We start from the raw sequence: 57,671 nt of genomic DNA on the forward strand, positions 1-57,671 counted from the left end.
GGTGCGCCGGCCGCGCCCGCCTCGTCCGCAAGCGCGTCGCCTGCTGTCGCCTCCAACGCGATCGTGTCGCCTGCGCCCGCAGACGGCCATTGGATCGGGCAAATATTCAAGGCGCTCGGACTGGACCATGAGAGCGGCTTGCTTAAGCATTGGGGCCGAAGCGACGTCGGTTCGCCGCCCCACCTGTCAGCGGTGCACTCCGAAGGCGCGGAACAGACCCACTTGGCCGATTCGCTCAAAAGCGTGCTGCTGCAGCTGGCCGCGGCCGAAGACGTGCCGGAAAGCTTTAAAGAGGCGGCGAAGCAAGCTGTGCAGCATATTACGGGTCAACAGCTGCTGCTCAGCTCCGACCGCTCGGCGCCGTTTTCCCACATCACCTTGTTCGTCCCGCTGCAGGGGCCGGACGGCGGGCAGACGGCTTCGATCCATATTCAATCGCGAAAGAGCGGGAACGGCGCGCTGGACCCTGACAACTGCCGGCTCGTATTCGACTTGCGGATGAAATCGCTGGGCAATACGATGGTCGATGTTCAGGTCGTGGACCGGATCGTCAGCTTGCACGTACGCAATGACCTGCCGTTTTTGCAGGAGCTGCTGGACAGTCACCGCGATGAAATCGCGGCCGGAATGACTTCCATCGGCTACCAGTTTATTTCGATGAAGTACAGCGCCTACCCGGTCCCGACGTCCGAAGCGTCCCCAGGCTCGGATGTTCTGCAAACGCCGCGAACGGAAGCCGCCGCAGAAACGGGATACATTCCAAAACGTTATAAGGGCGTGGATTACCGGATATGAAGGACGACCAAGCTTACAACAAAGGAAACCGTCACCCGTCCCCGGCCGCCGCGTCCATGAAAAAAGCGGTCGCGCTCAAATATTTGCCGGACCAGCCCGGTGCGCCGAAGGTTGTCGCCAAAGGAAGCGGGCGCACTGCCGAGACCATCATCAATAAAGCGAAGGAGAGCGGCGTGCCATTGCAGGAGGACGCCTCTTTGGTCGAAGTGCTGTCGAAGCTCGACCTGGATCAGGAGATTCCTCCGGAGCTGTATGAGCTGGTAGCGGAAGTGCTCAGCTTCATCTACCGGTCCGATCAGCGGGCCGGGTTGCGGGGGGACGGGCGATGAACGAACGACAGCTTCCCCGTAGCCGCGTATCTCGCAGACAGCTGGGGACGGCCGGCGAGCAAGCTGCCGAAAATTATGTGATCGGGCAGGGGTATGTCGTCTTGGCCCGCAATTGGCGCTGCCGCACCGGCGAGCTCGATCTGGTCGCGCTGGAGGGGGAGACGCTGGTGTTTATCGAAGTGCGAACCCGTTCAGCCGGCTCGGTCTCCTTCGGCACGCCGCAGGAATCCGTCGATCCGCGAAAGCGCAGGAAAGTGCTGGAAACCGCCCGAGTATACGTACATCAGCACCGGCTTCACGACCGGCAAATTCGCTTCGATGTCATAGCGGTTGTGGCGGACGAGCAGGGCGTTCCGATTCATATAGAGCTGATACAAGGCGCCTTTTAGGCGTCTATTTGTCATGCTGCAGAAGTTTTTCATGACGAACAGCAGCCTGCCGGCCAGACCTTCAGCCAAAGATTAAGGTTGCCAAAGTCAGGCCAGGAAGAGCGCGCTCGCTCATCACTGAATGCCTGACACCGATGTTAGGGAGTATGATGGCACTGTGCTGACGTCGCGGACGTGGTGATAGATTTTGCAGAAAATACAACATTTTGCCTATGATTTGAACAAGAGAGAAGAAAATCATGCATTTCGTACAACATTTTGGCACGATCGGCATAAAAATCCGCTGAAAATCGTCCGAAATTTTGCACAAAATGCAACATTGCTCCTCAATTGCAGGCTTATTCCCAAGTTTTGTTGTACAAAATACAACATATCCTGTCCTGCATGCGTAGTGTCAGGATCATCTTGTACCTAGCGAGGCCCTGAGGAGCCCTGCATATCCCATATAACCGGATCGCCCTGGTTAACGGTCGGCGGATCGCTTCGGATCACCGGATAACTCGGGGTTGGCGGATCGCCTCGGATCACCGGATAACTCGGGTCGGCGGATCGCTTCGGATCACCGGATAACTCGGGGTCGGCGGATCGCGTCGGATCACCGGATAACTCGGGGTCGGCGGATCGCGTCGGATCACCGGATAACTCGGGTCGGTGGATCGCGTCGGATCACCGGATAACTCGGGTCGGTGGATCGCGCCGGATCACCGGATAACTCGGGGTCGGCGGATCGCGTCGGATCACCGGATAACTCGGGGTCGGCGGATCGCGCCGGATCACCGGACACCTCCGGATCACCGGCTACCTCCGAGCAACTTCGGAACAACCGCATAACTTTGGACACATGATCTGCTGTTTCATTCAGGCGCGGCCCCTCCTGTCCAGTACCCGGTACTGCAGCGCTTCCGCCACATGCTCCGGGAGAATCGTCTCGCTTCCGGCGAGATCGGCGATGGTCCGGGCAATCTTGATGATCCGGTCGTGGGCCCGCAGGCTCAGGCCCAGGCGGGCAAACGAATCCTGCAGCAGTCCGGCCGCTTCCCGCGACAGCGCGGCGTGCTCCCGCAGCATTTTGCCGGCCAGCTCGCTGTTGAAGGAGATGCCGATCGTTCGGTATCTGTGCTGCTGGATGCGGTGAGCCGATTCGACGGCAGCGCGCATTTCGGCGGACGACAGGGGGGCTTGGGCAGGCATCAGCTCATGGTAAGCGGAGCGCGGCACTTCGACCTGCAGGTCGATGCGATCGAGCAACGGGCCGGACATTTTCGAGCGGTATCTGGAGAGCTGGGCCGGGCTGCACAAGCATTCCCTGCCTTCCGTCTGCGCCCCGAGCCAGCCGCAGGGACAAGGATTCATCGAGGCCGCGAGCAAAAAATGCGCCGGGAACGTATACGTTGTCCTCGCCCGGCTGATCGTCACGACACGGTCCTCCATCGGCTGCCTCAGCGCTTCCAGCGCGACGCGGGAAAACTCCGGCAGCTCGTCCAGGAACAAAATGCCGCGATGCGCGAGGCTGACCTCCCCCGGCTTCGGAACGCTCCCTCCTCCGATCAGCCCTGCGGCGGAGATGGAGTGATGAGGGGAGCGAAAAGGTCTTTCCCGCACGAGCCGACAGCGATCGGCGAATTTGCCCGAAGCGCTGTAGATTTTCGTCACCTCGATCGATTCGTTCTCCCCGAGCGGGGGCATGATCGTCGGCAGCCGCTTGGCGAGCATTGTTTTGCCGGTGCCGGGCGGGCCGATCAGCAAAATGTTGTGCATCCCTGCGGCGCTGATCGTCATCGCTCTCTTGGCATGCAGCTGGCCTAACACATCGGCATAATCGTCCTGCGAGGCGCGGGCGGAAGCCGCTCCCGCGGCGCTTCGGGGCGAGGCCTCTCCGGCGCCGTCCGGCTTCTGCGGAAAGCCGGCCTTCAGCTCGCTCAGATGTGCGATCGGCCAAACCTCGTAGCCGCTGAGCAGCCGCGCCTCTTCCTCGTTGCCCTTGGGGACGATCACTTTGGAGAGCCCCATGGACCGGGCGGCGGTCATCATCGAGAGCACGCCGGCGACCGGCCGAACCGAGCCGTCCAGCGCCAGCTCGCCGATCAGCAAAATCTTCTCCAGCCCTTCGCAGTGCCATTGCCCGCTCGTCAGTAAAATGCCCGCGGCGATGGCCAGATCGAAGGAGGCTCCTTCCTTCCGCACATCGGCGGGAGCGAGGTTGACGGTAATCCGCTGCAGCGGAAAAGCGTACCCGCAATTTTTGATGGCGGCGCGCACCCGCTCCATCGATTCCTTGATGGCGCTGTCGGGCAGGCCGACGATATTCATTTGCGGCAATCCGTTGCTCAGATCGACCTCCACCTCGACCCGCTTGCCTTCCACGCCGTGCAGGCAGGCGCTGATCAGCTTTCCGTACATAGCAAAAAACACCTTCCCCCTGATCGTTAATGTCATCAAGGCAAAGGTGCTTCCTTATGCGCTCATATTCGGTTGGACTCTTATGACGAGCGATTCTCTCATCATCGGCCCGTCCCCTTCGGTGTTGAAAATTCAGCGTGCGAATATCGCCGAATTTTCGGGACAATCCTTCGCGATGCATTTCGCGGATAAATCCTATTATAAGGTATGAATGCCGACGATGACAACCGGTTTTGCCAGACTTGAGGGATAAAATATCCAATTTCGGTTAAACTAGGCATCGAGGTGATAATGATGCAAAATAAACCGTATTTTTGTCCGAACTGCCGTTCGAACCGGATCAAATTCAGCGTCATCTCCAGCTACTCGCAATATTTTTTGAAAGATGCGGTTACCGGCGAGATTCGCGAATTCGGCGACCAGCGGCCCATCGAGGACAGCGAGCCGACGATTCAATGCCTGGTGTGCAATTTCGCCGGCAACGAGCTCCGCTTCGTCAAGCAGGCGGAACGCGAGCCGCGGACCGTGACGCCGACGAATCCGACGTATATGTAAGCCGGCACCGGTCACGCTTATAGACGGCGCATTTTTTCCGATACACGAGGGAAGGATGCGCTTTTGTTTTGCCCAAGGCAGTGCGGGCCGGCCGCTCCGAAAAGGATTTGTTGTAGATTCTATAAAAAATATTAATTGCTTTTTCGGGCAGCTTCGCAGAAAAAATAAGGAAAGTGTCGACAAAAAGTGTTACAATGATATAGGCTTGCATTCGCTTTTTTGGACATGCAGGCGTTTTTTCGCGCATGGAAGCATGCGGGCGAAAGCCAATTCGCGGTTTGCGGTTGGGGCCGGCCTTCAGGCCGATCGGCCCTGATTGATATAGCAAGCTACACTGATAGGAGGATTTTGCTGAATGAATATCCATGAATATCAAGGCAAAGAAGTGCTTAAACAGTACGGGGTAACCGTACCGGAAGGAAAGGTGGCTTTCTCGGCGGACGAAGCGGTGGAAGCGGCGAAGGCGCTCGGCACTCCGGTCGTTGTCGTTAAAGCGCAGATTCATGCCGGCGGACGCGGCAAGGCAGGCGGCGTCAAGATTGCCAAGAGCCTTGACGAAGTTCGCGCTTACGCGCAGGAATTGCTGGGCAAAGTCCTCGTTACTCATCAGACGGGTCCGGAAGGCAAGGAAGTGAAGCGCCTTCTGATTGAGGCCGGCTGCGATATCAAGAAGGAATACTATGTCGGCGTTGTCGTGGACCGCGCTACAGGCCGCGTCGTTATGATGGCGTCGGAAGAGGGCGGCACGGAGATCGAAGAAGTGGCCGCGCGCACGCCAGAGAAAATTTTCAAAGAAGTGATCGATCCGGCTGTCGGCCTGCAAGCGTTTCAGGCGCGAAAGCTGGCTTACTCCATTAACATCCCGACCGAGCTTGTAGGCAAAGCGGTGAAATTCATGACGGCGCTCTACAACGCTTTCGTTGACAAGGACTGCTCGATCGCCGAGATCAACCCGCTCGTCGTCACCGGCGACGGCAACGTCATGGCGCTTGACGCCAAGCTGAACTTCGACTCCAACGCGCTGTTCCGCCATAAGGACATTCTGGAGCTTCGCGACCTGGACGAGGAAGACGAGAAGGAAATTCAAGCATCCAAATTCGATCTGAGCTATATCGCGCTCGACGGCAACATCGGCTGCATGGTCAACGGCGCCGGCCTGGCCATGGCGACGATGGACATCATCAAATATTACGGCGGCGAGCCGGCCAACTTCCTCGACGTGGGCGGCGGCGCGACGAAAGAGAAAGTGACCGAAGCGTTCAAAATCATTTTGTCCGACGAGAACGTCAAGGGCATTTTCGTCAACATTTTCGGCGGCATCATGAAGTGCGACATCATCGCCGAGGGCGTCGTGGCAGCGGCCAAGGAGCTTGGTCTCAGCCGTCCGCTGGTCGTTCGTCTGGAAGGCACGAACGTGGAGCTGGGCAAGAAAATTTTGAACGAATCCGGCCTGAACATCGTCGCTGCCGACTCGATGGCGGACGGAGCGCAGAAGATCGTCGCTCTCGTAAAATAATTCGCTCATTCGCCTCGCAGGCGGCGGGCAACACTTGCTAGCGCATTACAATTTAACAGGGGATGTGAACGAGTAAGATGAGTATTTTGGTTAATAAAGATACAAAAGTCATTACGCAGAACATGACGGGCAAAACAGGCATGTTCCATACGCTGGGCGGCCTCGAGTACGGTACGCAGATGGTTGCCGGCGCAGTTCCGGGCAAAGGCGGCACGAGCGTCGATTTCAACCTGGAGAACGGGCAAAAGGTGACGCTGCCGGTTTACAACACGGTTCACGAAGCGAAGGAAGCGACCGGAGCGACGGCTTCCGTTATCTACGTTCCGCCGGCGTTCGCGGCCGATGCGATCATGGAAGCGGTCGATGCGGATCTGGATCTCGTCATCTGCATTACGGAAGGCATCCCGGTTCTTGACATGGTCAAGGTCAAGCGCTTTATGGAAGGCAAGAGAACCCGCCTGATCGGACCGAACTGCCCGGGGGTCATCACGCCGGGCGAGTGCAAAATCGGCATCATGCCGGGTTACATTCATACGCCGGGCCATGTCGGCGTCGTATCCCGCAGCGGAACGCTGACGTACGAAGCGGTTCATCAGCTGACGACGCGCGGCATCGGCCAATCCTCGGCCGTGGGCATCGGCGGCGACCCTGTCAAAGGCTCCGAGTTCATCGACATTTTGAAGCTGTTCAACGAAGACCCGGATACGTATGCGGTCATCATGATCGGCGAGATCGGCGGCTCCGCGGAAGAGGAAGCGGCCGAGTGGATTGCGGCGAACATGAAGAAGCCGGTCGTCGGCTTCATCGGCGGGCAAACGGCGCCTCCCGGCAAGCGAATGGGCCATGCCGGCGCCATCATCTCCGGCGGCAAAGGCACCGCCGCAGAGAAGGTCGCAACGATGGAGCGCTGCGGCATCCGCGTTGCTCCGACGCCTTCCGAGATGGGCTCCACTCTGGTGAAGGTGCTCGAGGAGCAAGGCTTGCTTGAGAAGTGCATCACCAACAAATCATAAAACTAAAATCAATTATAGTGGGCAAGAAGCCCCTTCCAAGGTCCTTGGCGGACTGCGGAAGGGGCTTTTTTTGCGATTTCGGCTGCGAAGGCATAGCATGAGATGGCGAATTGCCGCAAAGTTGTTTATACCCTAAGGAGTGATATATACTATATGGATAATCGAAGCATGCTGTTTGCTTTGCATCATATGGAAGGTGTTGGCTGGAAAACGATCTCGCTGCTCGTTCGGCAGCTTGAGCGTTTGCACGACATCGCACGGCTTGACGAGGAAGCGCTGGCCATGCGGTCCGGCCTGCCCCGCTCCAAGGCGCGAGCCGTCCGCGAGCAGCTGGCCCGGATGGGCGCCGGGGAAGTGGAGCGACTGGAGCAAAGCTATGCGAATGACGGCATCGGTTGGGTCACCGTATGGGACAAGGCGTATCCCCAGTGGCTAAAGCATACCGCGCAGCCGCCGTGGATTCTCTATTACCGGGGAAATTGGCAGCTGGCCCAGAAGCCGTGCCTGGCGATGGTCGGCACCCGTACGCCGACAGCCTACGGCAAGCTGACCGCGGAGCGGCTGGCCCGGGAAGTAGCGGAAGCGGGCCTGTGCGTCGTCAGCGGATTGGCCCGGGGCATCGACAGCGCCGCGCACACGGGGGCGCTGAGCGGGCCGGGCGGGACGATCGCCGTGCTCGGATGCAGCATCGACGTTGTTTATCCGCCCGAGAATAAGCCGCTGTACCGGCAAATTTCCGAGCGAGGGCTGCTCCTCTCGGAGTACCCGCGGCGGACGAAGGCGCATCCCGGCCTGTTTCCGCAGCGCAACCGCATCATTGCCGGGCTCAGTCTGGGCGTTGTCGTCGTCGAGGCGGCCGAGAAGAGCGGCTCGCTCATTACGGCCGATCTCGCCTTGGAGAATTCGCGCGACGTGTTCGCCGTTCCCGGGCCGATCAGCTCGCCCAAGAGCCGGGGGGCGCTGAGGCTGATTCAGCAGGGCGCCAAGCTCGTTGCAGGCGCGGAGGATATTTTGGAGGAATACGCGCGCTGGATATCGATGGACGGTATGGCACACATTAAGCATACGGCGGATGAGCCGGGGCTTACCCGCGATCAGCAAACCGTCGTTGAATTGCTGGAGCACGGTCCGATGTCCGTCGACGAACTGCTGGCCCGCACCCAATTTACGTTTGGACATTTGCACTCAGTTCTGATACATTTACTAATGATTAAACGTATTGTTGAACTACCCGGTTCTGTATACTCCGTACCGTAATTGGAATATACGTTACATATATTCATCGTCGAAAGGGGAAGGACGCCTATGGCCGATTCATTAGTCATTGTGGAGTCGCCCGCCAAAGCCAAAACGATAGGCAAATATTTGGGCAGCAAATATATCGTCAAAGCGTCGATGGGTCATATCCGCGATTTGCCGAAAAGCCAGATGGGAGTAGAGATTCGCAACAACTTCGAACCGAAATACATCACCATCCGCGGGAAAGGCTCCGTGCTCAAAGAGCTGAAGGATGCCAGCAAAAAGGTTAAGAAAGTATATCTCGCGGCGGACCCCGATCGCGAAGGCGAAGCGATTGCCTGGCACCTTGCCCATTATCTGGAACTGCCGCAAAACGAAGCGTGCCGCGTCGTATTTAACGAAATTACGAAGCAGGCGGTCAAGGACGCCTTCAAGTCTCCGAGACGCATTAACCAGGATTTGGTCAACGCCCAGCAGGCCCGCCGCATTCTCGACCGGCTCGTAGGCTACAAGATCAGCCCGCTGCTGTGGAAAAAGGTCAAGAAGGGGCTCTCCGCCGGCCGGGTCCAATCCGTCGCGGTGAAGCTGATCTGCGATCGGGAGAACGAGATCAAGGCGTTCGTGCCGGAAGAATATTGGTCGATCACGGCGAAGCTGGCTAGCGGCAAGACGGACTTCGAAGCGAAGTTCTACAGCATCGGCGACAAGAAGGAGCTGCACAACCAGCAGGAAGTAGACGAGGTGCTCGCCGTGCTGGACAAAGCGTCTTTCGTTGTGCGAGACGTGAAAGAGAAGGAGCGGCTAAGAAACCCCGCTCCGCCGTTCATCACGAGCTCCCTGCAGCAGGAGGCGGCCCGCAAGCTCAACTTCCGCGCGGCCAAAACGATGTCCGTCGCCCAGCAGCTGTATGAAGGGATCGATATCGGCAGCGAGGGCACGGTCGGTCTTATCACGTACATGCGTACAGACTCGACGCGAATATCGCCGGTTGCCCAGGAAGAAGCGAAGGAATACATCATCGGCAAATACGGGGCGTCCTATTATCCCGAAACGCCGCGCAATTATGTCCGAAAGAACGCCAACGCCCAGGACGCGCACGAAGCGATCCGGCCGAGCTCGGTGCTTCGCGACCCCGACTCGATCAAAGGGTATTTGTCCCGTGACCAATACCGGCTGTACCGCCTCATTTGGGAGCGGTTCGTAGCGAGCCAGATGGCGTCCGCCGTTCTCGACACGATGACGGTCGACATTGCGGCAGACAGCGTGCTGCTGCGGGCCGTCGGCTCGAAAGTGAAATTTCCGGGCTTTATGAAGGTATATGTGGAAGGCAACGACGACGCAGCGCCCGATGCCGGGGACGAGGAGAAGCTGCTGCCTCCGATGAAGCCTGGCGACAAGGTGAGCGCGAAGCAGATCGATCCGAAGCAGCACTTTACCCAGCCGCCTCCAAGATATACAGAAGCGCGGCTCGTCAAGGCGCTGGAGGAGATGGGCATCGGCCGTCCGAGCACCTATGCGCCGACGCTGGAGACGATCCAAAAGCGCGGTTACGTGGCGATTGAGGAGAAGAAGTTTGTTCCGACCGAGCTTGGCGAGCTGGTCATTCAGCAAATGGCCGAGTTTTTTCCGGAAATTCTTGACGTCGAATTTACCGCGCATATGGAAGAGGAGCTGGATCACGTCGAGGAAGGCAAGGAAGACTGGGTGCAGGTGCTGAACGAATTTTACAAATCGTTCGAGAAGCGGCTCGAAGTCGCCGAGGAAGAGATGGAGAAAGTCGAAATCCAGGACGAAGTGTCCGACGAGATTTGCGAGAAGTGCGGTCGACATTTCGTCTATAAGATGGGGCGGTTCGGCAAATTCCTCGCCTGTTCGGGCTTCCCGGAATGCCGCAATACGAAGCCGATCATCAAGGATACGGGCGTAACGTGTCCGAACTGCCAGCAGGGCAAAATCATCGAGCGGCGCAGCAAAAAAGGGCGGCTGTTCTATGGGTGCGACCGCTATCCGGAGTGCGAATTCGTCTCCTGGGATAAACCGGTCGAGACGCCTTGCCCAAAGTGCGGCTCGCTGCAGGTGGAGAAGCGCAACAAATCCGGTACGTTCGTGCAGTGCACGAAATGCGATCACCGGGTGGAAGTCGAGGATCAGAAGGACTGACTTAAGGCGTCAGCCTTCATAAGAAAGCAGGTTGTCGTTGGGAGTGAACGTTCGTGGAACCGTCCAAAGTAACCGTGATCGGCGCCGGCCTGGCGGGCAGCGAAGCTGCATGGCAGATCGCCTCGCAAGGGGTGCCGGTTACCCTGTATGAAATGCGCCCGGTCAGAAAGACGCCGGCGCACATCACCGACAAATTCGCCGAGCTGGTCTGCAGCAACTCGCTGCGGGCCAACGGCTTGACCAATGCAGTAGGCGTGCTCAAGGAAGAGATGCGCCTTATGAATTCGCTGATTTTGCGCTGTGCGGACAAGCATGCCGTCCCGGCCGGAGGAGCGCTTGCAGTCGATCGCGACGGCTTCTCCGGAGAGGTCACCGACATGCTGCGCAGCCATCCGCTTATCGAGGTGCGCAATGAGGAAATCACCGATATCCCCGCAGGGATCGCGGTCATTGCCACCGGGCCGCTCACTTCGCCCGCGCTGTCGGACAAGATCAAGGCGCTTCTCGGCGAAGAGTATTTCTACTTCTACGATGCCGCCGCGCCGATCGTCGAGAAGGAGTCCATCGATATGGACAAGGTGTTCCTCGCTTCCCGTTATGACAAAGGGGAAGCCGCCTATTTGAACTGCCCCATGACGGAGGAAGAGTTCGAAGCTTTCTATGAGGCCTTGATAACGGCGGAAGCGGCGCCGATCAAAGATTTCGAGAAGGAAATATACTTCGAGGGCTGCATGCCGATCGAGGTGATGGCAAGGCGGGGCAAGCAGACGGTGCTGTTCGGTCCGATGAAGCCCGTCGGCCTGGTCGACCCGCGGACGGGCCGGCAGCCTCACGCCGTCGTTCAGCTTCGCCAGGACAACGCCGCCGGGACGCTGTACAATCTCGTCGGGTTCCAGACGCACTTGAAGTGGGGCGAGCAGAAGCGGGTATTCTCGATGATTCCGGGATTGGAAAACGCCGAATTCGTGCGGTACGGCGTCATGCACCGCAATACGTTCATCAATTCGCCGAAGCTGCTGAAGGCGACGTACCAGTTCCGCGCAAGGGACGACCTGTTCTTCGCCGGCCAGATGACCGGCGTCGAGGGCTACGTGGAATCGGCGGCGTCGGGCCTGATCGCTGGCATCAATGCCGCGCGGCTGGCGCGGGGCCTCGAGCCCTTGGTGCTTCCCGAGGACACGGCGCTCGGCAGCATGGCGCAGTATATTACGACGGCCGATTTTAGGCATTTTCAACCGATGAACGCGAATTTCGGGCTGTTTCCGCCGTTGGATGAGAAAATCAGGAACAAGAAGCTGAAGAACGAAAAGATCGCCCGGCGCGCAATTGAGAAAATTCAGAATTTTTCACAAAAGCTATACAATTCTTCTTGTCATTGAAACAGTTGCTGTGTTACTATAATTATGTTTTAAGGGGTCCGCTGCTCAGATCCCGTTTTTTGTTTTTACAGGTTTTGACCTCCATAGAACGATTAATTCGGAACTAAGCGGGAACGGCTTAGTTTTTCTGCTAGATAAGTCCAATGGGCGCATGGGCCCCGAATGGGAGGAAACAATCCGATGGAACCGCGTATGGACCAATCGTTTCATGCCACAACGATCTTTGCCATCCGTCATCAGGGGCGGGGGGCGATCGCCGGAGACGGGCAGGTAACGTTCGGCAACAGCATGGTGATGAAGCACTCCGCCAAGAAGGTGCGCAGGCTGTACCGCGGCCAAGTGCTTGCCGGGTTTGCCGGATCTGTCGCCGATGCGATCACGCTGTTCGAGAAATTCGAGGGCAAGCTGGAGGAGCATCATGGCCAGCTGCAGCGGGCTGCCGTGGAGCTAGCCAAGGAGTGGCGCTCCGACCGCGTGCTTCGCCGGCTGGAGGCGATGATGATCGTGATGGATAAAAGCGGCATGCTGCTTATTTCCGGGACGGGCGAAATCATCGAGCCGGACGACGGCATTCTGGCGATCGGTTCCGGCGGAAGCTTCGCGCTGGCGGCAGGACGGGCTTTGCAGCGCTATGCGCCGAATATGAGCGCGAAGGAAATCGCTCACGCCGCGCTGACGATGGCGGCGGAAATTTGCGTGTACACCAACCATAACATCGTGCTCGAAGAGCTGGAGTAAACGTTAAGAGGAGGATGCGAGTCGTGAAGCACACTGCCTTAACTCCGAGAGAGATCGTAGCCGAGCTTGACAAATATATCGTAGGCCAGAAGATGGCCAAGAAATCGATGGCTGTCGCCTTGCGGAACCGCTATCGCCGCAGCTTGCTGGACGACGGAATCCGCGAGGAGATCGTCCCGAAAAATATTTTGATGATCGGGCCTACCGGCGTCGGCAAGACGGAGATCGCCAGGCGTCTGGCCAAGCTGGTGAACGCCCCTTTTATTAAGGTGGAGGCGACCAAGTTCACGGAGGTCGGCTATGTGGGCCGGGACGTCGAGTCGATGGTCAGAGATTTGGTGGAGACCTCGATTCGCATGGTGAAGGCCGAGAAGACGGAGCATGTCAAGGAGCGGGCCGCTCAGCTTGCGGAGGATCGCATTGCCGCGATTCTCGTGCCGAGCCCCGCGAAGCAGCGCGTGCAGCGCAATCCGCTGGAGATGCTGTTCGGCCAAGGCGGGCCAAATCAGCAGGAGCCGGAGCAGGAAACGGACGATGCGATATTGTCCAAGCGGCGGGAAATCAAGCAGCAGCTGCAGCGCGGCGAATTGGAAAATCAGGTGATCGAGATCGAAGTCGAGGACAATGCGCCTTCCATGTTCGATCTGCTGGCCGGCCAGGGCAATGAGCAGGCCGGCATGAATATGCAGGAGCTGTTCGGCAACTTGATGCCGCGCCGCCTTAAGAAGCGCAAGCTGCCGATCAAGGAAGCGCGCAAGGTGCTGCTGCAGGAGGAGGCGCAGAAGCTGCTCGATATGGATGAGGTCGTCCAGGAAGCGGTGAAGCGGGCCGAACAGTACGGCATGATTTTTATCGATGAGATCGACAAGATTTGCAGCTCCGGCCGGGGCAGCGGGCCTGACGTATCCCGGGAAGGGGTGCAGCGGGATATATTGCCGATCGTCGAAGGCTCGACCATTATGACCAAATACGGCCCCATCAAGACTGACTACATTTTGTTCGTCGCCGCGGGCGCCTTCCATATCGCCAAGCCGTCGGATCTCATTCCCGAGCTGCAGGGAAGATTCCCGATTCGGGTGGAGCTGAACAGTTTGACGCAGCAGGATTTCGTGCTCATTCTCAAGGAGCCGCAAAACGCGCTGACGAAGCAATATACGGCTTTGCTGGAAACGGAAGGGATCAAGGTCAGTTTCTCCGACGAAGCGATCGGCGAGATCGCCCGCATTGCCGCAGAAGTCAATCAGCATACAGATAATATCGGCGCGAGGCGCCTGCATACGATTTTGGAGAAGCTGCTGGAGGATTTGTCTTTCGAAGCGCCTGAAATTACATTGGAGCAATTCGTCATTACCCCCGAATACGTGCGGGAGAAGCTGTCGGATATCGCCCAAAATCGCGATCTGAGCCAATACATTTTGTAACATGGAACACAGATTCGCCTGAAGCGTTTCATATAACGGTCGGCGCGAAGCCGGCCGCCAATCCGGGAGGCTTTCGTTAAGATGACTTTGCTAATGAAAACAAGAAGGCTGAACAAGCTGCTGCAGAAGGAGGCGGGCAATCCCGTCAGCTTTGCCGATATGGCCAAAGTGCTGAGCGATATTCTCAATGCCGACATTTTCGTGGTCAGCCGGAAGGGGAAAGTGCTCGGTTGCGCATACGCCTCGCCTTCGCACAACGAAGTAATGAGCGGAACGGTGCTGCAGGAAAACCGGTTTCCGCAGGAATACAACCAGCGTCTGCTGAAGGTGGAGGAGACTTCCTCGAATCTGGAGACCGGCAGCGAATATGACGTTTTCGGGGAGCCGCTATCCGGCGAACCGCTCTTTATTACGATTGTGCCGATCATCGGCGGCGGAGAACGCTTGGGCACGCTCGTGCTGACAAGAAGCGGCGGCCGCTTCATCGACGACGATCTCATTTTGGCGGAGTATGGATCGACGGTCGTCGCCATGGAAATTTTGCGGGAAAAAGCGGAGCAGATCGAGATCGAAGCGCGCAGCAAGGCGGTGGTGCAGGTTGCCGTCGGCTCCTTGTCGTTCAGCGAGCTGGAGGCGGTGGAGCATATTTTCGAGCAGCTGGATGGGACGGAAGGGCTGCTTGTGGCCAGTAAAATCGCCGACCGCGTCGGCATCACCCGTTCGGTGATCGTCAATGCGCTGCGCAAGCTGGAAAGCGCGGGCGTGATCGAGACCCGGTCTTTAGGCATGAAAGGGACTTATATTCGGGTATTGAACGACCAGCTGCTGACAGGCATTCAAAATGCCAAATGAGCAGCGATCCATTTTGTAACATTCGAACAAAATTTCACAAAAAATATGAGAGAAGCCCTGTTTTTTACAAAACCAAAGTAAAATATAGGGCTTTTTTCTTATTGTAAAACTTTTCAATATTCGAGACTATATATATGGTTCTCATTTACTACAATATATTTTGCCTCTCGAAATTTTTTTAATAATTTGTCGAAGGAAGGAGGAATATAGACCCCCTTTGTTGAAGTACCTATTCACATTCGTGTAAGAAAGTGGGACTCTATCCATGGATATTTTCAACAAACCGGCTTTGCAGCTAGTAGAACGGTCTTTAGACGCAGCCGCATTGCGTCAGCGGGTCATAGCCGACAATGTGGCCAATGTCGACACCCCGAATTTCAAAAGATCGGAAGTCCAGTTTGAAGAACTACTCCGTCAGGAGATGAATGGGTCTCTCGTAGGTTATAGGACCGATCCAAGGCACATTCCAATCGGGGAACCGGGACTCGCCCTCCCTAGAGTCGTGCAAGATACTTCGACAATCGTCAACAACAATTTGAACAATGTCGATATCGATTACGAAATGTCGCTTATGGCCCTGAACCAGCTGCGCTACAATACGATGATCGAACAGGTCAGCGGCACTTTTAACAAGCTGAGAACATCAATCGGAGGGAGAGGGTAACCGATGAGACTGACCAACGCATTCGATATCAGCTCGTCCGCATTGACGGCCCAAAGATTCCGAATGGATGTCATTTCATCCAACATCGCCAATGCGGACTCGACAAGAGCCCGCATGGTGGACGGGCGGTGGGTGCCTTACCAGCGGAAGCTGGTGGCGATCGAGCCCAGGAAGCCGAGCTTCGCAGAGGCGCTGCAGGGCGCCGTAAACGGCCGTGCCGGGCAAGGCGTGCAGGTGGCGCGGGTTACCGAAGACCCATCGCCGTTCAAGCAAGTATACAATCCGACCCATCCGGATGCAGATGAGAACGGATTTGTCATGCTGCCGAATGTCGATGTGTTGAAGGAAATGGTCGATATGATCTCCGCCACCCGTTCTTACGAAGCGAACGTTACGGTGCTGAACGCATCGAAGGCGATGATCACGAAAGCACTTGAAATCGGCAAATAACCCGCGAATCATACAGGAAAGGAAGTCGGCCCATCATGATTGATCGAGTACATAACGTTGCCGTCGTCCCGTCGGTCTCTGACCAACCGGCCGGCAGGACGACTCCGGCCGAAGCGGCGGAAAGCTTCGGCAGCTTTTTGAAGGAAGCGATCGAGAATTTGAACGGGCAGCAAGCCTACGCAGAGCAATTGGGAGGACAATTCATTCGAGGAGAAGCGGTTGATGGGCATCAACTGAAGATTGCCGGAGAGAAGGCATCCCTCGGGCTGGAGCTGACGGTCCAAATCCGGAACAAGGTCGTCGAAGCCTATCAGGAAATTATGCGAACGCAACTCTGATTCAGGCGACAGATCAAGCTACGGCGACTCGGATGAGGTGAAACAGTGAACGAGAAAATCAGCCAGTATTGGAACCGCGCGACTCAATATTGGTCCCAGTTATCCAAAGCGCAAAAAGCGACCTTCATTTCCACTGTGATTCTGGTCATTCTTACGATTGCAGTAATTAGCTATAATTTTTCCAAAACGGAGTACGCACTAGCGTACACGGATCTGCAGCCCGGCGACGCAGCCGCCATCAAAGGTTATCTGGACAGCGCAGGCATTCCGTACCAGCTGAGCGAGGACGGCAAGAGCATCGGCGTTCCGCGCAGCGAAGTGGCTAATGTCAAGCTGGCGGTCGAATCCCAGGGCCTGAACAAGGGAAGCAATATCGGCTACGGGGCATTCAAAGAAAGCGGAACGTTCGGCATTACGGATCGCGAATTCGACGTGAAGTACGTAAACGCAATCCAAGGCGAGCTGCAGCAGCTGATCAATTCCAACAACGCGATCAGCGACTCCAAGGTGCTCATCAGCTTGCCGGAGAAGAGCGTCTTTCTGAAAGAAGCGGGAGCGGAGCAGGCGACGGCGTCGGTCGTGGTGAACATCAAGCCGGGCTACCAGCTCGATCAGGCGAAGGTCGATACGATGTATCATCTCGTGTCGCACAGCATCAAGGGGCTGCCTATCGAGAACATCACCATCTCCGACCAGGACGGCAACCCGCTTGAATATTCCAAGAGAAACGGCACGCTGAACAGCCCGTCCACGATTGCGGCGCAGCATTTTGAGATCAACAATCAGTTCAAAAACGATGTGCAGCGCAACGTTCAGCAGATGCTCGGCACGATTCTCGGCAAGGACAAGGTTATTGTCAGCGTGTTCTCAACCATGAACTTTGACCAGAGAAATACGAGGCAGCAGCTGGTCACCGCGCCCAATGAGGAAGAGCAGCGAGGGCTGGAAATTTCCTTGCAGGAAATCCAGAAGTCCTACAACAGCGACGGCGCAGGGGCGCCGGGCGGCATCGCGGGCACCGGCGGCACGGACGTGCCGGGATATCCGGGAATGAACAGCTCGGGAGCAGCCAACTCGGAGGAGTTGCAACGAACCGTCAATTACGAAGTGAACCGGATTACGAACGATATCGTGTCCACTCCGTACGTTGTGAAAGATTTGACCATTAACGTCGGCATTGAACCTCCTACTCCGGAAGATCCGACATCGCTCGCGCCGGAGACCATTCAGGCTGTGGAGCAAATTTTGGTCAACATCGTGCGCACGGCGCTCGCCGATAGCGGCCAGGAGCTGACGGAGGAAGAGCTGGAAAGGAAAGTATCGGTCTTCCCGCACAGCTTCGATCGGCCGGCTGAGTCGCAAGGCCTAGCGAATAACGCCATGCTGCTGTACGGCGGTTTGGGCGGACTCGCGCTTGCGCTGCTGGCAGGCGGCGGCTATTGGCTGATGAGAAGACGGAAAGCGCAGGAAGCGGCAGAGGACGATTTTATTGCAGATGCGCCTCAGCCTGAATTCCCGACGATCGACCTTGATAACGTGCCGAACGAAAATCAGGTCCGCAAGCAGTTGGAGCAGCTTGCGCGCAAAAAACCGGAGGAGTTCGTCAATTTGCTCCGCACATGGTTAGTAGAAGAATAAGAGGTGAGCTAATTGGCTAAGGTTCAGCAAACCGCGTTGACCGGGCGTCAGAAGGCCGCCATATTGCTCATCAGCTTGGGCCCTGAAGTGTCCGCGCAAATCTTCAAGCATTTGCGCGACGAAGAGATCGAACAGTTAACGCTGGAAATTGCAAACGTAAGGAAAGTTGATACTGCCGAGAAAGAAGCGATTTTAGCCGAATTTCATCAAATTTGCCTGGCCCAAGAGTACATATCGCAAGGGGGAATCGCGTACGCCAAGGAAATATTGGAGAAGGCGCTCGGTTCCCAGAAGGCTATCGACATTATTAACAAGCTGACGGCCACGCTTCAGGTCAGACCGTTCGATTTTGCAAGGAAGGCCGATCCGGCGCAAATATTGAACTTTATCCAGAACGAGAACTCGCAGACGATCGCGCTCGTGCTGTCTTATCTGCAGCCGGAGCAATCGTCGATCATCCTGTCGTCGCTGCCCCAGGAGAAGCAGGCGGATGTGGCCAAGCGGATCGCTCTGATGGACAGCACTTCGCCGGAAGTCATCAGCCAGGTGGAGCGCGTGCTGGAGCAGAAGCTGTCGGCAACCGTAACCCAGGATTATACGAGCGCCGGCGGCATCGCAGCGATCGTGCAAATCTTGAACGGCGTCGATCGCGGCACGGAGCGGACGATTCTGGATTCGCTCGAGATACAGGACCCCGAGCTTGCCGAGGAGATCAAGAAACGGATGTTCGTATTCGAGGACATCGTCAGCATCGACAACCGTTCGATCCAGCGCATCATTCGGGATATCGAGAACAGCGACCTGCAGCTGGCGCTCAAAGTGGCCAGCGAGGAAGTGCGGGATGCGATCTTCCGCAACATGTCCAAGCGGATGGCGGAAACCTTCAAGGAAGAGATGGAATATATGGGACCTGTCCGGTTGCGTGACGTCGAAGAGGCGCAAACTCGCATCGTTGCAACGATCCGCAGGCTGGAGGAATCGGGAGAAATTATTATAGCGCGCGGCGGAGGAGATGATATCGTTGTCTAACGTTATCAAGTACGCCCAGTATGTCCCGGTGAACGCTTCCAAGCTGGTCAAGCCGTCGCATCATCCCGTCGCTGCGGCGGAAGCGGACGGGCAGGAGCAGAGCCGCCCGCAAGGGCCGCCCGAGGAAGTGCTTGAGGCGCTCCGGATGAAAGAGCAAATATTGCAGGATGCCGAATCTTTTGCCGAGGAGCAGGTGCGCGCGGCAATGGAAGAGGCCGCAGCTATGCGCCAAAGAGCGCAGGAAGAGATCGAGCAGTGGTGGCAAGAGCGGCGCGAGCAGGATCGCGATCTCGTCAGCGAGGCCCGCGAAGAAGGTTTCCGCCAAGGCTATCAAGAGGGCAAGGAGCAGGCTGAAGCCGAGCTGCGGGAACGGTACAGCGACATGCTGCACAACGCGTCGGACATTTTGGAGCAATCCTATGTCATGAAGCAGCAGATCATTCAGGAGTCGGAACCGTTCCTGATTGAGCTGAGCTGCGCCATTGCCGAGAAAATCGTCGCCCGCCAGCTGACGATCGAGCCCGATTGGGTCATTGAGCTTGTCCGCAAAGTGCTTGCCCGGCGCAGGGAGAAGGGCGTCATAACGCTGTGCGTCGCTCCCCAGCATTTCAGCCATATTCAGGATGCGCGGGACGAGCTGCTGCTGCATATCGATTCCCAGGCGGAGCTGGCGATCATTCCGGACCCGACGGTGCGCGATCACGGCTGCGTCGTTCGTTCCTCGTTCGGCAGCATCGACGCGCGCATCGATACTCAGCTCAACGAGATCAAGAACTCGCTGCAGCAGCTAGCTGCCAGAAATGAGGGATAGCATGAGCGTCCGCATATCGGCAGCCAAATATATCGAGCAGTTGAGTCAAATCGATCCGATTCGCGTCAACGGCAAGGTAACGCAGGTGATTGGCCTAACCGTCGAATCGGAAGGGCCGGACGCCAGCATTGGGGACGTCTGCTACATATACCCGTTCAAATCGGACCAGCCGCTGAAGGCCGAGGTCGTCGGCTTCAAGAACAACAAGGTCATATTAATGCCGCTCGGAGAACTGCATTCGATCGGTCCTGGCTGCGATGTCGTCGGAACGGGCAGGCCGCTGACGGTGCAGGTAGGCCATGAGCTGCTCGGCAAAGTGCTCGACGGATTAGGACAGCCGCTCGATGGGTCTTTTCTCCCGGGTCGTTTGACGCAGTATTCGACGAACAACGTCCCGAGCAATCCGCTCAAGCGTCCGCGCGTCTCCGAGCCGATCAGCGTCGGCGTGCGCTGCATCGACGGTTTGCTGACGATCGGCAAAGGACAGCGCGTCGGCATTTTCGCCGGCTCGGGCGTCGGCAAGAGCACGCTGATGGGCATGATCGCGCGGGGCACCTCGGCGGACGTGAACGTGATCGCGCTGATCGGCGAACGCGGTAGAGAGGTGCTCGATTTCATCGAACGCGACTTGGGGCCCGAAGGCTTGGCGCGCTCCGTCGTCGTCGTCGCGACTTCGGACCAGCCGGCGCTCATCCGCATCAAGGGCGCGCTCATAGCTACCAGCATCGCCGAATATTTCCGCGACCGGGGCATGGACGTGATGCTGATGATGGATTCGGTCACCCGGTTCGCCATGGCCCAGCGGGAAGTCGGGCTTGCGGTCGGGGAACCGCCGGCTACGCGCGGTTATACGCCGTCCGTATTCGCCCTGCTGCCGAAGCTGCTGGAGCGTTCCGGGACCGGGCCGAAAGGCTCGATCACCGCGTTCTATACTGTGCTTGTCGACGGCGACGACATGAACGAGCCGATCGCCGATGCCGTTCGGGGTATTCTCGACGGGCATATCGTGCTCGACCGCAGCATCGCCAACCGCGGCCACTATCCGGCGATCGATGTGCTGTCGAGCGTGAGCCGGGTCATGAAAGAGATCGTGCCGAAAGAACAGCAATACGCCGCCGAAAATTTGAAGCGATTGTTATCTGTTTATAGAGATTCGGAGGATCTCATCAATATTGGGGCGTACCAGCCCGGCACCAATCCGGAAATCGATCGTTCCTTGGAGCATATCGAGAAAATCTGGGATTTCACAAGGCAGCGCGTGGACGAAAAAATGACGTACACGGACGCGAAGGAACGGTTAATTCAAGAATTTTACAAAGGATGAATGATGCCATGCGATTCCGCTATGCGTTTCAAAAGATCGTCGATTTGAAAGCCAGTGAAAAAACGCAAGCCGAATGGGTTCTGACGCAAGCGATCGGCAAGCTGCGGGCGGAGCAAACGACCTTATCCGAGCTCCATTCGGCGAAGGACGAGCTGCAGGAGAAGCTGTGTCAGGCTTCGGCGGGAACGGCAACGATCTCGGAGCTTAAGCTGCTGCAAAGCTTTGTCGATCATATCGACACACGCATCCATCGCAAGCATCAGGATGTGAAGGAAGCGGAGAACGAGGTGCAGCTGAAGCAGAGCGATCTGAACGGCAAGGCGATGGAGGAAAAGGTGTGGAGCAAGGCCAGGGAACGAGCTTTCGTCAAGTTTCAGACGCAGCTGCTGAAGAAAGAGCAGGAGCGGCTTGATGAAATGGCGACAAATCGTTACCGCCGGCCTTCCTGACGCGCCCGCTCCGTCCGGAGCTCGACATCCATTTTGTCCGGGAAGGGGGGAATGAAGCAATGGCTAGTCCAGATACAGAGCTGGAAAATACGCCGTCTTACGGGGCGATGGAGCGCTTTTTGATCTGGTTCCTCATTCCTTTCGTGTTTACGGCCGTGCTGCTCGGCGTTTTGCTGACGATTTTCGACTATGACGTGATGAACAGCGCGCTGCGGGCGGCGAATAAAATTCCTGTGATCCGGGCAATCGTCCCCGAGTCGAAGGACGGCGCGGGGGCACAGACGCAGGCCGGACCGTCTGACGGCGCAGCGGAAGGCAGCGCGCAGCAGGCAGAGACCGGCGCCGCCGAGACAGCGGCAGCCGACCCCAATGTGCGGCTGACCGAGCTCGAGGAGGAATTGAAGCAGGTGCGGTCGCTGCTCGAGCAGCGGGATCAGACGATCCGCGAGCTGCAGCTGGAAAACAGCACGTTGGAGGAAAAGATGAAATCCAAGCAGCTGACCGAGGACGAATACACCGAGCAAATTCGGCAGCTTGCAGGCATGTATGCCAAAATGACCCCCAGCAAGGCGGCGGCGATCATGGGCCATTTGACCCAGAGCGAGTTGGTGCTGGTGCTGAGCCAAATGGCGCCGGACGCGCGCATCAAAGTGCTGGAACGGATGGAACCGAAGCTGGCGGCCGACGCTTCGATTCAATTGAAGGATCAAAGCTCTGTCCGCGATATGGAGATCGCCGCTTTGCAGGAGAGGCTGAAGCAGATGGAAAGCGCGAACCAGAGCGCGGAACAGCAGAAGCTTACCCAAAGCGACCTGGGATCGACGTTTGCGGCCATGACACCGAAAAGTGCGGCAACGGTATTGCTGGAAATGCAAAATACGAGTCCCGATCAAGTCATTTCGATATTAAGCTCGATGGATACGGCCGGGCGTTCCCGCATCATGACCGCCATCTCCGAGCAGTCGAAGGAAACGGCCGCATTGATCTCGGCCAGGCTCGTACAATAAACCTGCATGAAAGGAGGTGAAACGATATGCAAATCGCACCACAACCGGCAGCGGGAGCAGCCTTGCTGACGACAGGGACCGTGAGCGGCCAGACTCAGCAGATGACGGTCGGAGGCGCAGGCAACGCCGCCGGCGGGTTTGCCGGAGCGCTGTACAGCTTCATGAGCATGGGCAGCGCCGGTCAAGCAGCCGCAACCGGCGAAGACACGCAGCCGGGCATCGCCCTGCTTCCGATGCTTGACCTGCTGCAGACAGCAGATCCGAACGCGGCAGAGCTGGCGTTCGCGCAGATCAGTCAGCAGCTTGAGGCGCTGCTCGGGCAGCTGCAGCAGATGGACCCGCAGACGGCGGAATCGTGGCTTAAGCAGGACGACGTCCAGTCGCTTCTGGCCGAGCTAGGCAAGCTGCTGGAGGAGCCCAACCTTGATCCGGCCGGCATCGCCCCGATCGCGGTTCAGGACGATCTTCCGCAAGCGGAGGAGCAGGAAACAGGCGATCCGGCAGAGGAACTGACCGAGCCGCTCGATCCGATGCTGTTCATGCCGATCGCGATCGCAGCGGTCGAAGCAGGCGACAACGGCAGCGACAACCTGCTCACCGACAGCGCGACTCGCGCCGTGAACGATATTCGGGACGTGCAGCGGCTGATCCGGGAAGCGCAGCTCAGGCTGCAGGCAGCAGCGGCGAACACATCCGTGCTGTCCGAGCAAGCTGGCGATATCGCCAAACCTTTGGCCGCCGCCCTGCAAACCACTATGCAGCGCATCATGGAGTCGGCATCGCAGGGAGCTGCAAATCGCCTCGCCGATCAAGCGGCTCTAGCGAGCGAGGCGGCACAACCGGCCGAGACGAGCCCGATCCAGCCGGCCCAAGCTTTGAAGCGGGCGGACAGCGCCGCGAAGGAGCCGCTCGTCGCCGTGCTGGCCAAACCGGTTTCGGCTTCATCGGCAAGTCAGCTGGAGCTGCTGGCAGTAAGGTCGGCCTTCGTTCCGCCGGCGATAACGGACCCGCAGGAGGAGGCTCCGCTGTTCCAGCCGCTGGATAGCGGACAGGCAGAGCAGGGAGAACCGGCAGCGGTGCCGATTCACGAGGTGCTGCGTCAAATGTCGTCCGGACAATGGACGGGCAAAACGCCCGTGCTGAGAATGCCGGCGCCGACGTTTACGGAAGACTTTGCCCGCTTCGTCGTTCAGTCGTTCTCTTTGAAGACGAACGCTGACGGCGTGACGGAAGCGAAAATTTCGCTGTACCCGCAGCATCTGGGCCAAGTGGAGGTCAAGCTGTCGATGCATAACGGCCAGTTGGTCGCCCAATTTGTAGCCGACAGCCTGACAGGCAAGGAGATGCTGGAGAGCCAGCTGGCGCAGCTGCGCACGACGCTGCAAAACCAGGGCATTCAGGTGGAAAAGCTGGATGTGACGCAAAGCTCCAGCCTTCAGTCGGGCTTGTTCCAGGAAGGACGGCAACAGCAGCCGCAGCAGCCGGGCAAGCAGCGCAAATCAAGCGGAAACGAGGCCGTTACCCTTGACGAAATAAGGGCGGAAGACATCGGCCAGGAACCGGGCCGCAGGCCGTCCGTTCAAGCGGGATCCATTGACCTTATGGCCTGATTCCGCAACTTCTTACATCAAGTCGGGGTGAGATCATGGCTGATTCCATCAGCACCGGAAATGTATGGCCCTATTATTCGAGCATCAACGTCCGGAAAGCCGGGAAACAAGAAACCGGCAATGCCAATCTGGGCAAAGACGAATTTCTTAAAATCTTGATCGCCCAGCTGAGCAACCAGGACCCGACGCAGCCGCTGGAGGACAGGGAGTTTATCGCCCAGATGGCGCAGTTTACCTCGGTCGAGCAGATGACGACCATCGCCTCCGAGATGAAGCTTCTCCGGCAGTCGATAGGCTTCGCCTCGAACCTGATCGGGAAAAGCATCGTCTGGGAAACGCGTGACGACGACGGGAATGTGGAGAAGCACAGCGGTATTGTCGATTCCATCTCGCTCAAGGATGGAAAGCAGTACGCCAATGTCGGCTCCTTGCAGGCTCTGCTGGAGGATATCGTGTCCATCGCCGAGGCGGCGCAGCAGGCGCCGGACCCGAGCGGCAGTACCGGGCAGCCGGACTCTGATGCTGCGCCGGGCGATCCCGTTCCTGACAACGGCGCAAGCGGATCGAACCATGAAGCAGGATCGGTCGATCCGGCTCCGGGCGATAGCGAAGCCAGCAGCGTTCCGGCAGGGGGAGAGGCTGCCGGAAGCGGCGCGGGCACGTCTGATCCGGAGGCGTCGCAATGAGCGAACGCATTACGGTAGGCAGCTTGTATCCTAATCGGATCGGACGGACGGCGGCCATAAGGCCGGAGCCTCCGAAGCAGCCCGCGCAGGGAACGGGCGGCACGTTCGAGCAGCTCTTGCAAAGTCAGCTCATTCGCTTCAGCCATCATGCGGAAGAGCGGCTGAAGCAGCGGGGCATTCACTTTCAGCCGGAGCAGCTGAGCAAGATCAGCACGGCGATCGACAAGGCCGCCACCAAAGGGGCCCGAGATTCGCTGATGCTGATGGGCGATATGGCGCTTATCGTCAATATCCAAAGCCGTACCGTCGTGACGGCCATTGACGGTGATTCGATGAAAGACAATGTGTTTACGCAGATTGATAGCGCCCTGGTCATTTCATAAGTCGAAATGATAGACCGGGAGAAGGGCCGGCCCGCCAAGCGGAAGCCCGACGGCTTGCGGATCGACTGAAGCAGCCGACAAGATCCTTTTTTAATGAATGGTGACATCATAAAACGGGAGGCAAGCACTCAATGCTAAGATCTCTTTATTCCGGCGTGTCCGGCATGAGAGGCTTCCAGACGAAGCTGGACGTCATCGGCAACAACATTGCCAACGTCAATACGATCGGGTTCAAGCAAGGCCGCGTCATGTTCAGCGACATCCTCAGCCAGACATCATCCGGCGTCACGCCTCCGGCAGCAGAAACCCAAGGCGGGATTAATGCGAAGCAGATCGGTCTCGGCGTCTCCATTGGCTCGATCGATACGGTACATACGCCCGGCAGCGCCATGACCACCTACAGAGCGACGGATTTGCGAATTGACGGCGACGGATTTTTCGCCATCAAGGCTAATCCGGATCAGGCAGAGCCTTACTTGACGAGAGCGGGCAATTTTACCGTGGATGCGGAGAACCAGCTCGTAACGGCGGACGGCATGTTCGTGATGTCGACCGATAACGAGATCATCGACCTCGACGAGCTGAACGATACCGTAACGTCGTTCTCGATTTCCCAATCCGGCGAAATTATAGTCACGGATGCGGCAGGCAACTCGGTGCAGACGGGCACATTCATCGCGGTCGTGAAGGTCCCGAACCCGGAAGGCCTGATGAAAATCGGCGGCAATCTGTACAAGCCGACGCCGAACTCCAACCCGGAGGAGATTGAGCTGGATGAAGCGCTCGCTAATAATCCCGCAACCGGTACAGGTGCTATCATTTCGGGCCAGCTGGAGATGTCCAATGTCGATCTGACAGCCGAGTTTACCGAGATGATCGTCGCTCAGCGCGGATTCCAAGCGAACTCGCGGATTATTACGACTTCCGACCAAATTCTTCAGGAAGTCGTCAACCTGAAAAATTAACCGTTAATGGCGAACTCAGCGAGGGAGGGCCTTCCCTCCCTCCGATAAGCCTTGGAGGATAAACGATGATTGGGCTAACCCGGCTGAACGGCAGAGGCGTTACGATCAACGCGCTGTTGATCGAGACGGTGGAGGAAACGCCTGATACGATGATTACGCTCGTGAACGGAAAAAAATTTATGGTGCTGGAATCCGTTGCCGATGTGCTTCATTTGACTCAGCAGTTTTATCGAAAGATCGGATTGACCGGCGGAGTGATCAAGAGCCTGAATTCGGAGGGGTCATAAATTGCTTAGGAACAAAGTATTTCTCATGGTCGTCGCCATTATGATTGCGATCACGCTTATACTGACAGCCGCATTCGTATTGTGGACAACCATGGATAACAGCAGGCAAGCCCCGCAGACGACGGCGTACAACTCGGAGGACGGGGGCCAATGGGGCAAGCCCGTGCCGGCGGAGCAAGCCAAGGAGAATACCGTCGAGCTGAAAGAGATTATGACCAATCTGGCTGGCGGACAAAAATACATTCGAGTAAGCTTTGCTTTTGAATTGGAAAACAAGAAGGCCAAGGAAGAATTCGAGAAGCTTGACTTCAAGATGAAAGCGATCATTATCCAGACGCTGGCCGACATGACTTCCGAGCAGGTTAGCGGAAGCCAAGGTTTCGATGCGTTGACCTCGGCCCTTATGAATAAAATGAACCCGCTTCTCCAGGAAGGGAAACTGCGGCAGGTATACATAACAGACCACGTGATTCAATAGCGGCGGATGCCGCGCCGGTTGCAACAAGGAGGTGACGATGATGGTGGATGTGCTTTCGCAAAACGAGATCGATGCCCTGCTGGCGGCGCTCTCGTCCGGCGAGATGGATGCGGAAGAACTGAAAAAGGAAGAATCGCAAAAAAAGGTCAGAGCTTACGATTTTAAAAGGGCGGTCCGTTTTTCGAAGGATCATATTCGCAGCTTGACCCGAATTCACGAAAACTTCGCAAGATATTTGACCACTTACTTTTCCGCTCAATTGCGAACGTTCGTGCAGATTAACGTCGTGCAGGTGGAGCAGCTGCCTTATGACGAGTTTATTCGCTCCATCCCGAAGATGACGATTCTGAATATTTTCGAGGCGGAGCCACTCGAAGGCCGGATGGTGCTGGAGGTTCACCCCAATGTTGCCTTTGCGATGGTAGACCGTCTGCTTGGCGGAACCGGGACGTCGCCGGCCAAAATCAATGCGCTGACCGAGATTGAAACGAATGTGATGGAGCGCATCTTCAGTCGAACCTTCGAAAGTCTTCAGGAAGCCTGGAAAACGGTCGCCGATCTGAATCCGAGGCTGGAGGCGCTGGAGACGAACCCGCAGTTTATGCAGATCGTATCTCCGAACGAGACGATTGCGCTGATCTCGCTCAGCACCAAAATCGGCGATACGACCGGCATGATCAACCTGTGTATTCCTCATGTCGTCATTGAACCGATCATGCCCAGGCTTTCCGTGCATCATTGGTTCGTCTCGCAGAAGAAGAGCCGGGCGCCCGAGGAAGTGGACGCTCTGAGGGCAAGGCTTCACAAGGCGAAGCTTCCCCTGATTGCCGAACTCGGACATTCGCAGATTACGGTACGCGAGTTTTTGCAATTGTCTGTAGGGGATGTCATCAGCTTGAACAAACCGGTGGAGCAGCCGCTGCATATCAAAATCGGGGAGAAGCTCAAATATTTGGGAAGCCCTGGCACGATTCGCGGAAAAGTGGCGGTTCAGATCAATGAGATTGTCCAAGAAGGAGTTGAAGAAAATGACGAATAACAAAGATTATTTGTCTCAGGAAGAAATCGACGCTTTGTTGAGACAATCGTCAGAGGGCGGCCTGGTGGAGTCCTCCAGCGATGCCCCCGTAATTGAGAATTACTTGTCCTCGCTGGAGCAGGATGCGCTTGGCGAGATCGGCAATATCACCTTCGGCAGCGCCGCCACGGCCCTCTCCACGCTGCTCGGCAAGAAGGTCGACATCACGACGCCGAAAGTGTCGATTGTCATGAGAGATCAGCTCGCGGACGAGTTTCCGAAGCCTCATGTGGCGGTGCACGTGAACTATGTCGAAGGCTTCCATGGCATCAATCTGTTGGTGATCAAGACGCGCGATGCCCAGGTGATCGCCGATTTGATGATGGGGGGCGGCGGCATCATTACAGAGGAGGAGCTCACGGACATTCATATCAGCGCCGTGCAGGAAGCGATGAACCAGATGATGGGTTCGTCCGCAACCTCGATGTCGACGATATTCAACCGCTTTGTCAACATATCGCCGCCCGGTATCGATATATTGAACCTGGCAACCGATGAGGGAGCTTCGTCGATCCCGCCCGAAGATGTATTCATCAAAGTCTCTTTTCGCTTGACGATTGGGGATTTGATCGATTCGACGATTATGCAGCTCTTGCCGGTCGCGTTTGCGAAAGAGATGGTGTCCACTTTGATGGGAGGCGGCGAAAGCGCCGAACAGCCGGCAGAGGCTCCAGCGCCTTCCATGCCGCAGGTCGCACCGCCTGCTCCGCAAGCTTCGGCGCCGGCAGCGGAGCAAAGTCCGCCCGCTCCCCATCCGGTCCAGCCGCCGGGCGGAGCGCAGCCGTATGCCGAGCAGCCGCAGCAGCAAATACCGTATCAGCCGCCGGTACAGCAGCCCTATGCTCAGCCGGCTCCGCATCAGCCAGCTGCTTACGGCGCGGCCGCCGGGCGGAACGTGAACGTGCAGCCGGCCCAGTTCGGCAGCTTCGACGCGCCGCATCTGACTCCTGTCGAGGATACGAACCTGAATCTGCTGCTCGATATTCCGCTGAAGGTGACCGTCGAGCTGGGAAGAACGCACAAAATGGTAGGGGAGATTCTGGAGCTGTCGCAGGGCTCGATCATTGAGCTCGACAAGCTGGCCGGCGAGCCTGTCGACATTCTTGTCAACAACAAGCTGATTGCCAAAGGAGAGGTTGTCGTCATCGACGAGAATTTCGGGGTTCGCGTCACTGACATCGTCAATCAGTGGGACCGAATCCAGAAGCTGCAATATTGATCGCTCTCAGAGCGTACACGAGTAACAATATGACAAGGCCCAGGAGGAATGAATAAACTATGGCAAACCGCATTTTGATTGTTGACGACGCAGCATTTATGAGAATGATGATCCGCGATATTTTGACGAAAAACGGTTATGAGGTTGTCGGAGAAGCTAACGACGGCGCGCAGGCGATCGAGAAGTACAAGGAGCTTCGTCCGGATCTGGTGACGATGGACATTACGATGCCGGAGATGGACGGGATTCAGGCGCTCAAGGAAATCAAGAAGATCGACCCGAACGCCAAGGTCATCATGTGTTCTGCGATGGGGCAGCAGGCGATGGTTATCGATGCGATCCAGGCCGGGGCGAAAGACTTTATCGTCAAGCCGTTCCAGGCTGACCGCGTCATCGAAGCGATCAAGAAAACGATGGGCTGACGCCTTCGGCCCGCCTGCTAAAGCGTTAGGGGCGACCCCGAGCGAAAGGAATGTATGTGTTGAACAAATTCAGCGCTAAACTGTGTGCTGCCGTATTCGCAGGCATCGTACAAACAGCGGCGATGCCCGCTGCTGTTTGTATCGGAGCCGCCGGAGACGAGGCCGCGTCCGGGGGGGCGGGGGCGCAGCCCCCGGCCGCCGAACTCCCGTTTCCGGGCACGAGCTCCGCAGATACGATCTGGATGCTGCTTAAAGTGATCTTTTTTCTCATATTCATTATCGGCTTGTTCTTCATCATAATGAAGATCATTTCGCGAAATAATCGCTATTTGCTCGGCCGAACGATTCGTTCGCTCGGCGGCGTGCCGCTCGGAACGAACAAATCGATTCAGGTTGTGGAGATCGGCGGCACGCTGTATATTGTCGGCGTCGGGGAGAACATTCAGCTGATCGACAAGATCGACGATGCGGACAAGGCTTCCCAGCTTGCCGTCATGCTGACGGCATCGCCTGCCGCTCCTTCCGGGCTCGGCGAATGGCTAAGCAAGCTGCGGAAGAAGCCGACAGACGGGGAAGAGATCGAGCTGCCGCCATCCTTTCAGCAGGTGTTCCACAGCAAGCTGCAGCAGGTCACAGGCCGCAAACAAAGGGTGGAAGAGCTGTTGAACGACGAACAACTTACAGATCGGTTGAATGATAAGCCATGAACGAAAAGCAACGCATTTGGATCAGCTTGGCCATCCTCATCCTGCTCTGCGCCTCGGGCGGAACCGCTTATGCAGCCGACCCGATTCCGGGAGTGAATATCGACATCGGGACAGCGGAGGGCGGAGGCGGCGCTACGACCGTATCGATCATCCTGCTGCTGACGATTCTAAGCTTGTCGCCCGCCATTCTCGTGCTGATGACCAGCTTTACGCGCATCGTCATCGTGCTCGGGTTCGTCAGAACCTCGCTCGGCACGCAGCAGATGCCGCCGAACCAGGTGCTGATCGGCCTCGCCTTGTTTTTGACTTTTTTCATCATGGCGCCAACGCTGGGAGACATTAACCAGAACGCGCTGCAGCCTTATTTGCGGGAAGAGATCAGCCAGACCGACGCGCTGGAGAGAGCGTCGGCATCGATCAAGCAATTTATGTTCCACCATACGCGGGAGAAGGATTTGCAGCTGTTTTTGGAATATACGCAGGCTGCTCCGCCGAGCGGGGTGACGGATATTCCGCTGACGGCGCTCGTGCCCGCCTTTGCCATCAGCGAGCTGAAGACGGCATTTCAGATGGGATTCATGATCTTTATTCCTTTTCTTGTCATCGACATGATCGTCGCCAGCACCTTGATGGCGATGGGGATGATGATGCTTCCGCCGGTGATGATTTCGCTGCCCTTCAAAATATTGCTGTTTATTCTGGTGGACGGTTGGTATTTGGTCGTTCGATCGCTGCTGCTAAGCTATAACGCTTAGCCTACCTTGAGGCCCGTCGGGAGGTAATGAACTTGAGCTCCGAATTCATCATCAGATTGGCCGGGGAAGCGGTCTACACGACGCTCAAAGCAAGCGCGCCGATGATGGTGCTGGCTCTGGCCGTCGGCTTGCTCGTCAGTATTTTTCAGGCGACGACGCAAATTCAGGAGCAGACGCTTGCCTTCGTTCCGAAAATTATCGTCGTGCTGCTGGCAGTATTGATTTTCGGCCCATGGATTTTGAATACGCTGGTCGATTTTACTTATAATCTGCTCGGCAATTTGTACAATTACATCGGATAGACGCCGTCAGCGGCGTCACCTGCGGTACTGCAAAATGGAGCGTGCAGATTGCCGCCAAATTTTCGAGATAGACGCCTATGACGAGCGATTCCTGTCGTCATCGGCCGGTCACCTTCGGTGTTGAAATTTTGTCGGCGTATACCGCCAAATTTTCAAGATAGGTAGTGCGGACATGGAGTGGCTTACGCAGCATTTACCCGGACTTATGCTCTATTTTTGCCGGATCACATCGTTCTTGGTCGTTTCGCCGGTGTTTTCCGCGCATAACGTGCCGGCGCCGTTCAAGATCGGCCTGGCTTGCTTTACCGCCTTCATTGCGTATTTCGCTTATGGCGCGGCGACGCCGGTAACGATCGACGAGCAGTATTTTCCTTATGTGATTCGAGAAGTGCTTGTCGGCATTGCGCTCGGGTTCGTAGCCTACCTGTTCTTTACTGTGGTGCAAATCGCCGGAGCGTTCATCGACATCCAGCTCGGATTCGGCATCGCCAATGTGATCGATCCTTTGACGGGCGCGCAAAGCCCGGTGCTGGGCAATTTCAAATATGTGATCGCATTGCTGCTGTTTTTTGCGTTTAACGGGCATCACATGCTGCTTCGAGGCATTATCGACAGCTATGAGTGGATTCCGCTGACGAACGAGCTGTTCGCCCTCATGTATGGAGGGCAGCTGTCCGAATTTTTCATCAAGTCGTTCGGCGAAGTGTTCGCGCTCGCCTTTCAGATGGCCGCCCCGATCGTGATCTCGCTGTTTTTGACCGATCTGGGCTTGGGGCTCTTGGCCAGGGTCGCGCCGCAGTTCAATATTTTCGTCATTGGGCTGCCTTTGAAAATATTGCTCGGCTTTGCCGTCCTGCTGTTCATCTTTCCCGGATTCGAGTCGCTGTTCAGAAACCTGTTCAACGAGATGTTTGAGACGATGGAACAATTTTTCGGCCTTTTTGCCAATTGATCGGGAGTGGCGTTATGCGCTTGCGGCTTGATTTGCAGCTGTTCGCACAAGAGAAAACGGAACGCGCCACGCCGAAAAAACGGCAGGAGACAAGGAAAAAGGGCCAGGTCGCCAAAAGCATGGATTTGCCCGCGGCTTGTATCCTGCTGTTCTCCTTCTTGTCGCTGTCGATGTTCGGCGGATTCATGGGCGATCAGTTGATGTCCGTGCTGCGGCTCGTTTTTTACGACTATTTGACCGCCGATGTCACAAGCGGTAACATCAATGTTCTGTTTCAGGAACTTGCATTTAAAATATTGCTGATCGTCGGTCCGATTTTTTTGGTCGCCTTGATCGTGGCCATTCTGGGCAACTATTTGCAGATCGGCTTTCTGCTGACCAGCGAACCGCTGATGATGAAGTGGAATAAGCTGAATCCGATCGAAGGGGCCAAGCGTATTTTTTCCCTGCGGGCTGTCGTCGATTTTCTGAAATCCGTGCTGAAAATGCTCATTATCGGTTATGTGGTGTATACGACCCTGTGGGGCGCAAAAGAGCACATCATGCAGCTGTCCGGGCTTCCGCTCGAAGAGACGCTAAGCTTTACCGCGTCCTTGACGCTGAACCTGGGCATCAAGATCGGCATCGTGCTGATCGTGCTGGCCGCTTTCGATTACATGTATCAGAAATACGAATACGAGAAAAGCATCCGGATGTCCAAGCAGGATATCAAGGATGAATACAAAAAAACGGAGGGCGACCCGCTGATTAAAAGCAAAATCCGCGAGCGGCAGCGAAGGATGGCCTTGCAGCGGATGATGCAGGAGGTGCCCAAGGCGGACGTGGTCATTACGAACCCGACGCACTTTGCGGTCGCTTTGAAATACGATGCCGGCAAGATGGAGGCGCCGACGGTCGTCGCCAAGGGAGCGGATTACGTCGCTTTCAAAATCAAGGAAAAAGCCAAGGAGCACGGCATCCTTACAATGGAAAACAAACCGTTGGCACGGGCGCTGTACGCGCAGGTGGACATCGGGGAGACGATACCTGCGGACATGTTCCAGGCCGTCGCCGAGGTATTGGCATATGTGTACAAGGTGAAAGGAAAAGCGAATTAGATGCGAATGGCGCGTGTGAACGCCGCTGAATTTGCAGGAACGTATTATCCGCGATGAAGGAAGGAGAGGCACCCGCCAATGAGATCCAAAGACTTGGTCGTATTGATCGGCGTCATCGGTATTGTCTTGATGATGGTCTTGCCTATGCCGATATGGCTTTTGGATGTCCTGCTGATTGTCAACATTTCATTGGCGCTCCTGATCATTCTGGTCAGCATGAATACGCAGAATGCCCTGGAATTTTCCATTTTCCCGTCTCTGCTGCTGATCACGACGCTGTTTCGGCTGGCGCTGAACGTATCGACGACCAGGAACATTTTGACGCATGCCGATGCGGGAGAAGTCGTCCGGACGTTCGGCGAGTTTGTGGCCGGCGGCAATATCGTCGTAGGCTTCGTCGTCTTCCTCATTCTGGTGCTCGTGCAGTTCATCGTCATCACGAAAGGCTCCGAGCGCGTGGCTGAGGTTGCGGCGCGCTTCACGTTGGATGCGATGCCGGGCAAGCAGATGAGCATCGATGCCGACCTGAACGCCGGGCTGATCAACGAGCACCAGGCCAAGGAGCGGCGCGAAATGATCGCCCGCGAGGCCGATTTCTATGGCGCGATGGACGGCGCCAGCAAATTCGTCAAAGGCGACGCGATCGCCGGAATCATCATGCTGATCATCAACATCGTCGGCGGGTTGATCATCGGCATGGCCATGAAAGGGAAGTCGATCGGCGAAGCGGCCGAGGTGTATTCGATATTGACGATCGGCGACGGGCTGGTCAGCCAAATTCCGGCCCTGCTGATCTCGACAGCCGCCGGCATCATCGTGACGCGGGCCGCTTCCGACGGCAACCTGGCGCATGATCTGACCGGCCAGCTGCTCAACTACCCGAAGCTGCTCTATATCGTCGCAGGTACAATTACCGCCATCGGCATTTTTACGCCGATCCATCTTACGACGACGCTTCCGCTGGCCGCTCTGCTTGCCTTTGCGGCCTACCGGATGCAGCAGATCCACAACCGCAAGCAGGAAGCTGAAGTGCAAATGGAGGAGGAACAGCAGATCGAAGAAGTGCGAAGCCCGGAGAGTGTCATCAGCCTGCTGCAGGTCGATCCGATCGAATTCGAATTCGGCTACGGACTTATCCCGCTTGCGGACACCCAGCAGGGAGGCGATCTGCTGGATCGGATCATTCTGATCCGTCGGCAGTGCGCGCTGGAACTCGGCATCGTCGTTCCCGTCATCCGCATTCGCGACAATATTCAATTGAAGCCGAACGAATATGTCATCAAGATCAAAGGAAATACGGTAGCCCGCGGGGAACTTCTGCTCAATCATTATCTTGCGATGAGCCCCGGCTTCGACGACGAGGCGGTGACAGGCATCGATACGACAGAGCCGGCCTTCGGACTGCCGGCGCTGTGGATCGACGAGGCGACCAAGGAACGGGCCGAGCTGTCCGGCTATACGGTCGTCGATCCGCCGTCCGTCGTGGCGACGCATTTGACCGAGGTGATCAAGAAGCACGCCCACGAGCTGCTCGGACGCCAGGAGACGAAGGCTTTGATCGACAACGTCAGAGAAAGCTACCCGGCGTTGGTGGACGAGCTGATTCCGAACGTGCTGTCGATCGGCGATGTGCAGAAGGTGCTGGTCAAGCTGCTGCGCGAGAAAATTTCGGTGCGCGATATGGTGACGATTTTGGAGACGCTGGCGGACTACGGGACGTACTCCAAGGACACGGATATATTGACGGAATATGTCCGGCAAGCTCTCTCGCGGCAAATTACCCAGCAGTTCGTCCCCGGCAGCGAGCCGCTGCGCGTCATTACGGTCGGGCCGCAGCTTGAGAAGAAGATCGCCGAATCGATTCAGCAGTCGGATCAAGGCTCGTACGTATCGCTTGATCCTTCGTCCACCCAGATGATCTTTCAACGGCTGACCGAGCAGGCGAGCAAGCTGATCCAATCCGGGCAGCAGCCGGTCGTGCTGACGTCGCCTACCATCCGCATGTATTTGCGCCAGCTGCTGGAGCGGACGATGCAGGAGATTCCAGTTCTGTCGTACAGCGAACTGGAGCCGAATGTTGAAATTCAGAGCGTGGGAGTTGTCAATATATGAGAGTAAAACGTTACGTTGTCGACTCCATGCCCGATGCCATGCACAAAATCAGAACCGATCTGGGCAAGGATGCCGTTATCCTCAACACGAAGCAGATTCGCATGGGCGGCTTTTTGGGGATGTTCTCCAAAAAGAAAATCGAAGTGATTGCGGCGACGGACACCTCCTCCGCGGCGCCTGCGCGTCCGGCCGCCATGCCGGCGCCCCGCGCGGCGGAAGCCGCTTCGCCGCCGCTGTCCGTTGCCGGCGCTTACGCCGCAGGCGCCGCCGTGCAGCGGGCAGATGTAGGCGCCGGCCGCGGATCGGCAACGCAGGCTGCGGCGGCCCAGGAGGAGGCGGTAGAGCGGGGAACGGTCCGCTCTGTTGCTGCTTCTGACGCTCTGGCTCCCGCTGCCAACGGCGCCGCCGTCCGTCCGCGGGAATCTTGGACCGAGCCCGCCCCGGCGGCGGAGAACGTGCTGCTGGAAGAGATCAAGCAAATGAAGGAAATGATGAGCAGGATCTCCCGCTCGGCTGCCGTGTCCGAGCCGGAAGAGCCGGTTTTGACGGCGTGGCGGCAGCGTCTGCTCGCTCAGGAGATCGCTCCCGAGCTGGCGGAACGGCTGCTGGCCCGGGTAAGGCAGGATGCGGAGGAGGCGGGCGAGGCGATATCCGACGAGCTGGCTGCCCGTTCGCTTCGCTCACAGCTGGCGGAGATCGTGCCCGGAAGCAAGTCGCTGTCGGCAGAGACGAGAATCGCCCAATTCGTCGGGCCGACCGGTGTCGGCAAGACGACGACGATCGCCAAGCTCGCTGCCGAGCAGGTGCTGAAGCACCGCCGCAAGGTCGGCTTGATCACCGCCGACACGTACCGGGTCGCGGCCGTCGAGCAGCTGAGGACATACGCTTCCATCCTGAATGTGCCGCTGGAGGTCGTCGTCTCGCCGCTCGATTTGAACAAGGCGTTCGAAGCGCTGAAGGACCGCGATATTATTTTGATGGATACGGCCGGGCGCAATTTCCGCAACGAGATGCACGTATCGGAGACGAACGCGCTGCTGCGAGACCGGGGGGCAAGCGAGACGTATCTCGTCCTGAGCTTGACCACCAAGTATTCGGATATGCGGGCGATCGCCCGCAATTTCAGCCAGTACAAGCTGGATAAGGTGCTGTTTACCAAGATGGATGAAACCGAATCATACGGTTCCATCCTCAATTTGCTCGAGGAGTTCCCTTTGCAGCTGTCTTATTTGACGAACGGCCAAAGCGTCCCCGACGATATCGCGGAGGCCGACAGCCAGCGAATCATCGACGCTATTTTGGGGGAGCGGAGCTATGCATGATCAGGCGCAAGGCTTGCGAAATCTCGTCCGGCGCGCGCAGGCGCAGGGGCAAGCTGCGGGCAGGGGCACGCGCATCTTGACGGTAACGAGCGGCAAGGGCGGCGTCGGCAAATCGAATTTTACGCTGAACTTCGCGCTCGCTCTGCAGCGAAAAGGCTTTAAGACGCTGGTGTTCGACGCCGACATCGGCCTTGCCAACATCGACGTGCTCATGGGCGTGAGCTCCCAGCTCAGCCTGTATCATCTGTTGAAAAGGGAGAAGACGATCTGGGATATCGTGCAGACAGGCCATGAAGGCTTGCTGTTTATCGCCGGAGGCTCCGGCTTCAACGACCTGATTCGCCTCACGGAGGAGCAGCTCGACGAATTTGCGGAGCAGGTGAATGAGCTTAGCGGCAAAGTCGATTTTATCATTTTCGATACCGGAGCGGGCCTGTCCAAGGAAACATTGAAATTTATCGTCGCGGCCCAGGAAACGATTGTCGTAACGACGCCGGAGCCCACCTCCATTACAGATGCCTATGCGATTGTCAAGATGGTCCATGCGATGCAGAGCGATGTCCGCTTCAGATTAGTCGTTAATCGGACGGCCGACATCGCGGAGGGACGTCATACGGCGGACAAAATCCGCATGGTTGCCAAAAAATTTTTGCAGCTCGACATCCCGGTGCTCGGCTATGTCGCCGATGACCCTCACGTCTCGAAGGCGGTCAAGCAGCAAGTTCCGTTTACCGTTGCTTACCCGCACTGCGAGGCGGCCCGTTCGATCGAGCGGCTGGCCAGCGATTTCATCGCCGGGCAGCCTCCGGACGAGTCGGGAGAAGGCGCCGTCAAGGGATTTCTTAACAAGATGATGAGGCTGTTCAGGCCGTAGCGCCTGCTCGAGCTTGTGCCTCACAGACAGGCAGGCGCCCAGGCTGTTCAGCGAGGACAGAAGGAGTGAACCCCTATGGTGCAGTATGACGTGTTGGTGGTGGACGATTCCGTCTTTATGCGCAAAATCATATCCGATTTGATCGCCTCCGAGCCGGAGTTCCGGGTCGCGGGAACGGCGAGAAACGGCCGGGAAGCGGTCGAGCTGGTCAAAGAGCTGCAGCCGCACGTCGTGACGATGGATGTCGAGATGCCGGAGATGAACGGACTGGAGGCGCTGCGGGCGATTATGCGCGAAAGGCCGACGCCGGTCATCATGCTCAGCAGCTTGACGCAGGAAGGGGCTGCCGAGACGATCCGGGCGCTGGAATGGGGAGCCTTCGATTTTGTCGGCAAACCGTCAGGGTCGATTTCGCTCGATTTGCACAAGGTGAAATCGCTTCTGATCGAGAAGCTGCACGCCGCCGTCAAGGCGAAGCTCGGCCCTCCTCCGGGACGCCCGCTGCCGGCATTGGGCCGCAGAGCGGATGAGAGACCGGCGGCTTCGCCGCGCAAGCAGGGCTCGCACAGCACGGTGTTCAGTCATATCGCGGCGATCGGCACCTCGACCGGCGGGCCGCGGGCGCTGCACCAGGTGCTCTCCGCGATGCCTTCCGACTTTCCGGGGCCTGTCGTGATCGTTCAGCATATGCCGCCGAATTTTACGAAATCGCTGGCCGAACGGCTCGATTCGATCTCGCCGCTGCGGGTAACGGAGGCAGCGGAAGGAGACGTGCTCGAGAGCGGCAGGGCTTATTTGGCTCCGGGAGGGTTCCATATGTCCATCGCCCGTCATGGCTCGAACGGGTACAAGGTTCACCTGTCCCGAGAGGAACCGCGCGGAGGACATCGCCCGTCGGTTGACGTGCTGTTCGAATCGCTTTTGCCGCTCAAGGAATTGAAGCGCCATATCGTGCTCATGACCGGCATGGGCTCCGACGGCGCCAAGGGCATGCAGGCGCTCCGCAAGGCGGGGGCGGTCACGACCATCGCCGAATCGGAGGAGACCTGCGTCGTGTACGGCATGCCGAGGGCGGCCGTCAATCTGGACTGCGTCACCGACATCGTGCCGCTGCACGGCATCGCCGGCAAGCTGATGCAGGCGGTCGGCATGCGGTTGTAGGCGGCAGCACACTCATGTAGGCAACTGTCGGCAACGATACATAACGCGTTCGACAAGAGAGGGTGGTTAGGCAATGGACATGAATCAGTATCTCTCGATGTTCATCGACGAATCGAGGGAGCATTTGCAGGCGATGAACGATAATGTGCTCAGCCTCGAAGCGAGTCCCGAGGATGTCTCCATCGTCAACAACATTTTTCGTTCCGCGCATACGCTCAAAGGAATGTCCGCTACGATGGGCTTCGAGGACCTCGCGTCCTTGACCCACGAAATGGAGAACGTGCTGGACCTGGTGCGCAATCACCAGCTGAAGATGGACGAATTTATTTTCGATTGCATTTTCAAAAGCCTGGATGCGCTGGAATCGATGGTGGACGACATTATTCAGGGAGGCGCCGGCAAGGCTGACGTCGCCGATATCGTCGCATCGCTGAAATCGATCGTATCCGGAGATTATTTAAAAAGCGGGGGCGGCTCAGCTGCCGGCGCTGCCGGCGCCTCCGGGGCAGGCGGACGGGCGGAGCTGGACGAGTTCCAGTTCTCGATTTTGCAGCAGTCCATCGAAGCCGGCGTGCCGGTGCTGCGGCTGCAGGTGCATGTGCGCGAAGATTGCGTGCTGAAAGCGGCGCGGGCATATATGGTCTTCCAGACGCTCGAGGCGAATGGAGAAGTGATCCAGGCCGTGCCGTCCGTGGAGGAGATCGAGCAGGAGCGCTTCGAGAACTCGTTCACCGTCTATTATATTTCCCATATAGACAAAGAGCAGCTCAGCGGGCAGATCGGGGCGATCTCCGAGATTGAACGCGTCGATGTTCAGGTGCTCGACCTGCCTCTGCTGCAAAGCTTGATGCAGCCGCTGGCATCCGCCAAGGACGAGATTGCCGCCGCGGCCGCTCCGGCCGCAGCGACCAAGGCGCAGGAAGCCAAGCCGCCGGCCGGGAGCAAGCCTGCGGAAGCCCGCAAACCGGGCGGCTCCGGAGGCGCTCCGGTCGCGACGCGCACGATTCGGGTGGATATCGACCGGCTGGATACGCTGATGAATCTGTTCAGCGAGCTGCTGATCGACCGCGTCCGTCTGGAGCAGCTGGCCGGCGAAATTCGCCGCAGCGATTTGATCGAGACCGTCGAGCATATGGCCAGGGTCAGCAGCGATCTGCAAAATATTGTGCTCAAGCTCCGCATGGTGCCGATCGATACGGTGTTCAACCGGTTTCCGCGCATGGTCCGCGACGTCGCCAAGACGCTGGAGAAGAAGGTCGATCTAATCATTACCGGCGCCGATACGGAGCTGGACCGGACGGTGATCGACGAGATCGGCGATCCGCTCGTCCATCTGCTGCGCAACGCGGTCGACCACGGGCTCGAGCCGACCAAAGACCGGATCAAGCTCGGCAAGCCGGAAACGGGAACGATTCACTTGCGCGCTTACCATAGCGGCAACCATGTATTCATCGAGGTTGAGGACGACGGCCGCGGCATCAATCGCGAGGCGGTTCTCAAGAAGGCGATGCAAAACGGAATCGTCAGTCCCGAGCAGGCGGACAAAATGTCGGATAACGATGTCTACCTGCTGCTCTTCGCCTCGGGCTTCAGCACTGCCGAGAAGCTGTCGGACATTTCCGGCCGGGGTGTCGGCCTGGATGTCGTCAAGACAAAGATCGAAAGCTTGGGCGGAAGCCTGCAGGTGGAATCGAAGCTTGGCTCCGGCTCCAAATTTTCCGTCCAGCTTCCGCTGTCGCTATCGATTATCGCCGCCATGCTGATCCGTCTGGGCGACGAGAAATACGCGATTCCGCTGTCATCCATCGTGGAGACGATGACGATCCGCAAGGAGCAGATTCGTCAAGTTCACAAAAGCCGCATGGTCGATTACCGGCAAGGCGTCATTCCGTACGTGCCGCTCGCGGAAATGTTCGATGCGCCGGGGACTGCGGATTCGCTCAGCGGCGAAGTTCAACTCGTCATCGTCCGCAAAGGGGAGAAGCTGGCCGCTCTTGCCGTCGACGAGTTCATCGGCCAGCAGGAGATCGTGCTCAAATCGCTCGGCAAATATCTGACCCAGACGTTCGCGATATCCGGAGCAACCATACTCGGCGACGGGCAGGTCGCGCTGATCGTCGATCCGAGCGCCTTGATCAAATGATAGATCTTGTCGCAGACATCTGCGATTTTCGCAGGGGCGGCATTGCCAGTGCCCATCCCTGCGATCCTTACATTCGACGAAGTCTGTCGGTGAATTTCAGTACCGCAGGTGACGACCGATGGCGAAGATTCGTTCGTCTCAGGCGTCAAATCCAATGCTAGGGGGCTAAGCTTGTGGGACAAGAGCTGAAAGTAATCGTCTTTGCGCTGGGCGCTGAAGAATACGGCGTCGAAGTGGAAAAAGTGAAAACGATCGAACGGATGCAGCCGATGACGCGCGTGCCCAAAACGCCCGCATTCATCAAGGGCGTCATCAATTTGCGGGGCGTTGTCACGCCGGTTATCGATCTGCGGGGCCGCTTCGGTCTCGAGGAGACGGAATATACGGACAATACCCGCATCATCATCGTAGCGGTGGGCGACCTGGAGGTCGGGTTGATCGTGGATTCCGCCAACGACGTCATTGACGTAGACGAGGATCACATCGAGGAGCCGCCGGAGGTCGTCGGCGGCATCAAGGCGAAATATTTGCGCGGCATCGCCAAGACCGGAGACGATCGTCTGCTCGTGATGCTTAATCTGTCGGAAGTGCTGAACAAAAACGAAATTATCCAGCTCGAGCAGATAGGGGAATGACGCCGGATGACTTCGCTCAACGCATTCGGCGAGCTTCAGTTGGACGTTCTTCGGGAAGTCGGCAATATCGGGGCGGGACATGCGGCGACCGCGCTGTCCCAGCTGCTGGACAAGCCGATCGATATGCTTGTGCCTAAAGTGCGAATTGTCCCTTTCGAGGAAATTGCCGATAGCGTCGGCGGCGCGGAGCAGGTCGTCGTAGCCATCTTCCTGCGCGTCGAAGGGGAGACTCCGGGCAATTTGTTCTTTATCATTACGGTGGATTCGGCCAAGAGGCTGCTGCATAACCTGGCTTCGCTTGCGGCCGGACAAGGGGACGACTTTTCGGAGATGGAATTGTCGGCGCTGCATGAGATCGGCAACATTCTCGCGGGCTCGTATTTGTCCTCGCTGGCCGATTTTACCAAGCTATCGATGTATCCTACCGTTCCGGCGCTGGCGATCGACATGGCCGGTGCGATATTGAGCTACGGCCTGATCCAGTTCGGGCAGATGGGGGATCATGCGCTTTTGATCGATACCCAGTTTTGGGAAGGCAGCGATGAAGTGAAGGGGCATTTCTTCCTGATCCCCGATCCGGAATCGTTCGGCAAAATTTTTGCGGCGCTGGGAGTGCACTCCCTATGATTCAAGATCAATATATAAAAGTTGGAATGGCCGACTTGAATGTCACCAGCCGCATAGGCGTATTGAAAACGACGGGGCTCGGCTCCTGCGTCGGCGTCACGCTGTACGATGCCGCGGCGAAAGTGGCCGGCATGGCCCACGTCATGCTGCCAAGCTCGAGCATCGCCCGGGAAGGGACGCTGAACGTAGCCAAATATGCGGATACCGCCATTCCCGAGATGATCCGGCGGATGGAGGATTTGGGCGCCCGAACGGAGCGAATGGAAGCAAAGCTCGCGGGAGGGGCGCAGATGTTCGCCTTCGGCGGCAGCTCGGATACGATGCGGATCGGTCCCCGCAACGTCGAATCGTGCAAGGAGCTTCTGAAGCGGTACGCCATTCCGCTGAAAGCGGAAGATACGGGCGGCAATTACGGAAGAACGATCGAATTGGACTGCGAAACCGGGGTGCTCTTCATCCGGAGCGTACAGAAGGGAATCAAGGAGTTGTAGGTCATGATCGGTACGATACGATGGAATTTGATCGTCGGCGCCGTCGGCTTCGTCCTGACGTTTGCGCTGTCGATGGGCAGCAATATTTGGCTTACGACGCTGCTTCGCAGCTGCTACAGCTTTGCCACATTGTTTGTCGTTGTGTTTTTGTTCCGGTGGATACTGGGCACATTCGGAGGTCTGGTCGGTCTTCAGGATGCGGAATCGCCGGCGCCGGCTGCCGGCGAGGAGCCTGCCAAAGGTCAGGCGCTGGATATGGTGACGCCGGACGACGAAGAAGATCTGCACCGCCTGCTGAAAGACCAGGCGGCTCCTTCCGCCGCGGAGGGAGACGCGACCTTCACCCCGCTCGACCCGCCGAAGCTGACGACCAGGACGCAGCTGCAGGCGGACGAAATGGCTCAGGCGGTGCGCCGCATGTCCCAAGAATAAAGGTGGTGAGAACCGGTCATGATTCAAAAAAAAGTCCAACTGCCTCATATGGATGTATGGAAAAGGTGGAGGGAACAAAGGCAGCTGGAGGCAAAGCAGGCGCTGATCGAATTTTATTTGCCGCTGGTCGATTACGTTTCGGGCCGGATGTCGGCCGGATTGCCCAAAAATGTGGCGAAGGACGACTTGACCAGCTTCGGAATTATGGGATTGATCGATGCGATCGAAAAATTCGATTACGAACGGGGATTGCAGTTCGAGACCTATGCGTCGTGGCGCATCCGCGGCGCCATCATTGACGGGCTTCGCCAAGGAGACTGGGTGCCGAGATCGGTCCGGGAGAAGACGAAGAAGATCGAGGAGGCTTATCAGAAGCTTGAGCAGCAGCATTTGCGCTCTGTAACCGATGCAGAAATCAGCGCCTATTTGAACGTGACAGAAGACGAGTTCCGGCATATGCTGCAGGAGGTCGCTTTGACCAGCGTATGCTCGATCGACGATCCGATCCGGGAAGAGGAGTCCGAGACGCGGTTGTCCCTGCTCGTCGACGAGAAGGCCACGAATCCCGAGTCGAAGGTCAATGAATTTTATTTGAAGGAAATGCTGGCCAAATCGATCGAGAAGCTGACGGAGAAAGAACGGACGGTTATATCGCTATTTTACTTTGAGGAGCTGTCCTTGAGTGAAATCGCCGAGGTCATGAAGCTATCGCCATCGAGAATTTCGCAGCTGCACTCCAAAGCGATTTTGCGTTTACGCGGCTCGTTAAACCGGTACAAAAACCAATTGTTTAACGACTGACGAACGAAAGAGATGGGGCGTGAAGCATGAGCGATCAAACGATGCCGTTAAGCTATTATTTGGATATCTCACTATCCGACGACAAAACGAGCGCATACTTGCGCTTCACCAACTGCGAGCCTTCCTTCAAGGTGACCAAAGAGCAGCTGGATGAATTTATCGAGTCGCATCACATCGTATACGGATTGGATGAAGGCGTTCTGTATTCCATCGCAGCGGAGCCGAAGGCTTACTTCGGCAGCAGTACGCTGATCGCCAGCGGCAGACCGCCGCAGGACGGGAAGGACGGATATATCCGCTATTTGTTCAACCTGGACGATCGGGCGCGCAGACCGGTAGAACTGGACGACGGTACCGTCAATTACAAGGAAATTACGGCGATACATAACGTGCGCAAAGGACAGCTCATCGCTGAGCGGATACCGCCGACGCCGGGCATTCCCGGCCAGGCGGTCACAGGGGAGGAGCTTCCCGCCAGGGACGGCAAGGAAGCCCGCTTCAAGCTGGGCAAGAACGTCGTCACCGATCCGCAGCAAACGGGCTTGTATGCGGCGATCGACGGCATGATGACGAAGACGGACCGCGATAAAATCAATGTATTCCCGGTATTCGAAGTGAACGGCGACGTCGACTACAATATCGGCAATATCAATTTCGTCGGCAATGTGGTCGTTCGGGGCAGCGTGCTGACTGGCTTTCGGATCAAAGCCGAAGGAGATATCCGCGTCACCGGAAGCGTCGACGGCGCGGATTTGGAAGCGGGGGGATCAATCGAGATTAGCGCCGGCATTTTAGGCGGAAACAAGGGCATGATCCGCGCCGGCCAATCAGTCAAATGCTCATTTATCCAGGATGCGGTTGTGGAAGCGGGAGCAGATGTGCTCGTCACCCAAAGCATCATGCACTCGCATATCCGGGCAGGCCACAGCGTCGTTTGCCAGGGAACCAAAGGCTTGATCGTCGGCGGAACGATCCAGGCGGGCGAACGTGTCGTCGCACGCACAATCGGCAACTCGATGTCGACGATGACGTCGATCGAGGTCGGTGTTCTCCCTGAGCTGCGCAACGAGCTGCAGCAGCTGCGGCAGCAGCTGAAAGGACTGAACGAAACGAAGGACAAAGCGGAGAAAGCGCTGCAGCTGCTTGACCAGATGGCGGCGGCTGGCCAGCTGACGCCGGAGAAGGTCGCCATGCGCATCAAGCTGAATCATTCCAAGCGCCAGACGGCGGAAGAGTTGTTGGCTGTGAAGGAGCGAATTCTGGAAATCGAAAAGTCGCTGGAGGATTCGGAGAAAGCCAAGGTGGAAGTCGTCGCGACCATATACGGAGGCACGAAAATCGTTATCGGTCGTTACACGAAGTTCGTCAAGGATACCGCCACCCGCGTCAAATACCAGCTGATGGACGGCGACGTGGCCGTACTGCCGCTCGGGTAAACGGAGGAGCGGCAGCGTCCAGCAGGGGAGGAATCGTCGGATGAATATGAAGCCGGTCGAGCTGCAATTCGCCATTCATAAAAATGACGAAGCGGGGCTCAAGCAGAACCAGCTGATGCATAAGCCGGTGCACGATCAGGCGGTGCTGGCCGGAGAGGCAGGCCGGGAGATGGAGAAGGAACGGAGAACCGCCGCGGCGACGGAAGCGTCCAAATTCGCCAACATTTACGATGACGAGGGACAGCCAGGCCAGCGAGACTCAGGCGGGCGTTCCGGGGGACGGCGTTCCGGCGGCAGGGGAGAAGAGCCCGGCTCTTCGGGGGCGGACGGACATCCGTACAAGGGGCGCCATATCGACTTGCTATTATAATGTAGAAAAAGAAAAACGCTTGTGACGAGCGAAGGCTTCGTCATCGGTCGTTCACCTTCGGCGCCTGAAAAATTTCAGGCAGATCGACTTCAAATTTTCAAGATAGACGCCTATGACGAACGCTATCTTGCGTCATCGGTCGTCACTTGCGGTGTTGAAATTTTGTCGGCGTATACCGCCAAATTTTCAAGATAGGTGATTGATATTGGATCAACCTTGGATGTACGTTGTGCTGATCGGACTTGTGCTGATCGTTTATGCTTCTCTATTGCCCAGGACAGTGGCCGGCAAGCGGCAGCAGGAGACGGCCGCAAGCGAAATGGCGGAGGCGATGGATGTGCTTGCCGCCGAGCTTGAGGAGCAGCACCGGGAAATCGCGCAGATGGTATCGGAGATGCGAAAGGAGCATCAGGAGCGCATCCGCGAGTTGGCTTCCCGGCTCGAAGAGTCCGAACGGCAGCGGCTTCGGGACAAGGAACGGCTCGGCGAGCTGTCTCTGGCGGTGGAACGCGCGTCGTCGTCCGCTTCAGGGCAGCCGGCTGTCGCTGCGGCTGAACAAATGCGGGAAGCGTCCAAGCAGCCGGCTGCCGAAGCAGGGGAACCGGCGGCAGCGGCTGAACCGGCGAAATCGGCGGAAGCGGCGCAGGCGGCACCCTTGCACGGACAGCCGCAGCCTGCCGCGCGCAACTTGCGCGCTGCGGATGCGCAGGACCCCGGCCCGGCTGCGGAAGCCCCTGCCGAACCTAAGGCCGATCCCGAGAGCGCTTCCGACTTCGGCAGTTTAAGACGGCGGTACAGCGAGCTGTTCTTCCTGCACGACCAAGGCAAATCGGTCGATGCGATCGCCAGGAAGCTGGGAATGAACAAAGGCGAAGTGAGCCTAATTATTCAGCTGGCAAAGCGGGAGGATGAGGCGCATGCTTAGGAACCGGTCGCTGTTATCCGGCCTCGGCTTCGGAGTCATTCTAGGCGCGCTATTGCTGCAGCTGATGAACGCGGCCGGCCATTCCGGCGGACTGCCGCCGGCGGAGCAAGCGCCGCAGCCGGAGGAGCTCGATATGAAGCAGCTGAAAGAGACGGCCGCCCAATATTACCAGTTGTTTGAGAAGGGCGAGACCGTGTACACCCAGCAGCAGGTGGACGAGCTGCTTGCCCAGCGGCTGCAGGAGGAAAAAGACAGGCATGCCGCCGAGCTGGCGGCGCAGGCCGCGGCCCGGCCGGACACCATTATTTATGTCGCCAAGGGGCAGGAGGTTTGGCAAGTGGGGGAAATGCTCGTGAAGAGCGGCCTGATTGCCGAGCGCAAAGACTTTGAAGACAAGATGTACGCCAAGCGGCTGCACAATAAAATGGTACCCGGAGCTCATGCGTTCAAAGAGTCGATGGAGCTTGACCAGATCATCGCTGAGCTGACGGGACGATAACGACAGATCCGCGCGATTGCCGGATCTGTTTTTTTTGCCGAATGAAGCGGCAATTAGCTCGGTAAGGCCGGAAGGAGCAGCAGCCGACAAGCCTCCCATAGCCAAGGCAGGGAGCATGAATAAGCGCTCTCTCGAATACCGCCCGCCGCGCTTATTCGTTCTCGTTCGACAAGGTGTTGCATACCAAAATCAGTTATGGTATATTAGTTGACGGTGTTGAAAACACACGCAGGCTAATTTCGTCAAGGGTGCTTCCCAAGCGGGGAGTTTTGGCGGAAAATGCGGCCGGCGGAGGCAACCAAAAACCATATGAGGAGGTGCGTGAGGATGGCAGTAATCTCCATGAAACAGCTTCTGGAAGCTGGGGTACACTTCGGTCATCAGACCCGTCGCTGGAACCCGAAAATGGATCGATACATCTTCACCGAAAGAAACGGCATTTACATCATCGACCTGCAGAAGACGGTCAAAAAAGTCGAGGAAGCTTACAACTTCGTAAGACAGCTCGCAGCGGACAACGGAACGATTCTGTTCGTCGGCACCAAGAAGCAGGCGCAAGACTCCGTAGCGGAGGAAGCGGAGCGCTGCGGCATGTACTATATCAACCAGCGTTGGCTGGGCGGTACGCTGACCAACTTCCAAACGATTCAAAAGCGTGTTAACCGTCTGCACGAGCTGACGAAATGGGAAGAAGACGGCACGTTCGACGTGCTGCCGAAGAAAGAGGTTATCCTGCTCCGCAAGGAGAAAGACCGTTTGGAGAAATTCCTTGGCGGCATCAAGAACATGAAGCGCTTGCCTGACGCGCTGTTCGTCATCGATCCGCGCAAAGAGCGCATTGCCGTTGCGGAAGCCCGCAAGCTCGGCATCCCGATCGTCGGTATCGTCGATACGAACTGCGATCCGGACGAGATCGATTACGTCATTCCGGGCAACGATGACGCGATTCGCGCCGTGAAGCTGCTGACGTCCAAGATTGCCGATGCAGTCGTTGAAGCGAATCAAGGCGAGCAGACGACAGCCTAATGATTGAATAATAAGAAAGGGTGGTTTAAAGGTGCAAAATCCTTTCACCGCCCTTTTTTTGGGGTACATATCCATATACAAGGAGGCCACAATATGGCAGCAGTAAGTGCGGCATTGGTAAAAGAATTGCGTGAAAAAACCGGAGCAGGCATGCTCGATTGCAAGAAGGCGCTGGAGGAGGCCAACGGCGATATCGCGAAAGCTTCCGAACTGCTTCGCGAGAAAGGTCTGGCTGCGGCGGCGAACAAAGCAGGCCGCGTCGCGACCGAAGGGCTCGTCGAATCCTACATTCATGCCGGCGGCCGGATCGGCGTGCTGGTCGAAGTGAACTGCGAAACCGACTTCGTTGCGAAGACCGATCAATTCCGCGAGTTTGTGAAAGACATCGCCATGCAGATTGCCGCGGCTAATCCGCTGTACGTGCGCCGCGAAGAAGTGCCTCAGGAGGCGCTGGACAAGGAGCGCGAAATTTTGAAAAATCAAGCGCTCAACGAAGGCAAGCCGGCTCATATCGTCGAGAAGATGGTCGAAGGCCGCATGGGCAAATATTACGAGGAAGTTTGCTTGATGGAGCAATCGTTCATCAAGGATCCGGACAAAACGATCGAGACGCTGCTCAAGGAAAAAGTGGCTACGATCGGCGAAAATATTTCGATCCGCCGTTTCGTTCGTTTCGAACTGGGCGAAGGTCTCGAGAAGAAGCAGGAAAACTTCGCAGAAGAAGTAATGTCGCAAGTGAAACTTTAAAATCAAGGATAAAAGCGGGAACACGTTGTGTTCCTTCTTTTATAAGCAATAAGCAAGTCACGAACAATGAAGTGTCATGGCTCTTGCAGGCTTAGCATGCTCTTGGACAGGCGGCGTTTGCTTGAGCGGGCAAGAGACGCAGCGTCGCTTGCGCAGGCATCGGGCAGGCCTGGAGCCGTTCTTTTGAAACGGAGGTATGAGAGTGGAACGTCCGATATATAAACGGGTTATTTTAAAGCTGAGCGGGGAAGCGTTGGCGGGGCAGCAAGGATACGGCATCGACTCCGATATGATTACTTCGATTGCGGCGCAGGTGAAGGAAGTCGTCGATTTGGGCGTAGAGGTGGCTGTCGTCGTCGGCGGCGGCAATATATGGCGCGGCATCGCCGGCAGCAAGAAGGGAATCGATCGGGCTACGGCAGACTATATGGGCATGCTGGCTACCGTGATGAATTCGCTTGCGCTCCAGGACGCGCTCGAGACGATTGACGTTCCGACACGGGTGCAAACCTCCATCACCATGCAGCAGGTAGCGGAGCCTTACATTCGGCGCCGCGCCATTCGCCACTTGGAGAAAGGCCGGGTTGTCATCTTTGCTGCAGGTACGGGCAATCCGTATTTTTCGACGGATACGACCGCGGCGCTGCGGGCAGCCGAGATCGAAGCAGAGGTCATCCTGATGGCGAAGAACAAGGTGGACGGCGTCTATACGGCCGATCCGTTCAAGGATGCCTCGGCGACAAAGTACGAAACCCTGACCTATCTCGAAGTGTTGAACAACAATCTCGGCGTAATGGACGCAACGGCATCTTCGCTTTGTATGGACAACAACATTCCGCTTGTCGTGTTCTCGATCACCGAGAGCGGGAATATCAAGCGCGTTGTGCTTGGAGATAAAATAGGAACGATTGTAAAGGGGAGTGTGTGACAATGCCTCAAGCGATCAAGAAAAATGCGGAAGAGCGCATGGATAAAGCGATCGTCGCTTTGAAAAAAGAACTGCTGTCCTTGCGGGCGGGACGTGCGACGCCGGCGCTGCTGGACCGCGTGCAGGTGGAGTATTACGGTACGATGACGCCGGTCAATCAGCTGGCGAATATCAACACGCCCGATTCCCGGACGCTCATGATTCAGCCTTGGGATAAGAGCTCGATCGGCGCGATCGAGAAGGCGATCCTGAAGTCCGATCTCGGACTTACGCCTTCCAACGACGGCAACGCCATTCGGATCGTCATTCCGGCTTTGACGGAGGAGCGCAGAAACGAGCTTGTGAAGATGACTCGCAAGTTCGGCGAGGAGGCGAAGGTTGCGATCCGCAATATTCGCCGTGATGCCAACGATGACATCAAGAAGCTGGAGAAGACGGGCATTTCCGAGGACGAATCGCGCCGTCATCAAGACGAAATTCAGAAGTTTACCGATAAATTTATCGCCGAAGTAGATAAAGTGCTGGCTTCCAAAGAAAAGGAAATCATGGAAGTATAATTGTCGGAAGTCCCCCTGGATCAGGGGGCTTTAGTCTTTCGAGCAGACGCCGGAGCCGCCGGTTCCGAAGGACTGCCGCGACGCACGAATGTCATCATTGAAAGGTCTTCGTACAGAAGCTTTTCCAAGTGGAGGATCATGCCATGAAGCAGTTCAAGAGATGGTTCGGGGGCAGGTCGGAGGGCGATGAGGCGCTGGCCGGGATCGATATGGACAATATCCCGGACCATGTGGCGGTCATTATGGACGGGAACGGTCGTTGGGCCCAGAAGCGCGGGCTGCCTCGCGTGGCCGGACACCATTCCGGCATGAAAAATGTGAAAAAAATAACGATGGCGGCCAATACGCTCGGCATTCGCGTACTCACCCTGTATGCGTTTTCTACGGAAAATTGGAAGCGTCCCAAAGAAGAAGTGGACTATTTGATGAAGCTGCCGATGGAATTTTTCCCTAAAGAAATTGACGAACTCGTCGCCAACAATGTGCAGATTCGCATGACTGGCTGGCGGGAGGGACTGCCGGATTATACGCTGAAGGCCGTGGAGGATGCGATCGAGCGGACGCGGCACAATGACGGCCTGATCTTGAATTTCGCCTTGAACTACGGAAGCCGCAAGGAAATGATCGCCGGCATCCGCAGCATAGCCGAGCGAGTGAAGCGCAATGAATTGGAGCTCGAGGATATCGATGAATCGTTGTTTGCCAAAACGCTGCTTACCGACCCGCTTCCCGATCCCGACCTGCTGATCCGCACGAGCGGTGAGCTGAGAATCAGCAACTTCATGCTGTGGCAGCTGGCCTATAGCGAGCTGTGGTTTACCGATTTATACTGGCCGGACTTCACGGAAAAGGAATTTTACGAAGCGATCATAGAATACCAGCGCCGCGCCAGAAGATATGGCGGGCTGTAGCTCGAATAGGCAGCAAGCGATGGAGGAATGGATTTGAAGCAGCGCATTATTACAGGATTGGTTGCCGGTATCGGACTTGTCGTAATGCTGTATATGGGCGGGCTGTGGTTCGCAGGATTGATTTTGCTGCTGGCATGGATCGGCTTCAACGAGTTTTTGCGAATGAACGGGCTGCAGTCGATGCAGGGCACCGCTCTGATCGGATATATCGGAGTCACGCTGCTGGCGGTTCCGTGGAACCAGTTAGGCATCACCTGGCTGCCGGCGATGGGCGGACTCATCTGGATCGCGTTGTTCCTGCTCTTGTGCGTCACGGTCATCTCCAAAAACAAGGTGACGATCGATCATATCGCCATGGTCTTTGCGGGCATGGTCTATGTGGGGGTCGGCTTTCATTATATGATCGCTACCCGCTGGATCGATGAAGGCGGTTTTTTTTGGACGCTGCTCGTATTCATATGCATTTGGGCAAGCGATTCGGGGGCGTACTTTACCGGGACGATGATCGGCCGGACGCCTTTATGGCCTTCAATTAGTCCGAACAAATCCGTCGAGGGAGCGATCGGAGGAGTTGCCGTGTCGATGCTGGCAGCGCTCTGCTTCTCGTTTTACAGCCAGGATCGGCTGACATGGACGGAGGCGGCGGCGCTCGGACTGGCGATTGCCGTCGTCGGACAGATGGGCGATTTGATCCAATCGGCTTATAAGAGAGTGAAAGGCATCAAGGATACGGGGACGCTGCTGCCGGGCCACGGAGGCGTGCTGGACCGGACGGACAGCTGGCTGATCGTTTTTCCGTTCGTGCATCTGTTCTCCTTGATCCCTCATGTCTGAAAGCGCGAGGTGAATATCGATGAAAAGGATCAGCATTCTGGGCTCAACCGGGTCGATCGGGACGCAGACGCTGGATGTCATATCGAAGCATCCGGAGCAATTTTCGGTCGAAGCGTTGTCCGGCGGCCGCAACGTTTCGCTGCTGGCTGAGCAGGTGCGCCGTTTCCGCCCGAAGCTTGTCGCGGCGGGGAGCCGAGAGTCGGCCGAGGAACTGCGCAGCGCTGTAGGCAGCGGGGTCAAGATCGTATACGGCGAGGAAGGGCTGCTGGAAGCGGCAGCCGGGACGGAGGCGGAGCTGGTCGTGACCGCCATTGTCGGCAGCATGGGGCTTGGCCCGACGCTGGCGGCGATCGAAGCGGGCAAGCAGATTGGTCTGGCCAACAAGGAGACGCTCGTCAGCGCGGGCCATCTCGTGACCGAGCTTGCCGCGCGCAAGGGCGTCCGTCTGCTGCCGATCGACAGCGAGCATTCGGCGATTTTTCAATGCTTGAACGGCGAATCGCCAGCCAGCATACATACCGTTACGCTGACAGCTTCGGGGGGCTCTTTTCGCGACAAAACGAGAGAAGAGCTGGAGCAGGTGACGGTCGAAGACGCCTTGAAGCATCCGAATTGGTCGATGGGCGCCAAAATTACGATCGATTCGGCGACGATGGTGAACAAAGGCTTGGAGGTAATCGAAGCGCATTGGCTGTTTGGTCTGGATTACGGGCAAATCGATGTGCTGATCCATCCGGAAAGCATCGTGCACTCGTTCGTCGAGTTCGCGGACGGAAGCGTCATCGCGCAGATGGGCCTGCCCGATATGCGGGTGCCGATCCAGTACGCGCTAACGTACCCCGAACGGCTTCCTTCCCCCGCTCCGCGCCTTCGTTTGGCGGAGATCGGCAAGCTGCATTTTCGCGAAATGGACTACGTCCGCTTCCCCTGCTTACGGATGGCTTATGAAGCCGGCAGAGCCGGCGGGACGGCGCCGGCCGTCTTTAACGCTGCGAACGAGGCAGCAGTCGCCCGCTTCCTGAACAGAGAGATCGGCTTCCTGGATATAGAACGGGTTATTGCCGAAGTGCTGGCTCGCCATGAGCATGTTCAGGCCCCGTCCCTCGAAGCTGTTCTTGCTGCGGATGAGTGGGCCAGAAAGACGGCGGCCGAAGTCAGGTAATGGCGGCCACCCGGACAATGCGTCCTGCGCATAGAGCTTGTAGGGCATGATAGCGGCATACCGGTAATATGCTCATATCATAGGTCAGCTTGTATTCCCGCTTCAAATAATGTTAATCTTAATTACAAGCGATTTGCCCATCCGTGACGGCCTGTCCGAACCCGTTGGGAAATGGGGTCACGGTTACTAGCCCTATGACGAGACACCTGTAAGGAGGACGTTGTCCATTGGCTATGCTGCAAAATGTATTCCAAATTGTGCTTTTATTTTTCGTGCTCGTGTCGATTCACGAGTGGGGGCATTTTTATTTCGCCAAGCGCGCAGGCATTCTGGTCCGCGAATTCGCCATCGGCTTCGGGCCGAAGGTGCTGTCCTTCGTGCGCGGGGAGACGCGGTACACGCTGCGGCTGCTGCCGATCGGGGGATTCGTCCGCATGGCCGGAGAAGATCCCGAGATCGTGCAGATCAATCCCGGACAGCGTATTGCCGTTGCGCTCCAAGACGATAAAGTAACCCATATTTACATGAACGACTTCGAGCGCCGCACTGACGCGGTGCAAGGCGTCGTCGAAGACATCGACCTGGAGCGGGATTTGTTCGTCCGCATGGACATCGAAGGGGAGCTGCATCGTTTTGCCGTACACCCGCAGGCGATGATGGTCAGCAAAGATAAAGAGACGCAGATCGCCCCGTGGGACCGCCAGTTCGGCAGCAAGACGGTCGGTCAGCGGGCGATGGCGATCTTCGCCGGACCGATGATGAACTTCGTGCTTGCCTTTATTTTGTTTGTGACGGTCGTCTTCATGGCCGGCGTGCCGGACAAGGTGAAGGTAGCCGACGTAATGGAAGGCAAGCCTGCCGCGCAAGCGGGTCTGATGAAGGGCGACCTGATCTTAAGCGTGAACGACGAGCCGATCGGCACCGACCGCGGCAAGCTGACCTCGATGATTCAGCAATCGGCCGGCAAGACGATGGTATGGATTATCGAACGGAACGGGGAGCAGCTGCGCACCGAAGTGACCCCGCAGCTGGAGCAGGAAGTCGGACTTGTCGGCGTGACGCTGACGACGCAGACGCGCCCCGCGAGCGTCATCGAAGGTTTTACGAGCGGGGCCCAAAGCATGTATTCGGCTACGGAAACGATTTTGGACGGGCTTGGCAAGCTGGTGACGCTGCAGTTCAAGATGGACGATCTCGGCGGACCTGTCCGCATCGTCGAATTTACGAGCGAGCAGGCGAGCGCCGGGTGGACGCAGTACATTTTCTGGACGGCGCTGATGAGCCTGTATCTCGGCATCTTCAACCTGCTGCCGTTTCCGGCGCTTGACGGAAGCCGCCTTGTGTTCCTGCTGCTGGAAGCGTTGCGGGGCAAGCCGGTCGATCCGAGCCGGGAGAGCATGGTCCACTTCATCGGCTTCGCCATGCTGATGCTGCTCATGATCGCGGTCACGTACAACGATATTTTGCGGCTCATAAAAGGATAATCGGCGTCTTGCGTCGAATACAACATCAATCGATTCAGTGTTATTTAAGGCGCGGCCGTAGGCTCCGGATCGGAGCTTGCGGCTTGCCGTTGGCAGGGGGACAAATATGGCAAGCGACAAGCAATTTGTGAAAGAGATTACGCCTCAGAACGAGGATTTTTCACGCTGGTACATCGATGTCATCAAGAAAGCGGATCTAATGAGCTACTCGCCGGTTCGCGGCTGCATCGTGTTCAAGCCCGACGGTTATGAGATTTGGGAGCTGATTCAGAGGGAGCTCGACCGCCGCTTTAAGGAAACGGGCCACCGGAACGCTTATTTCCCGCTCTTTATCCCGGAAAGCTTCTTTCAGAAGGAGAAGGAGCACGTCGAAGGGTTCAATCCGGAGCTGCCGTGGGTAACCGAAGCGGGCGGCGAGAAGCTGGAGGAGCGTCTGGCGATCCGGCCGACGTCCGAAACGATGATCGGCCATATGTACTCCGAGTGGATCAATTCGTATCGCGATCTGCCGCTGCTGATCAACCAGTGGGCGAACGTCGTGCGCTGGGAGAAGCGGACGCAGCCGTTCATCCGCACGACGGAGTTTTTGTGGCAGGAAGGCCACACGGCGCACGAGGACGAGGCCGACGCCCGCCGCGAAACGATGCAAATGCTGGAAATTTACCGCGATTTCGCAGAAAATTATTTGGCAATTCCGGTGATCGTCGGACAAAAGACGCCTTCGGAGAAATTTGCCGGCGCCGTCGATACATACTCGATCGAGGCGATGATGAAGGACGGCAAGGCGGTGCAGGCCGGGACGTCCCATTATCTCGGGACGAAATTTGCCGTCGCCTTCGACATCAAGTATCTCGACAGGGAGAACAAGCATCAATACTGCCATACGACCTCGTGGGGCACGACAACCCGGCTCATCGGCGCCTTGATTATGGTGCATGGCGACGACCGCGGTCTGGTGCTGCCGCCGAAGGTCGCGCCCACCCAGGCGGTGCTCATCCCGATCGGCCCGCCGAAAACGCGCGAGCAGGTCGTCGGACGCATCCAGGAGCTGCTTGCGGAGCTGAAGCAGGCCGGCGTTCGGGCGAAGGTGGACGACGATCCGAACCAAAGCCCCGGCTGGAAGTTCAACGAATACGAGATGCGCGGCGTGCCCGTTCGCGTCGAGCTGGGGCCGCGCGATATGGAGAACGGACAGGTCGTGCTCGTGTCCCGGGTCACCGGCGAGAAGCGGATCGTGCCGCAGGAGCGCTTCGTTGCCGAGGTGCAGCGAATGCTTGAAGAAAATCACCGTGAAATGTTCGAGCGTGCCAAACGGTTCCGCGACGAGTCGATGACCGATGTGGAGACGCTGGACGAGTTCAAGGCGTTTTTGAATGAGAAGCGCGGCTTCGCCTATGCCGGCTGGTGCGGTTCCGACGCCTGCGAGGCGCAGGTGAAGGAGGAGACGGGGGCCACGAGCCGCAATATTCCGTTCCATCCGCCGGTGCAGAAGAGCCGCTGCCTCGTCTGCGGAGCGGACGCGAAGCATACCGTCGTGTTCGGAAGAGCTTACTGATACGCTGATCAGGATGAACGCCTATGACGAGCGAATCCTTCGTCATCGGTCGTCGCCTGCGGTATTGAAAATTTTGGTCGGCAGATAACCGCCAAATTTTCAAGATGAACGCCTATGACGAGCGAATCCTTCGTCATCGGTCGTCACCTGCGGTATTGAAAATTTTGGTCGGCAGATAACCGCCAAATTTTCAAGATGAACGCCTATGACGAGCGAATCCTTCGTCATCGGTCGTCACATGCGGTGTTGAAAATTTTTAGGCAGATGTACGCAATAAGGGCAAAACGGAGAGATAGTGCATCCATTTTGCCCTTTCTCGTTTCATGGGGGAGGTACAGGATGAACAGCAGTACGGCAGCGAAGCGGGACCGGTTCGAGCTGCTGATGCAGCAGGCCGGCGTTCCGACGGATGTAGTGCAGTCGTTTTTTTATGACGGTTACATCGATAAGGTAGAGACGAGCCGCAAAAACCGCGAGTGGGTTTTTCACATTGTCAAAACCAAGGTCGTCCCGCAGGATGTATACCGTTCTTTTTGCAAAATGATCCGTGACAAATACTCGCACATCGCCGCCATCCGGTTCGTGCTGCGGTATACGGAGGACGTCAATCCCGAGGAAGTCGCGCAAGAATATTGGAGCATGTTCCTCGAATGGGTGCAGCGGGAGGCCGCTTCCATCAACGGCTGGATGACGAAGGCGAAGATCGATGTCCAGGGCCGGGTGTTGACGCTGACGCTGCTTGATTCGTTCGGGCTGGAGATGGCCAGAAAGAAGAACATCGGCAGCTGGATCCAAACCTACTTCACGAATTATTTCGGCGTCGATTTTCAAGTGAAGTATGCACTGAGCGAAAGCAGAGACGAAGCTTACGAACAGTTCATGAAGCAGATCGAGGAAGAGGAGCGGGAAGTGACCGTCAACCTCTTGACGGCTGTCGAACCGGAAGCGCAGGCTCCGGAAGAAGCGGTCGGCGAGCTCAAGCTGATGATCGGCTATGAGATCAGGGACCCGGCGGTGCCGTTGCAGGACATTCAGGACGAAGAGAAGAAAGTTGTCATCCAGGGCACGGTCTTCGGGCTGGATGTCAAGGAGCTGAAGAACGGCAGCACGCTCTTTACGTTCAATGTGACCGACTTTTCCGATTCGATCATGGTCAAGGCGTTCGCCAAGACGAAGGAAGACATCAAAATTTACAGCCTCAT

General features: G+C 57.1%; 59 protein-coding genes and 1 pseudogene (1 of these 60 running past the window's edge). 59 read left to right on the forward strand and 1 reads right to left on the reverse strand.

Annotation, left to right across the window (positions count from 1 at the left end; genetic code table 11):
• The 3 genes and pseudogenes from F591_RS31875 to F591_RS0100015 form a co-directional block, all read left to right on the forward strand.
• Positions 1-795, forward strand: a pseudogene (locus F591_RS31875) (hypothetical protein); the annotation flags it as partial.
• Positions 792-1,124, forward strand: coding sequence for an EscU/YscU/HrcU family type III secretion system export apparatus switch protein (locus tag F591_RS0100010; RefSeq protein ID WP_019532515.1), 333 nt, complete (start codon positions 792-794; stop codon positions 1,122-1,124). The pseudogene F591_RS31875 and the gene F591_RS0100010, both read left to right, overlap by 4 nt.
• Positions 1,121-1,513: a YraN family protein gene (locus F591_RS0100015; protein WP_019532516.1), complete on the forward strand. Its 393-nt coding sequence runs from the start codon at positions 1,121-1,123 to the stop codon at positions 1,511-1,513. Before F591_RS0100010 ends, F591_RS0100015 begins: the two co-directional genes overlap by 4 nt.
• Before the next feature lie 858 nt (positions 1,514-2,371).
• Here the strand turns inward: F591_RS0100015 and F591_RS0100020 are convergent.
• Positions 2,372-3,913 carry a YifB family Mg chelatase-like AAA ATPase gene (locus F591_RS0100020; RefSeq protein ID WP_019532517.1) on the reverse strand — a complete coding sequence of 514 codons (1,542 nt, stop codon included), beginning with the start codon at positions 3,911-3,913 and terminating at the stop codon, positions 2,372-2,374.
• Positions 3,914-4,207: 294 nt separating this feature from the next.
• Here F591_RS0100020 and F591_RS0100030 point away from each other — a divergent pair, with 294 nt between their 5' ends.
• The 56 genes from F591_RS0100030 to F591_RS0100305 form a co-directional block, all read left to right on the forward strand.
• A complete protein-coding gene (locus F591_RS0100030; RefSeq protein WP_019532519.1) occupies positions 4,208-4,468 on the forward strand; it encodes a hypothetical protein in 261 nt (86 codons plus the stop codon).
• A gap of 355 nt (positions 4,469-4,823) precedes the next feature.
• A complete protein-coding gene (gene sucC / locus F591_RS0100035) occupies positions 4,824-5,984 on the forward strand; it encodes an ADP-forming succinate--CoA ligase subunit beta (protein WP_019532520.1) in 1,161 nt (386 codons plus the stop codon).
• Positions 5,985-6,061: 77 nt separating this feature from the next.
• Complete coding sequence (gene sucD / locus F591_RS0100040) at positions 6,062-6,997, forward strand: succinate--CoA ligase subunit alpha (protein ID WP_019532521.1); 936 nt, start codon at positions 6,062-6,064, stop codon at positions 6,995-6,997.
• A gap of 153 nt (positions 6,998-7,150) precedes the next feature.
• Positions 7,151-8,254 carry a DNA-processing protein DprA gene (dprA, locus tag F591_RS0100045; protein WP_019532522.1) on the forward strand — a complete coding sequence of 368 codons (1,104 nt, stop codon included), beginning with the start codon at positions 7,151-7,153 and terminating at the stop codon, positions 8,252-8,254.
• A gap of 48 nt (positions 8,255-8,302) precedes the next feature.
• Positions 8,303-10,396 carry a type I DNA topoisomerase gene (topA, locus tag F591_RS0100050; RefSeq protein ID WP_019532523.1) on the forward strand — a complete coding sequence of 698 codons (2,094 nt, stop codon included), beginning with the start codon at positions 8,303-8,305 and terminating at the stop codon, positions 10,394-10,396.
• A gap of 53 nt (positions 10,397-10,449) precedes the next feature.
• Positions 10,450-11,775 (forward strand): FADH(2)-oxidizing methylenetetrahydrofolate--tRNA-(uracil(54)-C(5))-methyltransferase TrmFO, encoded by a 1,326-nt coding sequence (gene trmFO / locus F591_RS0100055; protein ID WP_019532524.1) that lies wholly within the window; start codon positions 10,450-10,452, stop codon positions 11,773-11,775.
• 192 nt (positions 11,776-11,967) lie between these two features.
• Positions 11,968-12,513 carry an ATP-dependent protease subunit HslV gene (gene hslV, locus F591_RS0100060; protein WP_026326263.1) on the forward strand — a complete coding sequence of 182 codons (546 nt, stop codon included), beginning with the start codon at positions 11,968-11,970 and terminating at the stop codon, positions 12,511-12,513.
• A gap of 23 nt (positions 12,514-12,536) precedes the next feature.
• Positions 12,537-13,934, forward strand: a complete 1,398-nt coding sequence (gene hslU, locus F591_RS0100065) for an ATP-dependent protease ATPase subunit HslU (protein ID WP_019532526.1) — start codon at positions 12,537-12,539, stop codon at positions 13,932-13,934.
• A gap of 81 nt (positions 13,935-14,015) precedes the next feature.
• Positions 14,016-14,786: a GTP-sensing pleiotropic transcriptional regulator CodY gene (gene codY / locus F591_RS0100070; RefSeq protein ID WP_026326264.1), complete on the forward strand. Its 771-nt coding sequence runs from the start codon at positions 14,016-14,018 to the stop codon at positions 14,784-14,786.
• Positions 14,787-15,051: 265 nt separating this feature from the next.
• Positions 15,052-15,450 (forward strand): flagellar basal body rod protein FlgB, encoded by a 399-nt coding sequence (gene flgB / locus F591_RS0100075; protein WP_019532528.1) that lies wholly within the window; start codon positions 15,052-15,054, stop codon positions 15,448-15,450.
• A gap of 3 nt (positions 15,451-15,453) precedes the next feature.
• Positions 15,454-15,900, forward strand: coding sequence for a flagellar basal body rod protein FlgC (gene flgC / locus F591_RS0100080; protein WP_019532529.1), 447 nt, complete (start codon positions 15,454-15,456; stop codon positions 15,898-15,900).
• A 35-nt stretch (positions 15,901-15,935) separates the two neighbouring features.
• Positions 15,936-16,238 (forward strand): flagellar hook-basal body complex protein FliE, encoded by a 303-nt coding sequence (gene fliE, locus F591_RS0100085; RefSeq protein WP_019532530.1) that lies wholly within the window; start codon positions 15,936-15,938, stop codon positions 16,236-16,238.
• Positions 16,239-16,283: 45 nt separating this feature from the next.
• Positions 16,284-17,876 (forward strand): flagellar basal-body MS-ring/collar protein FliF, encoded by a 1,593-nt coding sequence (gene fliF / locus F591_RS0100090; RefSeq protein ID WP_019532531.1) that lies wholly within the window; start codon positions 16,284-16,286, stop codon positions 17,874-17,876.
• A gap of 12 nt (positions 17,877-17,888) precedes the next feature.
• Positions 17,889-18,905 (forward strand): flagellar motor switch protein FliG, encoded by a 1,017-nt coding sequence (gene fliG, locus F591_RS0100095; protein ID WP_019532532.1) that lies wholly within the window; start codon positions 17,889-17,891, stop codon positions 18,903-18,905.
• Positions 18,898-19,716, forward strand: a complete 819-nt coding sequence (fliH, locus tag F591_RS0100100) for a flagellar assembly protein FliH (protein ID WP_019532533.1) — start codon at positions 18,898-18,900, stop codon at positions 19,714-19,716. The genes fliG and fliH overlap by 8 nt, the downstream gene beginning before the upstream one ends.
• Before the next feature lies 1 nt (position 19,717).
• Entirely contained in the window at positions 19,718-21,040 is a 1,323-nt protein-coding gene (gene fliI, locus F591_RS0100105; protein WP_019532534.1) for a flagellar protein export ATPase FliI, read from the forward strand.
• An 8-nt stretch (positions 21,041-21,048) separates the two neighbouring features.
• Entirely contained in the window at positions 21,049-21,489 is a 441-nt protein-coding gene (gene fliJ / locus F591_RS0100110; RefSeq protein WP_019532535.1) for a flagellar export protein FliJ, read from the forward strand.
• 59 nt (positions 21,490-21,548) lie between these two features.
• The gene (locus tag F591_RS0100115; RefSeq protein ID WP_019532536.1) at positions 21,549-22,496 is read left to right on the forward strand and encodes a MotE family protein; all 948 of its coding nucleotides are present in this window, start codon (positions 21,549-21,551) and stop codon (positions 22,494-22,496) included.
• A 26-nt stretch (positions 22,497-22,522) separates the two neighbouring features.
• The gene (locus tag F591_RS29330; RefSeq protein ID WP_019532537.1) at positions 22,523-24,106 is read left to right on the forward strand and encodes a flagellar hook-length control protein FliK; all 1,584 of its coding nucleotides are present in this window, start codon (positions 22,523-22,525) and stop codon (positions 24,104-24,106) included.
• Positions 24,107-24,141: 35 nt separating this feature from the next.
• Positions 24,142-24,792 (forward strand): flagellar hook capping FlgD N-terminal domain-containing protein, encoded by a 651-nt coding sequence (locus F591_RS27040; RefSeq protein ID WP_019532538.1) that lies wholly within the window; start codon positions 24,142-24,144, stop codon positions 24,790-24,792.
• Positions 24,789-25,175, forward strand: a complete 387-nt coding sequence (locus F591_RS0100130) for a TIGR02530 family flagellar biosynthesis protein (RefSeq protein ID WP_019532539.1) — start codon at positions 24,789-24,791, stop codon at positions 25,173-25,175. The genes F591_RS27040 and F591_RS0100130 overlap by 4 nt, the downstream gene beginning before the upstream one ends.
• 131 nt (positions 25,176-25,306) lie before the next feature.
• Positions 25,307-26,140, forward strand: a complete 834-nt coding sequence (locus F591_RS0100135) for a flagellar hook-basal body complex protein (RefSeq protein WP_019532540.1) — start codon at positions 25,307-25,309, stop codon at positions 26,138-26,140.
• Between the two features lie 65 nt (positions 26,141-26,205).
• Positions 26,206-26,427, forward strand: a complete 222-nt coding sequence (locus tag F591_RS0100140) for a flagellar FlbD family protein (RefSeq protein ID WP_019532541.1) — start codon at positions 26,206-26,208, stop codon at positions 26,425-26,427.
• A 1-nt stretch (position 26,428) separates the two neighbouring features.
• The gene (locus tag F591_RS0100145) at positions 26,429-26,905 is read left to right on the forward strand and encodes a flagellar basal body-associated FliL family protein (RefSeq protein ID WP_026326265.1); all 477 of its coding nucleotides are present in this window, start codon (positions 26,429-26,431) and stop codon (positions 26,903-26,905) included.
• 40 nt (positions 26,906-26,945) lie between these two features.
• The gene (gene fliM, locus F591_RS0100150) at positions 26,946-27,944 is read left to right on the forward strand and encodes a flagellar motor switch protein FliM (RefSeq protein WP_019532543.1); all 999 of its coding nucleotides are present in this window, start codon (positions 26,946-26,948) and stop codon (positions 27,942-27,944) included.
• The gene (gene fliY, locus F591_RS0100155; RefSeq protein WP_019532544.1) at positions 27,934-29,202 is read left to right on the forward strand and encodes a flagellar motor switch phosphatase FliY; all 1,269 of its coding nucleotides are present in this window, start codon (positions 27,934-27,936) and stop codon (positions 29,200-29,202) included. Before fliM ends, fliY begins: the two co-directional genes overlap by 11 nt.
• Before the next feature lie 59 nt (positions 29,203-29,261).
• On the forward strand, positions 29,262-29,624 hold the full coding sequence (locus F591_RS0100160) for a response regulator (RefSeq protein WP_019532545.1): 363 nt from the start codon (positions 29,262-29,264) through the stop codon (positions 29,622-29,624).
• Between the two features lie 50 nt (positions 29,625-29,674).
• Complete coding sequence (locus F591_RS0100165) at positions 29,675-30,331, forward strand: flagellar biosynthetic protein FliO (protein WP_051109064.1); 657 nt, start codon at positions 29,675-29,677, stop codon at positions 30,329-30,331.
• Entirely contained in the window at positions 30,328-31,086 is a 759-nt protein-coding gene (gene fliP, locus F591_RS0100170; RefSeq protein ID WP_019532547.1) for a flagellar type III secretion system pore protein FliP, read from the forward strand. The genes F591_RS0100165 and fliP overlap by 4 nt, the downstream gene beginning before the upstream one ends.
• A gap of 32 nt (positions 31,087-31,118) precedes the next feature.
• Complete coding sequence (fliQ, locus tag F591_RS0100175) at positions 31,119-31,388, forward strand: flagellar biosynthesis protein FliQ (RefSeq protein ID WP_019532548.1); 270 nt, start codon at positions 31,119-31,121, stop codon at positions 31,386-31,388.
• 172 nt (positions 31,389-31,560) lie between these two features.
• Positions 31,561-32,340 (forward strand): flagellar biosynthetic protein FliR, encoded by a 780-nt coding sequence (gene fliR / locus F591_RS0100180; RefSeq protein WP_026326267.1) that lies wholly within the window; start codon positions 31,561-31,563, stop codon positions 32,338-32,340.
• A 14-nt stretch (positions 32,341-32,354) separates the two neighbouring features.
• Complete coding sequence (flhB, locus tag F591_RS0100185) at positions 32,355-33,437, forward strand: flagellar biosynthesis protein FlhB (RefSeq protein ID WP_019532550.1); 1,083 nt, start codon at positions 32,355-32,357, stop codon at positions 33,435-33,437.
• Between the two features lie 78 nt (positions 33,438-33,515).
• Positions 33,516-35,549 (forward strand): flagellar biosynthesis protein FlhA, encoded by a 2,034-nt coding sequence (gene flhA, locus F591_RS0100190; RefSeq protein WP_019532551.1) that lies wholly within the window; start codon positions 33,516-33,518, stop codon positions 35,547-35,549.
• Positions 35,546-36,871: a flagellar biosynthesis GTPase FlhF gene (gene flhF, locus F591_RS0100195; protein WP_019532552.1), complete on the forward strand. Its 1,326-nt coding sequence runs from the start codon at positions 35,546-35,548 to the stop codon at positions 36,869-36,871. The genes flhA and flhF overlap by 4 nt, the downstream gene beginning before the upstream one ends.
• Positions 36,864-37,745, forward strand: a complete 882-nt coding sequence (locus F591_RS0100200) for a MinD/ParA family protein (protein WP_019532553.1) — start codon at positions 36,864-36,866, stop codon at positions 37,743-37,745. The genes flhF and F591_RS0100200 overlap by 8 nt, the downstream gene beginning before the upstream one ends.
• Before the next feature lie 75 nt (positions 37,746-37,820).
• Entirely contained in the window at positions 37,821-38,906 is a 1,086-nt protein-coding gene (locus tag F591_RS0100205) for a protein-glutamate methylesterase/protein-glutamine glutaminase (RefSeq protein WP_019532554.1), read from the forward strand.
• Between the two features lie 73 nt (positions 38,907-38,979).
• Positions 38,980-41,049 (forward strand): chemotaxis protein CheA, encoded by a 2,070-nt coding sequence (locus F591_RS0100210; protein WP_019532555.1) that lies wholly within the window; start codon positions 38,980-38,982, stop codon positions 41,047-41,049.
• A gap of 173 nt (positions 41,050-41,222) precedes the next feature.
• Positions 41,223-41,684 (forward strand): chemotaxis protein CheW, encoded by a 462-nt coding sequence (locus tag F591_RS0100215; RefSeq protein WP_019532556.1) that lies wholly within the window; start codon positions 41,223-41,225, stop codon positions 41,682-41,684.
• 6 nt (positions 41,685-41,690) lie between these two features.
• Positions 41,691-42,311, forward strand: coding sequence for a chemotaxis protein CheC (locus F591_RS0100220; RefSeq protein WP_019532557.1), 621 nt, complete (start codon positions 41,691-41,693; stop codon positions 42,309-42,311).
• Positions 42,308-42,802, forward strand: a complete 495-nt coding sequence (locus F591_RS0100225) for a chemotaxis protein CheD (RefSeq protein WP_019532558.1) — start codon at positions 42,308-42,310, stop codon at positions 42,800-42,802. Before F591_RS0100220 ends, F591_RS0100225 begins: the two co-directional genes overlap by 4 nt.
• A gap of 3 nt (positions 42,803-42,805) precedes the next feature.
• Entirely contained in the window at positions 42,806-43,234 is a 429-nt protein-coding gene (locus F591_RS0100230) for a hypothetical protein (protein WP_019532559.1), read from the forward strand.
• Between the two features lie 18 nt (positions 43,235-43,252).
• Complete coding sequence (locus tag F591_RS0100235; protein WP_019532560.1) at positions 43,253-44,035, forward strand: FliA/WhiG family RNA polymerase sigma factor; 783 nt, start codon at positions 43,253-43,255, stop codon at positions 44,033-44,035.
• A gap of 26 nt (positions 44,036-44,061) precedes the next feature.
• Positions 44,062-45,471 carry a flagellar assembly protein A gene (locus tag F591_RS0100240; protein WP_019532561.1) on the forward strand — a complete coding sequence of 470 codons (1,410 nt, stop codon included), beginning with the start codon at positions 44,062-44,064 and terminating at the stop codon, positions 45,469-45,471.
• Positions 45,472-45,511: 40 nt separating this feature from the next.
• Complete coding sequence (locus tag F591_RS0100245; protein ID WP_019532562.1) at positions 45,512-45,841, forward strand: hypothetical protein; 330 nt, start codon at positions 45,512-45,514, stop codon at positions 45,839-45,841.
• A gap of 205 nt (positions 45,842-46,046) precedes the next feature.
• A complete protein-coding gene (locus tag F591_RS0100250) occupies positions 46,047-46,766 on the forward strand; it encodes a hypothetical protein (RefSeq protein ID WP_156829405.1) in 720 nt (239 codons plus the stop codon).
• A complete protein-coding gene (locus F591_RS0100255; protein ID WP_019532564.1) occupies positions 46,759-47,265 on the forward strand; it encodes a hypothetical protein in 507 nt (168 codons plus the stop codon). Before F591_RS0100250 ends, F591_RS0100255 begins: the two co-directional genes overlap by 8 nt.
• Positions 47,266-47,592: 327 nt before the next feature.
• Positions 47,593-48,291, forward strand: a complete 699-nt coding sequence (gene rpsB, locus F591_RS0100260) for a 30S ribosomal protein S2 (protein ID WP_019532565.1) — start codon at positions 47,593-47,595, stop codon at positions 48,289-48,291.
• A 93-nt stretch (positions 48,292-48,384) separates the two neighbouring features.
• On the forward strand, positions 48,385-49,038 hold the full coding sequence (gene tsf, locus F591_RS0100265; protein ID WP_019532566.1) for a translation elongation factor Ts: 654 nt from the start codon (positions 48,385-48,387) through the stop codon (positions 49,036-49,038).
• A gap of 202 nt (positions 49,039-49,240) precedes the next feature.
• Complete coding sequence (pyrH, locus tag F591_RS0100270) at positions 49,241-49,966, forward strand: UMP kinase (protein WP_019532567.1); 726 nt, start codon at positions 49,241-49,243, stop codon at positions 49,964-49,966.
• 2 nt (positions 49,967-49,968) lie between these two features.
• Positions 49,969-50,523: a ribosome recycling factor gene (gene frr, locus F591_RS0100275; RefSeq protein WP_019532568.1), complete on the forward strand. Its 555-nt coding sequence runs from the start codon at positions 49,969-49,971 to the stop codon at positions 50,521-50,523.
• A 143-nt stretch (positions 50,524-50,666) separates the two neighbouring features.
• The gene (locus tag F591_RS0100280; RefSeq protein ID WP_019532569.1) at positions 50,667-51,434 is read left to right on the forward strand and encodes an undecaprenyl pyrophosphate synthase; all 768 of its coding nucleotides are present in this window, start codon (positions 50,667-50,669) and stop codon (positions 51,432-51,434) included.
• 33 nt (positions 51,435-51,467) lie between these two features.
• Positions 51,468-52,268, forward strand: a complete 801-nt coding sequence (locus F591_RS0100285) for a phosphatidate cytidylyltransferase (protein ID WP_026326268.1) — start codon at positions 51,468-51,470, stop codon at positions 52,266-52,268.
• Positions 52,269-52,287: 19 nt separating this feature from the next.
• Positions 52,288-53,430, forward strand: a complete 1,143-nt coding sequence (locus F591_RS0100290) for a 1-deoxy-D-xylulose-5-phosphate reductoisomerase (RefSeq protein ID WP_019532571.1) — start codon at positions 52,288-52,290, stop codon at positions 53,428-53,430.
• A 227-nt stretch (positions 53,431-53,657) separates the two neighbouring features.
• On the forward strand, positions 53,658-54,914 hold the full coding sequence (gene rseP, locus F591_RS0100295) for an RIP metalloprotease RseP (RefSeq protein WP_019532572.1): 1,257 nt from the start codon (positions 53,658-53,660) through the stop codon (positions 54,912-54,914).
• A 106-nt stretch (positions 54,915-55,020) separates the two neighbouring features.
• Entirely contained in the window at positions 55,021-56,469 is a 1,449-nt protein-coding gene (proS, locus tag F591_RS0100300; protein WP_019532573.1) for a proline--tRNA ligase, read from the forward strand.
• A gap of 339 nt (positions 56,470-56,808) precedes the next feature.
• Positions 56,809-57,671, forward strand: the start of a protein-coding gene (locus F591_RS0100305; protein WP_019532574.1) for a PolC-type DNA polymerase III. It continues 3,448 nt past the right edge of the window; the window shows 863 of its 4,311 coding nt (coding positions 1-863); its start codon is at positions 56,809-56,811; its stop codon lies off the right edge, out of view.

The organism is Paenibacillus ginsengihumi DSM 21568 (assembly GCF_000380965.1).
GTDB classification, from domain to species: Bacteria; Bacillota; Bacilli; order Paenibacillales; family NBRC-103111; genus Paenibacillus_G; species Paenibacillus_G ginsengihumi.

Excerpts from the sequence above, each read along its gene's own strand:
- F591_RS0100010 (WP_019532515.1), top strand. The coding sequence starts at position 792 with ATGAAGGACGACCAAGCTTACAACAAAGGAAACCGTCACCCGTCCCCG.
- F591_RS0100015 (WP_019532516.1), top strand. The coding sequence starts at position 1,121 with ATGAACGAACGACAGCTTCCCCGTAGCCGCGTATCTCGCAGACAGCTG.
- F591_RS0100020 (WP_019532517.1), bottom strand. The coding sequence starts at position 3,913 with ATGTACGGAAAGCTGATCAGCGCCTGCCTGCACGGCGTGGAAGGCAAG.
- F591_RS0100030 (WP_019532519.1), top strand. The coding sequence starts at position 4,208 with ATGCAAAATAAACCGTATTTTTGTCCGAACTGCCGTTCGAACCGGATC.
- sucC (WP_019532520.1), top strand. The coding sequence starts at position 4,824 with ATGAATATCCATGAATATCAAGGCAAAGAAGTGCTTAAACAGTACGGG.
- sucD (WP_019532521.1), top strand. The coding sequence starts at position 6,062 with ATGAGTATTTTGGTTAATAAAGATACAAAAGTCATTACGCAGAACATG.
- dprA (WP_019532522.1), top strand. The coding sequence starts at position 7,151 with ATGGATAATCGAAGCATGCTGTTTGCTTTGCATCATATGGAAGGTGTT.
- topA (WP_019532523.1), top strand. The coding sequence starts at position 8,303 with ATGGCCGATTCATTAGTCATTGTGGAGTCGCCCGCCAAAGCCAAAACG.
- hslV (WP_026326263.1), top strand. The coding sequence starts at position 11,968 with ATGGACCAATCGTTTCATGCCACAACGATCTTTGCCATCCGTCATCAG.
- codY (WP_026326264.1), top strand. The coding sequence starts at position 14,016 with ATGACTTTGCTAATGAAAACAAGAAGGCTGAACAAGCTGCTGCAGAAG.
- flgB (WP_019532528.1), top strand. The coding sequence starts at position 15,052 with ATGGATATTTTCAACAAACCGGCTTTGCAGCTAGTAGAACGGTCTTTA.
- flgC (WP_019532529.1), top strand. The coding sequence starts at position 15,454 with ATGAGACTGACCAACGCATTCGATATCAGCTCGTCCGCATTGACGGCC.
- fliE (WP_019532530.1), top strand. The coding sequence starts at position 15,936 with ATGATTGATCGAGTACATAACGTTGCCGTCGTCCCGTCGGTCTCTGAC.
- fliI (WP_019532534.1), top strand. The coding sequence starts at position 19,718 with ATGAGCGTCCGCATATCGGCAGCCAAATATATCGAGCAGTTGAGTCAA.
- fliJ (WP_019532535.1), top strand. The coding sequence starts at position 21,049 with ATGCGATTCCGCTATGCGTTTCAAAAGATCGTCGATTTGAAAGCCAGT.
- F591_RS0100115 (WP_019532536.1), top strand. The coding sequence starts at position 21,549 with ATGGCTAGTCCAGATACAGAGCTGGAAAATACGCCGTCTTACGGGGCG.
- F591_RS29330 (WP_019532537.1), top strand. The coding sequence starts at position 22,523 with ATGCAAATCGCACCACAACCGGCAGCGGGAGCAGCCTTGCTGACGACA.
- F591_RS27040 (WP_019532538.1), top strand. The coding sequence starts at position 24,142 with ATGGCTGATTCCATCAGCACCGGAAATGTATGGCCCTATTATTCGAGC.
- F591_RS0100130 (WP_019532539.1), top strand. The coding sequence starts at position 24,789 with ATGAGCGAACGCATTACGGTAGGCAGCTTGTATCCTAATCGGATCGGA.
- F591_RS0100135 (WP_019532540.1), top strand. The coding sequence starts at position 25,307 with ATGCTAAGATCTCTTTATTCCGGCGTGTCCGGCATGAGAGGCTTCCAG.
- F591_RS0100140 (WP_019532541.1), top strand. The coding sequence starts at position 26,206 with ATGATTGGGCTAACCCGGCTGAACGGCAGAGGCGTTACGATCAACGCG.
- fliM (WP_019532543.1), top strand. The coding sequence starts at position 26,946 with ATGGTGGATGTGCTTTCGCAAAACGAGATCGATGCCCTGCTGGCGGCG.
- fliY (WP_019532544.1), top strand. The coding sequence starts at position 27,934 with ATGACGAATAACAAAGATTATTTGTCTCAGGAAGAAATCGACGCTTTG.
- F591_RS0100160 (WP_019532545.1), top strand. The coding sequence starts at position 29,262 with ATGGCAAACCGCATTTTGATTGTTGACGACGCAGCATTTATGAGAATG.
- F591_RS0100165 (WP_051109064.1), top strand. The coding sequence starts at position 29,675 with ATGTATGTGTTGAACAAATTCAGCGCTAAACTGTGTGCTGCCGTATTC.
- fliP (WP_019532547.1), top strand. The coding sequence starts at position 30,328 with ATGAACGAAAAGCAACGCATTTGGATCAGCTTGGCCATCCTCATCCTG.
- fliR (WP_026326267.1), top strand. The coding sequence starts at position 31,561 with ATGGAGTGGCTTACGCAGCATTTACCCGGACTTATGCTCTATTTTTGC.
- flhB (WP_019532550.1), top strand. The coding sequence starts at position 32,355 with ATGCGCTTGCGGCTTGATTTGCAGCTGTTCGCACAAGAGAAAACGGAA.
- flhA (WP_019532551.1), top strand. The coding sequence starts at position 33,516 with ATGAGATCCAAAGACTTGGTCGTATTGATCGGCGTCATCGGTATTGTC.
- flhF (WP_019532552.1), top strand. The coding sequence starts at position 35,546 with ATGAGAGTAAAACGTTACGTTGTCGACTCCATGCCCGATGCCATGCAC.
- F591_RS0100200 (WP_019532553.1), top strand. The coding sequence starts at position 36,864 with ATGCATGATCAGGCGCAAGGCTTGCGAAATCTCGTCCGGCGCGCGCAG.
- F591_RS0100205 (WP_019532554.1), top strand. The coding sequence starts at position 37,821 with ATGGTGCAGTATGACGTGTTGGTGGTGGACGATTCCGTCTTTATGCGC.
- F591_RS0100210 (WP_019532555.1), top strand. The coding sequence starts at position 38,980 with ATGGACATGAATCAGTATCTCTCGATGTTCATCGACGAATCGAGGGAG.
- F591_RS0100220 (WP_019532557.1), top strand. The coding sequence starts at position 41,691 with ATGACTTCGCTCAACGCATTCGGCGAGCTTCAGTTGGACGTTCTTCGG.
- F591_RS0100225 (WP_019532558.1), top strand. The coding sequence starts at position 42,308 with ATGATTCAAGATCAATATATAAAAGTTGGAATGGCCGACTTGAATGTC.
- F591_RS0100230 (WP_019532559.1), top strand. The coding sequence starts at position 42,806 with ATGATCGGTACGATACGATGGAATTTGATCGTCGGCGCCGTCGGCTTC.
- F591_RS0100235 (WP_019532560.1), top strand. The coding sequence starts at position 43,253 with ATGATTCAAAAAAAAGTCCAACTGCCTCATATGGATGTATGGAAAAGG.
- F591_RS0100240 (WP_019532561.1), top strand. The coding sequence starts at position 44,062 with ATGAGCGATCAAACGATGCCGTTAAGCTATTATTTGGATATCTCACTA.
- F591_RS0100245 (WP_019532562.1), top strand. The coding sequence starts at position 45,512 with ATGAATATGAAGCCGGTCGAGCTGCAATTCGCCATTCATAAAAATGAC.
- F591_RS0100255 (WP_019532564.1), top strand. The coding sequence starts at position 46,759 with ATGCTTAGGAACCGGTCGCTGTTATCCGGCCTCGGCTTCGGAGTCATT.
- rpsB (WP_019532565.1), top strand. The coding sequence starts at position 47,593 with ATGGCAGTAATCTCCATGAAACAGCTTCTGGAAGCTGGGGTACACTTC.
- tsf (WP_019532566.1), top strand. The coding sequence starts at position 48,385 with ATGGCAGCAGTAAGTGCGGCATTGGTAAAAGAATTGCGTGAAAAAACC.
- frr (WP_019532568.1), top strand. The coding sequence starts at position 49,969 with ATGCCTCAAGCGATCAAGAAAAATGCGGAAGAGCGCATGGATAAAGCG.
- F591_RS0100280 (WP_019532569.1), top strand. The coding sequence starts at position 50,667 with ATGAAGCAGTTCAAGAGATGGTTCGGGGGCAGGTCGGAGGGCGATGAG.
- F591_RS0100290 (WP_019532571.1), top strand. The coding sequence starts at position 52,288 with ATGAAAAGGATCAGCATTCTGGGCTCAACCGGGTCGATCGGGACGCAG.
- proS (WP_019532573.1), top strand. The coding sequence starts at position 55,021 with ATGGCAAGCGACAAGCAATTTGTGAAAGAGATTACGCCTCAGAACGAG.